Origin of the sequence: Aeromonas sp. PS2Canimalfood6 (assembly GCF_048276795.1) — a bacterium.
In the GTDB taxonomy this organism is placed as follows: domain Bacteria; phylum Pseudomonadota; class Gammaproteobacteria; order Enterobacterales; family Aeromonadaceae; genus Aeromonas; species Aeromonas caviae.
In genome coordinates, this window is the sequence record NZ_JBLUXC010000008.1 from 55,573 (window position 1) to 111,699 (window position 56,127).

At 62.3% G+C, this 56,127-nt stretch carries 54 protein-coding genes, 4 tRNA genes and 1 pseudogene (2 of these 59 cut by a window edge); 33 read left to right on the forward strand and 26 right to left on the reverse strand.

The genetic code is table 11. From position 1 onward, the window contains the following. The 10 genes from exeL to exeC all read right to left on the reverse strand — a co-directional run. On the reverse strand, positions 1–701 hold the 5' portion of the coding sequence (gene exeL, locus ACNPAA_RS05465; RefSeq protein WP_080767872.1) for a GspL family type II secretion system protein ExeL. 484 nt of this gene lie to the left of the window's left edge; the window shows 701 of its 1,185 coding nt (coding positions 1–701); the start codon lies at positions 699–701; the stop codon falls past the left edge of the window. Positions 702–813: 112 nt separating this feature from the next. Further along, positions 814–1,839 carry a GspK family T2SS minor pseudopilin variant ExeK gene (gene exeK, locus ACNPAA_RS05470; RefSeq protein WP_417891630.1) on the reverse strand — a complete coding sequence of 342 codons (1,026 nt, stop codon included), beginning with the start codon at positions 1,837–1,839 and terminating at the stop codon, positions 814–816. 189 nt (positions 1,840–2,028) lie between these two features. Beyond that, positions 2,029–2,670 carry a GspJ family T2SS minor pseudopilin variant ExeJ gene (exeJ, locus tag ACNPAA_RS05475; protein WP_103858238.1) on the reverse strand — a complete coding sequence of 214 codons (642 nt, stop codon included), beginning with the start codon at positions 2,668–2,670 and terminating at the stop codon, positions 2,029–2,031. A gap of 44 nt (positions 2,671–2,714) precedes the next feature. Then, positions 2,715–3,068, reverse strand: coding sequence for a GspI family T2SS minor pseudopilin variant ExeI (gene exeI, locus ACNPAA_RS05480; protein WP_257713654.1), 354 nt, complete (start codon positions 3,066–3,068; stop codon positions 2,715–2,717). Between the two features lie 65 nt (positions 3,069–3,133). Next, positions 3,134–3,697 (reverse strand): GspH family T2SS minor pseudopilin variant ExeH, encoded by a 564-nt coding sequence (gene exeH, locus ACNPAA_RS05485; protein WP_010675722.1) that lies wholly within the window; start codon positions 3,695–3,697, stop codon positions 3,134–3,136. A 47-nt stretch (positions 3,698–3,744) separates the two neighbouring features. Then, positions 3,745–4,176: a GspG family T2SS major pseudopilin variant ExeG gene (gene exeG / locus ACNPAA_RS05490; RefSeq protein WP_010675723.1), complete on the reverse strand. Its 432-nt coding sequence runs from the start codon at positions 4,174–4,176 to the stop codon at positions 3,745–3,747. Positions 4,177–4,327: 151 nt separating this feature from the next. Then, on the reverse strand, positions 4,328–5,548 hold the full coding sequence (gene exeF, locus ACNPAA_RS05495; protein WP_417891631.1) for a GspF family T2SS innner membrane protein variant ExeF: 1,221 nt from the start codon (positions 5,546–5,548) through the stop codon (positions 4,328–4,330). A 1-nt stretch (position 5,549) separates the two neighbouring features. Then, on the reverse strand, positions 5,550–7,055 hold the full coding sequence (exeE, locus tag ACNPAA_RS05500) for a GspE family T2SS ATPase variant ExeE (RefSeq protein ID WP_042014784.1): 1,506 nt from the start codon (positions 7,053–7,055) through the stop codon (positions 5,550–5,552). Next, positions 7,055–9,109, reverse strand: a complete 2,055-nt coding sequence (exeD, locus tag ACNPAA_RS05505) for a GspD family T2SS secretin variant ExeD (RefSeq protein WP_010675726.1) — start codon at positions 9,107–9,109, stop codon at positions 7,055–7,057. The genes exeE and exeD overlap by 1 nt, the downstream gene beginning before the upstream one ends. A 21-nt stretch (positions 9,110–9,130) precedes the next feature. Further along, on the reverse strand, positions 9,131–9,979 hold the full coding sequence (gene exeC, locus ACNPAA_RS05510; RefSeq protein ID WP_270835689.1) for a GspC family type II secretion system variant ExeC: 849 nt from the start codon (positions 9,977–9,979) through the stop codon (positions 9,131–9,133). Between the two features lie 216 nt (positions 9,980–10,195). On the opposite strand from exeC, the gene hslR reads away from it, so the two are divergent. The 7 genes from hslR (at position 10,196) to ACNPAA_RS05545 (ending at position 17,225) form a co-directional block, all read left to right on the forward strand. After that, complete coding sequence (hslR, locus tag ACNPAA_RS05515) at positions 10,196–10,594, forward strand: ribosome-associated heat shock protein Hsp15 (protein ID WP_010675728.1); 399 nt, start codon at positions 10,196–10,198, stop codon at positions 10,592–10,594. A gap of 104 nt (positions 10,595–10,698) precedes the next feature. Beyond that, positions 10,699–11,583: an Hsp33 family molecular chaperone HslO gene (gene hslO / locus ACNPAA_RS05520; RefSeq protein ID WP_010675729.1), complete on the forward strand. Its 885-nt coding sequence runs from the start codon at positions 10,699–10,701 to the stop codon at positions 11,581–11,583. Positions 11,584–11,732: 149 nt separating this feature from the next. Beyond that, positions 11,733–13,358, forward strand: coding sequence for a phosphoenolpyruvate carboxykinase (ATP) (gene pckA / locus ACNPAA_RS05525; protein ID WP_069784268.1), 1,626 nt, complete (start codon positions 11,733–11,735; stop codon positions 13,356–13,358). A gap of 173 nt (positions 13,359–13,531) precedes the next feature. Then, entirely contained in the window at positions 13,532–14,197 is a 666-nt protein-coding gene (locus tag ACNPAA_RS05530) for a GntR family transcriptional regulator (protein WP_103858235.1), read from the forward strand. 33 nt (positions 14,198–14,230) lie between these two features. Then, positions 14,231–16,033, forward strand: a complete 1,803-nt coding sequence (locus ACNPAA_RS05535; protein WP_041213951.1) for an aminopeptidase P family protein — start codon at positions 14,231–14,233, stop codon at positions 16,031–16,033. Between the two features lie 137 nt (positions 16,034–16,170). Further along, complete coding sequence (locus ACNPAA_RS05540) at positions 16,171–16,623, forward strand: GNAT family N-acetyltransferase (RefSeq protein ID WP_270835690.1); 453 nt, start codon at positions 16,171–16,173, stop codon at positions 16,621–16,623. A 131-nt stretch (positions 16,624–16,754) separates the two neighbouring features. Further along, positions 16,755–17,225 carry a glycine zipper 2TM domain-containing protein gene (locus ACNPAA_RS05545; protein ID WP_010675734.1) on the forward strand — a complete coding sequence of 157 codons (471 nt, stop codon included), beginning with the start codon at positions 16,755–16,757 and terminating at the stop codon, positions 17,223–17,225. 77 nt (positions 17,226–17,302) lie between these two features. On the opposite strand, the gene ACNPAA_RS05550 is transcribed toward ACNPAA_RS05545, so the two are convergent. Continuing rightward, positions 17,303–18,256: an inorganic triphosphatase gene (locus ACNPAA_RS05550; protein ID WP_270806954.1), complete on the reverse strand. Its 954-nt coding sequence runs from the start codon at positions 18,254–18,256 to the stop codon at positions 17,303–17,305. A gap of 169 nt (positions 18,257–18,425) precedes the next feature. On the opposite strand from ACNPAA_RS05550, the gene ACNPAA_RS05555 reads away from it, so the two are divergent. Together ACNPAA_RS05555 and ACNPAA_RS05560 are read left to right on the forward strand one after the other, a co-directional pair. Next, positions 18,426–19,106 (forward strand): TIGR00153 family protein, encoded by a 681-nt coding sequence (locus tag ACNPAA_RS05555; RefSeq protein ID WP_010675736.1) that lies wholly within the window; start codon positions 18,426–18,428, stop codon positions 19,104–19,106. 25 nt (positions 19,107–19,131) lie between these two features. Continuing rightward, on the forward strand, positions 19,132–20,397 hold the full coding sequence (locus tag ACNPAA_RS05560) for an inorganic phosphate transporter (protein ID WP_069784272.1): 1,266 nt from the start codon (positions 19,132–19,134) through the stop codon (positions 20,395–20,397). A 101-nt stretch (positions 20,398–20,498) separates the two neighbouring features. Here ACNPAA_RS05560 and ACNPAA_RS05565 read toward each other — a convergent pair whose 3' ends face one another. Then, on the reverse strand, positions 20,499–21,737 hold the full coding sequence (locus ACNPAA_RS05565) for a multifunctional CCA addition/repair protein (protein ID WP_417891632.1): 1,239 nt from the start codon (positions 21,735–21,737) through the stop codon (positions 20,499–20,501). Positions 21,738–21,966: 229 nt separating this feature from the next. Between ACNPAA_RS05565 and ACNPAA_RS05570 the strand changes: the two genes are divergently transcribed. The 5 genes from ACNPAA_RS05570 (at position 21,967) to mltC (ending at position 27,038) form a co-directional block, all read left to right on the forward strand. Beyond that, a complete protein-coding gene (locus tag ACNPAA_RS05570; RefSeq protein WP_010675739.1) occupies positions 21,967–23,610 on the forward strand; it encodes an ExeA family protein in 1,644 nt (547 codons plus the stop codon). Next, positions 23,610–24,293, forward strand: coding sequence for a GspB family T2SS assembly factor variant ExeB (gene exeB, locus ACNPAA_RS05575; protein ID WP_042882413.1), 684 nt, complete (start codon positions 23,610–23,612; stop codon positions 24,291–24,293). Before ACNPAA_RS05570 ends, exeB begins: the two co-directional genes overlap by 1 nt. A 167-nt stretch (positions 24,294–24,460) precedes the next feature. Beyond that, positions 24,461–25,546 carry an A/G-specific adenine glycosylase gene (gene mutY, locus ACNPAA_RS05580; protein WP_042014850.1) on the forward strand — a complete coding sequence of 362 codons (1,086 nt, stop codon included), beginning with the start codon at positions 24,461–24,463 and terminating at the stop codon, positions 25,544–25,546. Further along, a complete protein-coding gene (locus tag ACNPAA_RS05585; protein ID WP_010675742.1) occupies positions 25,543–25,815 on the forward strand; it encodes an oxidative damage protection protein in 273 nt (90 codons plus the stop codon). Before mutY ends, ACNPAA_RS05585 begins: the two co-directional genes overlap by 4 nt. Before the next feature lie 119 nt (positions 25,816–25,934). Further along, positions 25,935–27,038 carry a membrane-bound lytic murein transglycosylase MltC gene (gene mltC, locus ACNPAA_RS05590; protein ID WP_041211728.1) on the forward strand — a complete coding sequence of 368 codons (1,104 nt, stop codon included), beginning with the start codon at positions 25,935–25,937 and terminating at the stop codon, positions 27,036–27,038. A gap of 57 nt (positions 27,039–27,095) precedes the next feature. Here mltC and ACNPAA_RS05595 read toward each other — a convergent pair whose 3' ends face one another. After that, positions 27,096–27,476 (reverse strand): YgiW/YdeI family stress tolerance OB fold protein, encoded by a 381-nt coding sequence (locus ACNPAA_RS05595; protein ID WP_039040598.1) that lies wholly within the window; start codon positions 27,474–27,476, stop codon positions 27,096–27,098. 234 nt (positions 27,477–27,710) lie between these two features. Here ACNPAA_RS05595 and ACNPAA_RS05600 point away from each other — a divergent pair, with 234 nt between their 5' ends. Next, entirely contained in the window at positions 27,711–28,718 is a 1,008-nt protein-coding gene (locus ACNPAA_RS05600; protein WP_417891633.1) for an SGNH/GDSL hydrolase family protein, read from the forward strand. Between the two features lie 291 nt (positions 28,719–29,009). Continuing rightward, on the forward strand, positions 29,010–30,041 hold the full coding sequence (ompA, locus tag ACNPAA_RS05605; RefSeq protein ID WP_417891634.1) for a porin OmpA: 1,032 nt from the start codon (positions 29,010–29,012) through the stop codon (positions 30,039–30,041). A 66-nt stretch (positions 30,042–30,107) separates the two neighbouring features. On the opposite strand, the gene ACNPAA_RS05610 is transcribed toward ompA, so the two are convergent. The 3 genes from ACNPAA_RS05610 to ACNPAA_RS05620 are packed head-to-tail and all read right to left on the reverse strand — an operon-like array spanning position 30,108 to position 33,587. Then, complete coding sequence (locus ACNPAA_RS05610) at positions 30,108–30,677, reverse strand: PqiC family protein (protein ID WP_417891635.1); 570 nt, start codon at positions 30,675–30,677, stop codon at positions 30,108–30,110. After that, the gene (pqiB, locus tag ACNPAA_RS05615) at positions 30,677–32,323 is read right to left on the reverse strand and encodes an intermembrane transport protein PqiB (protein WP_039040601.1); all 1,647 of its coding nucleotides are present in this window, start codon (positions 32,321–32,323) and stop codon (positions 30,677–30,679) included. Before pqiB ends, ACNPAA_RS05610 begins: the two co-directional genes overlap by 1 nt. After that, positions 32,316–33,587 (reverse strand): PqiA/YebS family transporter subunit, encoded by a 1,272-nt coding sequence (locus ACNPAA_RS05620; RefSeq protein ID WP_417891636.1) that lies wholly within the window; start codon positions 33,585–33,587, stop codon positions 32,316–32,318. The genes pqiB and ACNPAA_RS05620 overlap by 8 nt, the downstream gene beginning before the upstream one ends. A 177-nt stretch (positions 33,588–33,764) precedes the next feature. Here ACNPAA_RS05620 and hfq point away from each other — a divergent pair, with 177 nt between their 5' ends. After that, complete coding sequence (gene hfq / locus ACNPAA_RS05625) at positions 33,765–34,124, forward strand: RNA chaperone Hfq (RefSeq protein ID WP_010675750.1); 360 nt, start codon at positions 33,765–33,767, stop codon at positions 34,122–34,124. A gap of 136 nt (positions 34,125–34,260) precedes the next feature. Here hfq and ACNPAA_RS05630 read toward each other — a convergent pair whose 3' ends face one another. The 3 genes from ACNPAA_RS05630 to dapA form a co-directional block, all read right to left on the reverse strand. Beyond that, positions 34,261–34,851: an HAD family hydrolase gene (locus ACNPAA_RS05630; RefSeq protein WP_180907076.1), complete on the reverse strand. Its 591-nt coding sequence runs from the start codon at positions 34,849–34,851 to the stop codon at positions 34,261–34,263. Positions 34,852–35,033: 182 nt separating this feature from the next. Further along, complete coding sequence (locus ACNPAA_RS05635) at positions 35,034–36,680, reverse strand: diguanylate cyclase domain-containing protein (protein ID WP_417891637.1); 1,647 nt, start codon at positions 36,678–36,680, stop codon at positions 35,034–35,036. Positions 36,681–36,775: 95 nt separating this feature from the next. Continuing rightward, entirely contained in the window at positions 36,776–37,648 is an 873-nt protein-coding gene (dapA, locus tag ACNPAA_RS05640; protein WP_010675753.1) for a 4-hydroxy-tetrahydrodipicolinate synthase, read from the reverse strand. A gap of 298 nt (positions 37,649–37,946) precedes the next feature. Here dapA and rsmC point away from each other — a divergent pair, with 298 nt between their 5' ends. From rsmC to ACNPAA_RS05680, 8 genes and pseudogenes are all read left to right on the forward strand, one after another. Next, on the forward strand, positions 37,947–38,975 hold the full coding sequence (gene rsmC, locus ACNPAA_RS05645) for a 16S rRNA (guanine(1207)-N(2))-methyltransferase RsmC (protein ID WP_417891640.1): 1,029 nt from the start codon (positions 37,947–37,949) through the stop codon (positions 38,973–38,975). 147 nt (positions 38,976–39,122) lie between these two features. Then, positions 39,123–40,343 (forward strand): annotated as a pseudogene (gene glgC, locus ACNPAA_RS05650) (glucose-1-phosphate adenylyltransferase); the annotation flags it as partial. After that, positions 40,333–41,793: a glycogen synthase GlgA gene (gene glgA / locus ACNPAA_RS05655; RefSeq protein ID WP_029314827.1), complete on the forward strand. Its 1,461-nt coding sequence runs from the start codon at positions 40,333–40,335 to the stop codon at positions 41,791–41,793. The pseudogene glgC and the gene glgA, both read left to right, overlap by 11 nt. 116 nt (positions 41,794–41,909) lie before the next feature. After that, positions 41,910–41,995: transfer RNA gene (locus ACNPAA_RS05660), tRNA-Leu, on the forward strand. Between the two features lie 54 nt (positions 41,996–42,049). Continuing rightward, positions 42,050–42,135, forward strand: a tRNA-Leu gene (locus tag ACNPAA_RS05665). Positions 42,136–42,180: 45 nt separating this feature from the next. Next, positions 42,181–42,266: transfer RNA gene (locus tag ACNPAA_RS05670), tRNA-Leu, on the forward strand. Positions 42,267–42,337: 71 nt separating this feature from the next. After that, positions 42,338–42,423 (forward strand) — tRNA-Leu (locus ACNPAA_RS05675). A gap of 100 nt (positions 42,424–42,523) precedes the next feature. After that, positions 42,524–42,796 (forward strand): late competence development ComFB family protein, encoded by a 273-nt coding sequence (locus ACNPAA_RS05680; RefSeq protein WP_029314828.1) that lies wholly within the window; start codon positions 42,524–42,526, stop codon positions 42,794–42,796. On the opposite strand, the gene ACNPAA_RS05685 is transcribed toward ACNPAA_RS05680, so the two are convergent. After that, positions 42,793–43,002 (reverse strand): hypothetical protein, encoded by a 210-nt coding sequence (locus ACNPAA_RS05685; protein WP_171865440.1) that lies wholly within the window; start codon positions 43,000–43,002, stop codon positions 42,793–42,795. The two genes, ACNPAA_RS05680 and ACNPAA_RS05685, sit on opposite strands and share 4 nt — an antisense overlap. Positions 43,003–43,302: 300 nt before the next feature. Between ACNPAA_RS05685 and nhaC the strand changes: the two genes are divergently transcribed. The 7 genes from nhaC to ACNPAA_RS05720 all read left to right on the forward strand — a co-directional run bounded on the left by nhaC (position 43,303) and on the right by ACNPAA_RS05720 (position 51,409). Then, positions 43,303–44,712 (forward strand): Na+/H+ antiporter NhaC, encoded by a 1,410-nt coding sequence (nhaC, locus tag ACNPAA_RS05690; RefSeq protein WP_045522095.1) that lies wholly within the window; start codon positions 43,303–43,305, stop codon positions 44,710–44,712. Between the two features lie 104 nt (positions 44,713–44,816). Further along, a complete protein-coding gene (locus ACNPAA_RS05695) occupies positions 44,817–45,740 on the forward strand; it encodes a LysR family transcriptional regulator (protein WP_043152857.1) in 924 nt (307 codons plus the stop codon). Positions 45,741–45,936: 196 nt separating this feature from the next. Further along, entirely contained in the window at positions 45,937–47,082 is a 1,146-nt protein-coding gene (locus tag ACNPAA_RS05700) for an ABC transporter substrate-binding protein (protein ID WP_128312919.1), read from the forward strand. A 65-nt stretch (positions 47,083–47,147) separates the two neighbouring features. Further along, complete coding sequence (locus tag ACNPAA_RS05705) at positions 47,148–48,161, forward strand: ABC transporter ATP-binding protein (RefSeq protein ID WP_045522100.1); 1,014 nt, start codon at positions 47,148–47,150, stop codon at positions 48,159–48,161. Then, on the forward strand, positions 48,158–49,126 hold the full coding sequence (locus ACNPAA_RS05710; RefSeq protein ID WP_161470577.1) for an ABC transporter permease: 969 nt from the start codon (positions 48,158–48,160) through the stop codon (positions 49,124–49,126). The genes ACNPAA_RS05705 and ACNPAA_RS05710 overlap by 4 nt, the downstream gene beginning before the upstream one ends. A 7-nt stretch (positions 49,127–49,133) precedes the next feature. Beyond that, complete coding sequence (locus ACNPAA_RS05715) at positions 49,134–49,949, forward strand: ABC transporter permease (protein ID WP_201871850.1); 816 nt, start codon at positions 49,134–49,136, stop codon at positions 49,947–49,949. Between the two features lie 29 nt (positions 49,950–49,978). Beyond that, the gene (locus tag ACNPAA_RS05720; RefSeq protein ID WP_417891638.1) at positions 49,979–51,409 is read left to right on the forward strand and encodes a gamma-aminobutyraldehyde dehydrogenase; all 1,431 of its coding nucleotides are present in this window, start codon (positions 49,979–49,981) and stop codon (positions 51,407–51,409) included. Positions 51,410–51,531: 122 nt separating this feature from the next. On the opposite strand, the gene cyoE is transcribed toward ACNPAA_RS05720, so the two are convergent. Genes cyoE through ACNPAA_RS05740 form a run of 4 tightly spaced genes read right to left on the reverse strand, consistent with a single transcriptional unit; the run spans position 51,532 to position 54,648 of the window. Next, positions 51,532–52,437 carry a heme o synthase gene (gene cyoE, locus ACNPAA_RS05725; RefSeq protein WP_052814414.1) on the reverse strand — a complete coding sequence of 302 codons (906 nt, stop codon included), beginning with the start codon at positions 52,435–52,437 and terminating at the stop codon, positions 51,532–51,534. Beyond that, a complete protein-coding gene (locus ACNPAA_RS05730; RefSeq protein WP_052814413.1) occupies positions 52,434–53,444 on the reverse strand; it encodes a COX15/CtaA family protein in 1,011 nt (336 codons plus the stop codon). Before ACNPAA_RS05730 ends, cyoE begins: the two co-directional genes overlap by 4 nt. Positions 53,445–53,503: 59 nt before the next feature. Further along, positions 53,504–53,986 (reverse strand): hypothetical protein, encoded by a 483-nt coding sequence (locus ACNPAA_RS05735; protein WP_042864890.1) that lies wholly within the window; start codon positions 53,984–53,986, stop codon positions 53,504–53,506. After that, the gene (locus ACNPAA_RS05740) at positions 53,983–54,648 is read right to left on the reverse strand and encodes an SURF1 family protein (RefSeq protein WP_236729415.1); all 666 of its coding nucleotides are present in this window, start codon (positions 54,646–54,648) and stop codon (positions 53,983–53,985) included. Before ACNPAA_RS05740 ends, ACNPAA_RS05735 begins: the two co-directional genes overlap by 4 nt. Positions 54,649–54,726: 78 nt before the next feature. Between ACNPAA_RS05740 and ACNPAA_RS05745 the strand changes: the two genes are divergently transcribed. Beyond that, positions 54,727–54,933 (forward strand): DUF2909 family protein, encoded by a 207-nt coding sequence (locus ACNPAA_RS05745; RefSeq protein ID WP_052814411.1) that lies wholly within the window; start codon positions 54,727–54,729, stop codon positions 54,931–54,933. Between the two features lie 8 nt (positions 54,934–54,941). On the opposite strand, the gene ACNPAA_RS05750 is transcribed toward ACNPAA_RS05745, so the two are convergent. Both ACNPAA_RS05750 and ACNPAA_RS05755 read right to left on the reverse strand, forming a co-directional pair. Continuing rightward, a complete protein-coding gene (locus tag ACNPAA_RS05750; RefSeq protein ID WP_052814410.1) occupies positions 54,942–55,823 on the reverse strand; it encodes a cytochrome c oxidase subunit 3 in 882 nt (293 codons plus the stop codon). A gap of 2 nt (positions 55,824–55,825) precedes the next feature. Continuing rightward, positions 55,826–56,127: the 3' portion of a cytochrome c oxidase assembly protein gene (locus ACNPAA_RS05755; RefSeq protein ID WP_052814409.1), read on the reverse strand. The gene runs 253 nt beyond the window's last position; the window shows 302 of its 555 coding nt (coding positions 254–555); the start codon falls outside the window, past its right edge — the gene reads right to left on this strand; the stop codon is at positions 55,826–55,828.

A 56,127-nucleotide genomic window follows, 5' to 3' on the forward strand; every position in this document is an offset into this window, starting at 1 on the left:
GTCTGTGGACGATAGGGCCCCTGCAACAGGTTGGCCTGGCAGGTCAGCGCCCCTTTCGCCAGCAACAGCATGGGCAGTTCCGGGTCAGCCCCCTGCCAGTTGCCCGCCGCCATGGCGGGGATGGGAGTATGGCAGTGAAGGGTGACGGGTTCGGTCTGCGCTGCCAGCAGCATGGCCAGCAGGGATTCCTCCGCCACTATGCCCTGACGGGGGCCCTGGCGGACCAGCCACTCCTCCCCCAGTTGCAGGGCTGACCAGCCATCGGCGGCGAGCGGCAGCGCCAGCACGTCGGGCAGCAGGTGCAGGGTCTTGAGCCCTGCCTGCTCCAGCCAGCCGAGCCAGGAGTGCATCTTCCCCTTGTCCACCGCCATCAGATCCACCTCGCGGCCCTGATGGCCGAGCACCACCAGGTGCAGATCGTCCACGTCTGAGGCGATCTGCTCCTCCAGCAGATAGGGCAGGGCCGCCGCACTCTGGCGGCTGTATTTGCCCGGCAGATTGACCCGCCGGAAGATAAGATCGCTGCCGGGCACCAGGGTCACCACGGGGCGACCACCGGCACGCTCCTGCAGCTCGCCGAGGGCGTGCGCCGATGCCAGGATGCCGGAGGCGATGATCTCCTGCTCCTGCGCCGACCAGACCAGCCAGTGCACTGGCTGCTGCGCATTGGTCCCCAGACGGATGACCAGACTCTCGCTCACTAATGTCTCTCCTGCCATGCCCGCTCCTCCCTCAGGGGGGCGGGCGCACAGCCATGGGTTGCAGTCCAATCGGGGGATGCGCAGGGCAGCTGAACCGCCCCACGCCCCCTTGTTATTCGGCGCCGCCGCTCAGGCGACGCAGCATCACCAGCTTGTTGTCCTTGCCACGCTGGAAGACGGTCTCAAGCCTGGCGCGGGTCTCCCCCACCTCCGCCAGCAGGCGGGCCTCGAAGAAGCTGCTCTTGATGTCCAGGGCGCCATCCAGCCCGGTGATGGCACCCGGCTGAACCTGCAACTGCTCCGTCATCTCCTGCTTGTTCTTCCACCCCTTCTTGGGGCGGCTGGTCAGCACCCGCTTGGCATCGTCCAGCCCGATCTTCCCCTGGTAGAGCCCCACCAGCAGGGCCGCCTGCTCCGGCCGGATGGTGTTGATGTTCACCACCAGCTTGTCATTGGGCAGGGAGCACACATAGGGGGCCAACCGGGCGTACAGGCTGGCGTTCACCCCGCGCACCGCCCGCAATTCGTCGGTGCCCAGCATCCGCTGGTTAGCCACCAGGTAGGGGGGATTGAGTCCCTCGTAGTAGGCATCCTCGGCCCCGTTGCTCGAGACCAGCTGGGTATCCTTGTCGGTCCAGTCGCGGATGGCGTCCGTCAGCTGTACCGCTTCGTAATCATCCACCTCGAGCTGGGCGAGCAGGGCCCGGAACACCTTGAACTGGTAAGGCTGGGCCTCGAGATCGTCGCCGTTCTCCCCCTCCTTGAGGGGCACGCTCAGGCTGTTGAGGTTGAAGCAGGATTGCAGATCCCGCACCCGGCCCGAGAGAGTGCCATCCTCCACCGGGAAGACCCCGTCCTCCCGCGCCCAGTTCTGTCCCAGACTCACCCGATCCGGATCGTCCTTGAAGTCCTGGTTCAGCACCTTGATCACCAGGGCCTCCGCCGACATGGCATACCACCAGGCCTGCTTGCCCAGGGTGAGGTTGGCGGTGCGACGCAGCTCCAGTTGCAAGCGACCGCTCATGTTGCTGGCGACGATCACCATCACCGCGAGGATGAGCAGCACCACCAGCAGGGCCATGCCCCCCTGGCGGCCCAGTGTAGTGCGGGATCGGCCCCGGCCGCGCTTAATTGCCATTGTCCGCTCGCTGGCCACCAGCACCGATCAGGAACTGGCGACGTCGAATAGTGCCGTCATCCTCCGTGACGGACAGGGGAAAACGACGATCAGTTACCATTCTCTGCCCTCTGGCCACCAGCACCGATCAAGAACTGGCGACGTCGAATAGTGCCGTCATCCTCCGTGATAGACAGGGGAAAACGACGATCAGTTACCATTCTCTGCCCTCTGGCCACCGGCTCCGATCAGGAACTGGCGACGGATGGTGCCGTAGTCTTCAAGCTCCAGCTCCACCGCCAGCCCGTAGGGCAGCAGGTCGCGCTGGGTCCACTCCTCCTTCCACTGTCCCTTGTCGTAGAAATAGAGGCGCAGCGCCGTCACGCCGGTCAGCACGGGCTGAATGCGCGGCTCGGTGCCAATGGCCGGATCCGGATAGAGGTAGCTCAACCGCTCCAGGGTCTGCCCCTTGAGACGCCAACCCACCCGTTGCAGGCCGGAGCGCGGCAGTATGCCGTCCGGATTGAGCCAGCCGCCGCGAATGAAGGCCATGCCCCAGTCGTCGCTCTGCTGGCCGAAGCGGGACGCCGCCAGCAGCACCTTGTTGTTCTCGCCGTCGATGCGACCGCTGCGCGGCACCATCTGGGTGACGTCCCGCTCCAGCAGGCTGAAGGCGAGCTGCAGTTCCGAAAGGCGGGCCTCCTTGCGCTTGGCAACCTCGTCGCTGGTCAGCACCCCTTGCAGCACCTGATAGGCCCCCAGGCTCAGGGTGGCGAAGATGGCAATGGCCACCAGCATCTCAAGCAGGGTAAAGCCGCGGTGGCGCGATGGGCGGGGGTTGCTCTGGATCATCGGCTGACACCGGCTCCGGATCATGGACGCACGTTGATGAATGTTCATCGGCTGAGATAGGTCCGGATCATGGCCACCGGGCTGTCGGCCTTGGGCGCAGTGCGCACTTCCATGTCCAGCGCCCTGAAGTTGCTGTCCGCCGTGGCGACGCCGCGATAGCGCCAGTACCAGGTCTGCCCGGCCATCTCCTCGTCCCCTTCCACCCAGCTATCTCCCGGCCACTTGCCTTCGAGCTTCTGCTGCACCAGCTGATTCTCCACCACCCAGGTCGCCAGGGTCTTCTGCTCCAGATAATTGAGGCCGGCCAGGTGTTCGCTCGCGGTCTTCATCACCGCCAGCCCGGCGATGGCAAACACCGCCAGGGCCACCATGACCTCCAGCAGCGTCATGCCGCGCACCCGGGCGGGTCCGCCCGACAGAGCGGTGCGACGCGCTAGAACGCCCCCTGCGGGCCTGGCGCTCCTCACTCTTCTTCCTCTTCATCCTGCAACAGGGAGAGACGACCGAACTCGTCCCCCCTGACGGTGCGCAGGTAATGCAGATCCTCGTCCTGCTGGCTCAGGGTCAGCACGAAGGGAGAGAGCTCTCCCCCCGGAAAGACCAGGATCTGGGGTGTCCGCTCGCGCTCGTCCCGACCCTGCTCCTGGCGTTCGTCCGACGCAGTACGCCAGTTGAAACCTTCCAGCTCCACCGCCAGGGTCATCCCCTCCGGCAACGTCACCGGCCCCAGCAACTTGTCACCGGTCAGGGCGCGCCACTTGCGATCCTTGGGATCCCGGGACATAAACTGCCAGCCGTTCTCCTCGACCCGCAGCCCCAGCAGCCTGCCATCCATGACCGAATACTCCTGGGCCTGCTGCAGGGTCGCCATGAAGCGGCGCGCCTGCTTGTCGAGCTCCCGATCCCCCCTGGCGCCCCCCATGCTGAGGGTGACGGCGGTCGCCACCAGTCCCATCAACATGGCGACCAGCAACACCTCCAGCAGGGTAAAACCGGCCTGGTGACGGGCAGAAGAGGCTACCTTCATTCAGGCAGCCCCGGGGGGGCGCAGTGAGCACGACGCGGCGGAATCACTTATTGGAAGTCCTTCAGGTTCCAGTTGCCGATGTCGTCATCGGTCCCGGCTTCGCCGTCCATCCCCATGGAGAAGATGTCGATCTTGCCGAACTGGCCCGGGCTCAGCAGCTGGTACTGGTTGCCCCAGGGATCCTGCGGCAGGCGCTTGATGTAGCCCCCTTCACGGTAGCTGCGCGGCTCAGGGGATGCGGTCGGCTTGTTGACCAGGGCATCCAGCCCCTGCTCGGTGGTGGGGTAGCGGTTGTTGTCCAGCTTGTACATGTCGAGGGCGTTTTCCAGCGCCACTATGTCGGAGACCGCTTTTTGCTGATCCGCCTTCTCCTTGTTGCCCATCAGGTTGGGCACCACCAGGCTGGCCAGGATCCCCAGGATCACGATGACCACCATCACTTCCAGCAGGGTAAAACCCGATTGACGACGCTTTTGCATGACTGACTCCCTAACGAAATGAGATGGCATGAGCCATCAACGATTAACTGTTAAACCACGATCGTTCGATGACGCCTGTCGGCTAATCGAACCTGCGGAGTTGATTGGATTGGTAGGTTCGAATAGCGAAGCGTATTCGAACGTCCGAACCTCACAAATTCACCATGTTGTTGAGCTCGAGGATCGGCTGCAGGATCGACATCACGATAAACAGCACCACCCCGGCCATGGAGACCACCAGCATGGGCTCGAACACCCCGAGGGCGATGTTCACCTGGGTTTCGAACTCCCTGTCCTGGTTGTCCGCCGCCCGCTCCAGCATGCTGTCGAGCTCGCCGCTCTGCTCGCCCGAGGCGATCATGTGCAGCATCATGGGCGGAAAAATTCTGGTTTCATCCAGCGACTTGCGCAGGCTGGTCCCCTCCCGCACCCGCTCGGTGGCCTCGCCGATGCGCATCCGGGCGAAGTCGTTGGAGAGCACCTCCCCCGAGATCTTCATCCCCTCCAGCAGCGGCACCGCGCTGGCGTTGAGGATGCTCAGGGTGCGGGCAAAGCGGGCGGTGTTGAGACCGCGGCTGACCCGACCGATCACCGGCAGGCGCAGTATCACCTGGTGCCAGCGACGACGACGCTTGTCGTCGGTCAGCCACCAGCGCCAGATCAGGCCGCCAATACCAAGGAGCAGCAGGAACCAGAGGCCATAGTGCTGCAACAGCTCGCTGGTGCCGATGAGGAAACGGGTGGTGCCCGGCAGTTGCTGGCCCATGTGTTCGAACTGGGCCACCACCTTGGGCACCACGGCGGTGAGCAGTATGGAGATGACCCCCACCGCCACCAGGGTGAGGACGATGGGATAGATCATCGCCTGCAGCAGCTTGGTGCGCATGTGCTGGCGCTGCTCGGTGTAATCGGCGAGACGGTTGAGCACCTTCTCCAGGTGACCAGACTTCTCGCCGGCAGCCACCATGGAGCGGAACAGCTGGTCGAACACATGGGGGAAGGCCCCCAGCGAATCGGCCAGGGAATACCCCTCCACCACCTTGCTGCGCACCGTCGCCACCAGGCTGCGCAGGTGGGCCTTCTCGCACTGCTCGGCGACCGCCTTGAGGGCCTCTTCGATGGTGAGACCGGCCCCCACCAGGGTGGCCAGCTGGCGGGTGATCATCGCCAGCTCGGCGGTGCTGGCACCACGGCGGAACAACACGAAGCGGTTCGCCTCGCGCTTGGCCTTCTCGGTGGTCTCGTTCACCTCGAGCGGGGTCAGCCCCTGCTCGCGCAGCAGCTGGCGCACCTGGCGGGCGGAATCCCCCTCCAGCACGCCGCTCTTGTTGCGTCCCTTGCTGTCGAGGGCCTTGTATTCGAATGCTGCCATCTCAGTCTTCCCGGGTCACGCGCAGCACCTCTTCGAGGCTGGTCTGCCCCTTGAGCACCTTGTCGATGCCGTCGCGGCGGATGCTGGGGGTGTGACCCCGGATCAGCCGCTCGATGGCGAGCTCGCCGCTGGCGCTGTGGATCGCCTCGCGCACCGCCTCGTCCACCACCACCAGCTCGTGGATGCCGGTCCGGCCGCGATAGCCGGTGTGGTTGCACTGCTCGCAGCCCACCGGACGCCAGATCTGCTGATCCGGCGCAAGCTCGATGCCCATGGCAACACGCTCCTGCTCGGTGACAGGGTGCGGTGCGCGGCAATCCGGGCAGAGGGTGCGCACCAGCCGCTGGGCCAGTACCGCCAGGAGCGACGAGGAGAGCAGGAAGGGCTCGATCCCCATGTCCCGCATCCGGGTGATGGCGCCGATGGCGGTGTTGGTGTGCAGGGTCGACATCACCAGGTGACCGGTGAGGGATGCCTGCACCGCGATCTGGGCGGTCTCGAGGTCACGGATTTCCCCCACCATCACCACGTCCGGGTCTTGGCGCAGAATGGCGCGCAGGCCCCGGGCGAAGGTCATGTCCACCTTGCTGTTGACCTGGGTCTGGCCCACCCCTTCGAGGTCATATTCGATGGGGTCTTCGACGGTCAGGATGTTGCGATCCCGGGAGTTGATCTCCGAGAGGGCCGCATAGAGGGTGGTGGACTTGCCCGAACCGGTCGGGCCCGTCACCAGGATGATGCCGTGAGGCTTGCGAATGAGTTCGCTGATGATGTTGCGGTTGGCCAGCGTCATGCCGAGCTGCTTGAGCTCGAGGCGCACGTTGTTCTTGTCGAGCAGTCGCAATACCACCCGTTCACCGTAGCTGGAGGGCATGGTGGAGACCCGCACGTCCACCGCCCGGCCGCCGATGCGCAGTGAGATGCGGCCATCCTGGGGCACCCGCTTCTCGGCGATGTCCATGCGCGACATCACCTTGATGCGCGACACCAGCAGGGAGGCGAGTTTGCGATGGGGGCGCAGGATCTCCCGCAGCACCCCATCGATGCGAAAACGGATCACCAGGGCCCGCTCGAAGGTCTCGATGTGGATGTCGGACGCCTCTTCTTTTATCGCCTCGCTCAACATGGCATTGATGAGGCGAATGATGGGGGCGTCGTCGTCGGCATCCAGCAGATCCTCGCTCTGGGGCAGCTCTTCGGCCAGGGCAAAGAAGTCCATCTCGTTGCCGAGATCCTCCATCAGCTGACGCGCCTCGGAGGAGTCACGCTGATAGTGGGCCATCAGGAGCGTCTCGAACTCGTCGTTGCCAAGCTGCTCCACCGCGAAGGCACAGCCCGCCACCCGTCGCACCTCCAGCAGGGTCTGGGGGGAGATCCCCTGACGACAGAGCAGCACCGGGGCACCCTGGCGCTCGGTCAGGATGGCCCCGAAGTTGCGGGCAAACGCGAACGGCAGTTCCGGCAGGGGAGCCGGCAGCTCGCTGCCATCGAGCTGGTAGGCGGCCATCAGGGCTTGCTCTGCACGAAGGGCTGCTCCTGCACCTGGGCGCGCACGCCGGTGGCGGTCGCCTGCTGCTGGGCCTGCATTCTCTGGATCTGCTGCTGCACCTCGGGGGACATCATCACGTCCTGGCCATAGGCGGGCAGCACCTGGCGAGCCGGCGAGGTGGCATAGCCCTCTTCCGCAGCCCGGCTCAGCTGCTCGGCCCTGAACAGGGTGTACTTGTTGCTGGAGACCCCGGAGTAGACATTGGCGTCACGCAATATGGTCGGGCGGATGAAGACCATCAGGTTGCGCTTGGCGGTGGAGGTCTTGGAGGAACGGAACAGGTAACCCAGCACCGGAATGTCCCCGAGCAGGGGCACCTTGGAGATCTGCTCCTGGGTCTGTTCGTCCATCAGGCCACCCAGCACCACTGTCTCGCCGCTCTTGACCAGCACGGCGTTCTTCACGGTGCGGGTATCGAAGGTGGGGCCCAGGTTGGCGGTCCCGGTCGCCTGCTTCTGTGCCACGCTGGAGACCTCCTGCTCAATGTTGAGCAGCACGGAATCTCCTTCGTTGATCTGGGGCGTCACCACCAGCTTGGTCCCCACCGTCTTGCGCTCTATGGTGTTGAACACCTGATCGCTGGTGGTGGAGCTCTGGGAGCCGCTCTGCACCGGCACTTCCTGACCGACGTTGAAGGAGGCTTCCTTGTTGTCCATGGTGACGATGCTCGGGGTGGAGAGGATGTCGTTCTTGCTGTTGGTGGAGAGCGCCGTCACCAGCGCCGCCCAGTCTCCGTGATAGAAGCCTGCCGCCATGCCGCTGAAGCTGCCCGCCAGGGATGACAGGCCGTCGGTGTTGCCGTTGTCTTTGTAATCCTTGGCGGCGATGGCCAGGGAGCCGATGGGCAGACCGGTGTCGGTGAACTGGGTGCCGCCGCCATTGGTGTTGGCCCACTGCACCCCGAGGTTCATGCCGTCACCATCCGATATCTCGACGATGATGGCCTCCACCAGCACCTGGGCACGGCGAATGTCGAGCTTGGCGATGACCTGCTCCAGCTCGGCCATCACGTCCGGCTGGGCGGTGATCACCAGGGCATTGGTGGTCTCGTCGGCGGAGATGGCGAGCTGGCCGCCGCCGATGCTGGCGCCGCCCGTGGCCGTGGCAGCCGCCCCGCCCTTCTTGTCGGCGGCGATGCTGGAGCTGACCCCCTTGAGGACGTCCACCAGATCCTTGGCCTTGCCATATTTCAGGTAGAAGACCCGGGTGTTGCCCTGGCTCTGCAGATCCCGGTCGAGCTGGCGCACCATCTGGATGATGCGGGCACGGGCCTTGGGCTCGCCGCTGATGACCACGGAGTTGGTGCGCTCGTCGGCCACCACCTTGGGGGAAAGCAGCAGCGAGGCGTTGGCCCCCTGATTGCTGCCATCCTTGTTGAGGTTGGTCACCAGCCGCACCATCTCGCCGGCGGAGGCGAACTTGAGCTTGATGACGTCCATGTCCTGATCCCCCGCCTTGTCCACCCGGCGAACCACCTCCACCAGGCGGTTGACCACGGCGGCGCGGCCGGTGATGAGCAGCACGTTGGAGGGCTCGTAGTGGACCACGTTGCCGCCGCCGGCGTTGTCGTTGAGCTGACGCAGCAGGGGGGCCAGTTCACGGACCGAGACATTGCGCACCGGCACGACCCGGGTCACCATCTCGTCACCCACGCCGGGGTTGGTGTCATCCACCACGGGGATGGCCGAGGTCTTGGCATCCTTGGAGCGCACCACCTTGAGCACGCCGTTGTTCATGGGCACCACGGCAAAGCCGTAAACGTCGAGCACGCTCAGGAAGAACTGGTAGTACTGATCCTCGTTGAGCAGGTCATAGCTGCGCACGTTGATCTTGCCGCGTACCGATGGCTCTATGATGATGGTTTTGTTCAGGTTCTTGCCGACCGTGTTGATGAACTCCTCGATGTCGGCGTTCTTGAAACTGGCGGAATACTCGGTGGCCCAGGCAGAACCGGCCATCATCAAGGCTGCCGCCATGGTGGCCAGACGCCAGCCCTTCCCTTTATTTGTCATTCTTGGTGCTACTCCAATTCATTATTCTGACAAGCCGACATAGACGTCATAGAGCTGTCCTTGCCGCTCGACGGTGACGGTCATTTCCGTGGCGCCCGCCACCTGCTGCATCGCCTGCATGGCCTGGGCGTTGTCACGCAGATCCAGGCCGTTGATGCTGACCGCCAGATCGTTGGCGACCAGTCCGAGTTGATTGAACAGTTCCGGATTGCGACCCGGGTTGAGGCGATAGCCGGTCATGCGACCGTCCACCCGGACCGGAGAAATATTGAGGTAATCGGTGATCTTGCCCGGGTTGCCCAGCAGTTCGCTGCGCACGGAGGAGAGCCCCTCCTGGCGGGCCGGTTTGGGCAGGGGCTTGCCATACTCCTCCCCGTCCAGCATCAGGGTCTCGTCACGGCCGTCCCGGGCGATGATGACCCGATCGGCAAACACCTGGCGGATCCTGGCCTGGGTACCGTCGATGTAGTCCCCGATGCCGTAAGAGTTCTGTGTCCCGTTGTGGGCGATGATGGCGATGGACTTGGCGGGATCCGAGCTTGCCAGCACCCCGTTGAGCTGGGCGTTGAGCTGGGTTTTCGGGGCATCCACCGCCACCGTCTCTGCCGCCTTGTCCGCCTGGGGTTGCAGCGCCTTGCCAAAGAGAGAGAGGCGGCTGAGGTTGCCAAGATCGAGGCGATCGCCACCACTCCCCTGCACCGAGGTGACCGAGGGTTGCCAGGGGGTCAGGGGTGCGGGCTGGGCCAGTTCGTACAGGCGCCAGGTGAGCACGGCACACTGCTGGGCCAGCAACAGCAGCAGAAGCCAGAACAGGGGCTGGCTGAAACGGGAGAGTGGCATGGCCTTGCAGCGAGCCAGAAGGGAAGTCAACAAATCATCCCTGAACGGTAGCGTCATCTTTCTCAAAATTGTCTGGCATCCAAGTCGGTTGGCTATTGTGTACGGCAATGGACCCAGAGACAACCGACCGGATGGGACCAAGGGGTGAAAATTCAGTTTCCGTCACACCCGGATGCCCCCTGTTTCTATCCCGGGGCCCGCCTCTGGTATAATCAGGCACCTTTTCAGCCATCCCGGAGCCGATCCATGTCGAATCCAGCACAAAGCAGCACTCAGGTCCGTCTCGACAAGTGGCTGTGGGCCGCCCGCTTTTACAAGACCCGCAGTCTGGCGCGGGATCAGATCGACGGCGGCAAGGTGCACTACAACGGCCAGCGCACCAAGCCGGGCAAGGCGGTCGAGGTCGGCGCCCTGGTGCGATTCTGGCAAGGCCAGGACGAGCGGGAGGTGCGGGTGCTCGAGGTGAGCGAGCAGCGCAAATCCGCCCCGCTGGCCCAGCAACTCTATGAAGAGACAGAGGCCAGCCTGAAGAAACGGGCCGAAAACAGCGAAGCCCGCCGCTTCAACAGCCAGTTTGCCCCAAGCCCGGAGCGCCGACCCGACAAGCAGGAGCGACGCCAGCTTATCCGGGTCAAGCAATCCTAATCCGCGTCTGTGGCCCCTTTATGACGACAGGTGGAGGAATTAGTTCCTAACCACCTGTTTAACAATGTGTTTATTTTTCCCCAAGAACATCCTAGGAAACCATGATGAGTAACCAAGACCTCCTGTATCGCTATCTGTTCGAAGAGTACGAAGTGCGTGGGGAGCTGGTCCAGCTGGATCGTACCTACCGCCACATCATCGACGCCCAGAACTACCCGGTACAGGTGCAGCACCTGCTGGGCGAGCTGCTGGTTGCCACCAGCCTGCTGACCGCCACCCTCAAGTTCGAAGGCTCCATCACGGTGCAGCTGCAGGGGGACGGTCCGGTGCGTCTGGCCGTCATCAACGGCGACAACAACCAGCAATTGCGCGGCGTGGCACGCTATGAAGGGGAATTGCCGACGGACGGCAAGCTGCAAAGCCTGATCGGCAACGGCCATCTGGTCATCACCATCACCCCGGATCAAGGAGAGCGCTATCAGGGCATCATCGCCCTGGAGGCCGACACCCTGGCGGCCTGCCTGGAGCACTACTTCGCCCAGTCCGAACAACTGGCCACCCGCCTCTGGATCCGCACCGGCCACCACGAGGGCGAGCCCCGTGCGGCGGGCATCCTGCTGCAGGAGCTGCCGGCCCAGAGCGAGGATCACAGCGAAGATTTCGACCACCTGGTCCAGCTCACCACCACCATCAAGGACGAAGAGCTGTTCGGTCTGGACGCGGAAGAGATCCTCTACCGCCTCTACCACCAGGACAAGGTACGGGTGTTCGATCCCCAGGCCATCGAGTTCCGCTGCACCTGCTCCCGCGCCCGTTGCGAAGGGGCCTTGCTGCAGATAGACAAGGAGGAAGCGGTATCCATGGTGCAGGAGCTCGGCAAGATCGACATGCACTGCGATTACTGCGGCGCCCACTACGAATTCGACGGGATAGACATCGAAACCCTGTTCAGCAGGGCTCCCGGTAATGATGCAAACCAGTTACACTAATCAAAGGCGGGCAAAACCCGCCTTTAACTTAAATAACAAAAAAATACCCTATTTTATAAAGTTTGATGGCGATCGCTAAAAACTACCACCTAGGTGGTAGCATGAACGTCAGATAGAACCCTACACACCTCTGAACCCAGGAGAATACAATGACAATCGTGGTAGAACCCACCCTGGCCCAACAACTGAAGCTGGACCAATACGGTATCAAAAACAGCCAGGAAATCGTTCGCAACCCCTCCTATGAGCAGCTTTTCGCTGAAGAGACCCGCTCAGACCTTGAGGGCTTCGAACGTGGCGTCGTCACCGAGCTTGGCGCCGTCAACGTCAACACCGGCATCTTCACCGGCCGCTCCCCTAAAGATAAATATATCGTCAAAGATGCCACTACCCAGGATACTGTGTGGTGGTCTGACCAGGGTAAAAACGATAACAAGGCGATTACCCCGGAAGTGTGGTCACATCTGAAAGGGCTGGTCACCAAACAGCTCTCCGGCAAGCGTCTGTTCGTGGTGGACGGCTTCTGCGGCGCCAACCCGGACACCCGCCTGGCGGTGCGCATCATCACCGAGGTGGCCTGGCAGGCGCACTTCGTGAAGAACATGTTCATCCGCCCGAGCGAAGAGGAGCTGAAGGCCTTCAAACCGGACTTCGTGGTGATGAACGGTGCCAAGTGCACCAACCCGAACTGGAAGGAGCAGGGTCTCAACTCCGAGAACTTCGTCGCCTTCAACATGACCGAGAAGATGCAACTCATCGGCGGCACCTGGTACGGTGGCGAGATGAAGAAGGGCATGTTCTCCATGATGAACTACTTCCTGCCCCTGCGCGGCATCGCCTCCATGCACTGCTCCGCCAACGTGGGCAAGGATGGGGACGTGGCCATCTTCTTCGGCCTCTCCGGCACCGGCAAGACCACCCTCTCCACCGATCCCAAGCGTCAGCTGATCGGCGATGACGAGCACGGCTGGGATGATCACGGCGTGTTCAACTTCGAAGGGGGCTGCTACGCCAAGACCATCAAGCTCTCCGAAGAGGCCGAGCCGGACATCTACCACGCCATCCGCCGCGATGCGCTGCTGGAGAACGTGACCGTGGCCGCCGATGGCACCATCGACTTCGACGACGGTTCCCGCACCGAGAATACCCGGGTCTCCTACCCCATCTATCACATCGACAACATCGTCAAGCCGGTCTCCAAGGCGGGGCACGCCACCAAGGTGATCTTCCTGACCGCAGACGCCTTCGGTGTGCTGCCCCCGGTCGCCAAGCTGACCAAGGAGCAGACCAAGTACCACTTCCTGTCCGGCTTCACCGCCAAGCTGGCCGGTACCGAGCGCGGCATCACAGAGCCGACCCCGACCTTCTCCTCCTGCTTCGGCGCGGCTTTCCTCAGCCTGCACCCGACCAAGTACGGCCAGGAGCTGGTGAAACGGATGGAAGCGGCAGGGGCTGAAGCCTATCTGGTCAACACCGGCTGGAACGGCACAGGCAAGCGGATCTCCATCAAGGATACCCGTGGCATCATCGACGCCATCCTGGATGGTTCCATCGAGAAGGCGCCGACCAAGGTACTGCCGGTGTTCAACCTGGAAGTGCCGACCGAGCTGCCGGGCGTCAACCCCGCCATCCTGGATCCGCGAGACACTTACGCCGACCAGGCCGAGTGGGATGCCAAGGCGGCCGATCTGGCCGGGCGCTTCATCAAGAACTTCGAGCGCTTCACCGACAACGACGAAGGCAAACGCCTGGTCGCGGCGGGCCCGCAGTTGTAAGAAACGCGCCTCGCGTCTCGCAATCCCGTACCGGTCAGCCCTGCTGGCCGGTATTTTTTTGGCCGATGCGCGGCATATGGCTCCCGCCAAGCCTTGCCTTGACGGCCCTTGCGCGTTAGATTCAGCCAAACTTTATACAATATACAATTTTGCAACCTGCCCGTGACCCCAGCATGACCCCACCTTACAAGACCCGAACCCAGATGGTGATGGAGAACCTCCGCGGCCGGATATTGCGTGGCGAGTTTGCTGCGGGCGCCCCCCTGCGCCAGGACGCCATCGCCAAGGAGCTGGCGGTGAGCCGCATCCCGGTGCGGGAAGCCCTGATGCAACTGGAAGCTCAGGGGCTGGTGAAGTTCGAGGCCCATCGCGGCGCCGTGGTGACCATGCTGGATGCCTCGGCCATCGAGGAGCTCTTTTATTTGCGGGCACTGCTCGAAGCCGATACCCTGTTCCACGCCGTCGACCTGATGACGGAGGAGACCTTCGCCCAGGCGCAAGCCATCCTCGCCCAGTTTGATCTGGCGCTGGAGTCTGGCACCCAGATCGAACACTGGGCCGAGTTGAATCACCGCTTTCACGCCACCCTTTACCAGGCAGCCAATCGCCCCCAGGCACTGGAACTGATCGCCCAGATCAATCTGAGCTGCGACCGCTATGTGCGTTTCGAACTGCTGTTCGACCAGGGCGGCGTGGACAAGGCCGAGCGGGAGCACGCCCGACTCCTTGAACTGTGCCGCGCCCGGCGCAAGCACGAAGCAGTGGTACTGCTCAAGCAACACATCGAGGCGGCAGGCCAATCGATCAGACAGATCCTGGCAAGCGGCCACCATCAATGAACACTCACATCACCACAAGCTGGCAATAACGACATGAACCATTTCGAGATTATTGAAACCCGCGTCGCCCAGGTCAGGGCCACACTGGCCACGCTGGAGCTGGACGCCTTCATCGTTCCCCACGACGACGAGCATCTGGGGGAGTACATTCCCGCCTATGCCGAGCGGCTGGACTGGATCACGGGTTTCAACGGCTCCGCCGGGCTCGCCATCATCCTGGCGCATCGGGCGGCCCTGTTCATCGACGGTCGTTATACCGTGCAGGCCCGCATGCAGGCGCCGGCCGAGCTGTTCGAGTTTCTCCACCTCAATGAAGACCCCCACGTGCAGTGGCTGGCGGAGCAGTTGCCCTCAGGCTCCCGGGTCGGCTTCGATGCCCGCCTGCACAGCCTGGCCTGGTATCAGAACGCCAACGCCGTGCTGGCCGATCACGGCATCGAGCTGGTGCGCATCGACGAGAACCCCATCGATCTGCACTGGAGCGATCGTCCCGCTCCGACCAAGAGCCCTGTCATCCTCTACAGCGAGGAGCTGGCGGGCCAGTCCAGCCAGGCCAAGCGCGAAATGCTGGCCAGCGATCTGCGCAAGCGCGGGCTGGATGCGGTGTTGCTGACCCAGGCCGAGCCCATCAACTGGCTGCTCAACCTGCGTGGTCGCGACGTGGAACGCCTGCCGGTGGTGCTGGGCTTTGCGGTGCTCTACGCCAACGCCACCATGGATTTCTTCGTCGACACCGACAAGATCGACTGCTTCGCCTTCAGCCAGCACGTGGGGCAGGATGTCTCCGTCTACCCCATCGACAAGCTGGGTGACGTGTTGCAGCGCATCGGCGAGGATCAGCAGAAGGTGCTGGCCGACCCCAACACCGCCAACGCCTGGACCCAGCTCGTGATGGAAGAGGCGGGCGCCATTCTGGTGGCCGGCCAGGATCCCACCATGCTGCCCAAGGCGTGCAAGAACCCCGTGGAGCTGGCCGGCATGCGTGCCGCCCACCTGCGCGACGGCGTTGCCGTCACCCGCTTCCTGGCCTGGCTGGATCGCCTGATCGCCAGCGGCGAGTTCGACGGTGTGGACGAAGGCACCCTGGCCGACCAGCTGGAAGCCTTCCGCCACGAGCAGGAGCACTATGTGGAGCCGAGCTTCGACACCATCTCGGCACTCGGCCCCAACGCCGCCATGTGCCACTACCGCCACACCAACGGTACCCCGCGCGCCTTCGGCCAGGACAGCATCTATCTGGTGGACTCCGGCGCCCAGTACCTGGACGGCACCACCGACATCACTCGCACCGTCAAAGTGGGTGAGGTGACTGACGAGCACAGGGCCATGTTTACCCGGGTGCTGCAGGGTCATATTGCCCTGGATCAGGCCCGCTTCCCCCGCGGCACTGCCGGCATCCAGCTCGACGTGCTGGCCCGCATGCCCCTGTGGCAAGCCGGTTACAACTACGACCATGGTACCGGACACGGGGTCGGCCACTTCCTCAGCGTGCACGAAGGTCCGCAGCGCATCGCCCCCAAGGGCAGCCTGGTGGCCCTGCAGCCGGGCATGGTGCTCTCCAACGAGCCGGGCTACTACCGGGAAGATGCCTTCGGCATCCGCTGTGAAAACCTGGTGGTGGTGACCGAGCAGGAAGCCCGTGGCGAGCTGACGATGCTGGGCTTCGAGCGACTGACCTATGTGCCGTTCGACATCCGCCTCATCGATCGCAGCCTGCTGAGCCCGGCGGAGTTCCGCTGGATCAACGAATACCATGCGGAGGTCTACCGCCGTCTGAGCCCGCTGCTGGAGGGCGAGGATCTCGCCTGGCTGGAGCAGGCGACCAGCCTCCTCTGATGACACAGGGCCTGCGGGCCCTGTTTCTTTATCTGCGGCATGCCACAAATGCCCCCCTTGCATCGACTCCCCGCCCCTTCTACCCTGTGCCTCCTTTTTGGCTGCCCCGCAGCAGAGACCCGATGAGAGGAGCCCCGATGCACTCGTCCCCCGTATTGCGCCTTGCCACCCACACCGACATGCACGCCATCTGGCAGATAGATGCCGATGTCTTCGGCGAGGATGTCTACCCCGGTTTCTTCTTTCGCCAGGCCATGGATCTGTGGCCCGAACTGCTGGTCGTCGCGGAGCGGGAAGACCGGCTGCTGGGCTATGCCCTGGGGGGGCTTGGTCAGGATCGGTCGCAGGGCTGGCTGCTCTCCCTCGCGGTGCGTCCCGAAGCGCGCGGCTTCGGCCTGGCCGAGCAAATGATGTTGCAGGTGGAGCAGGCTCTGGCGCATTTGCAGGTTGCCCGGGTGAGGCTGACCGTGGATCCCGCCAATCCGGCCCAGCGCCTCTACTTCAGGCTGGGTTATCAGCAGTTGGCAGAAGAGAGAGGCTACTTCGGGCCGGGCGAGGATCGCCTGCTGCTGGAAAAAGCCCTGACCTGACCATCCACCACCGGCACGGGAGTCTTCCGGCCACATAATTGGTTACACTTTGCGGGTTTAATTCGCAATCTGGTTGGCGTAAAGTGCAATTCATCACCAGATTAATCCGATGCCCGCCCAGGAGGCCCATCATGTTCAAACGTATTGCTCTCGTCACCCTGCTGGCGGCCACCACCGCCATCACCGGCTGTGCCAACAGCGACGTCTACTCCGGCGATGTCTACACCAAGGATCGCGCCAAGCAGGTACAGACCGTCAGCTATGGCACCATCCTCTCCACCCGCCCCGTCAAGATCCAGGCCGATGAGAACTCCCTGATCGGCACCATTGGCGGTGCCGTGGTCGGCGGCCTGCTCGGCAGCACCATAGGCGGCGGTCGTGGCAGTGACATCGCGGCGGCCGGTGGCGCCATTGCGGGTGCGGCGGCCGGCAAGGCGGCAGGGGACAAACTCAACCAGGTTGACGGGGTCGAGCTCGAGATCAAGAAAGAGAACGGCGAATCCATCGTGGTGGTACAAAAGGCCAGCCCCACCTTTGTACCTGGTGCCCGGGTCCGCATGACCCAGGGCAACGGCACCATCAACGTGGCCGTGGTGAACTGATAGCGCCGCTCAAGGTGCAACTGCCATAAAAAAGGTGAGCCCGGGCTCACCTTTTTGCGCTCTGCACCACCGAGGATTCACTCCCCCAGATGCAGCCAGGCCGCGATGGACAGCTGCAGGCCCACCAGGTCGGCATGGTGGAACAGGGCATGCAGTGATGCACGATCCCCGGCCACCTGCACCATCAGACGCTGTTGCGCCTGCAGGTCGGCCAGCCAGGAGGGGGGCACCGTCAGCGTGCCTGCCGCCTCGGCAACCAGGGATACCCCCTCGAGCAGGGCATGCAGCGCCCGTTGTTGTTCGCCAGCATCGCCACTCTCGAGCCAGAGCTGCTCATGATGCTGCCAGTGCAGCAGACCCAGGGTAATGCTGACCTTCCGATCTTTGCCCACAATCCTTTGCAGGGGCTGCACGGCCAGTGGCTTGCCAAGCCCAGCCAGCCTGTATCCGCGCTGCGCCTTGGACTGGGCACCCAGCCGCAATCCTCCCAGCGCCGCCAGCTTGCTCGCCAGGGTGAACAGGGCGCGGGCATCGCCGGATTTCAGCTCCAGCTCCAGCTCGTCGATCCCGATACGCCCCAGGGCACCGACAATCTCCCCCTGATCCCAGGCCAGCTCGATCTCGGCATCTCCGAATGCGATCAGCCAGTGGCGGCGCAGGAAATCGGTGCTGAACTGGGCCACCAGACGGCTCTGGAGTTCATCGCGCACCACCAGACTCGGCCAGATATCGGCAGGAAAGGCAGACAGGGTCGGAATGGTTCCCTCCACCGGGGTGTTGTACTCGGGTCTGGCGTGCAATCCGCCCACGACCTGCCCCCGGCACTTGATGGTCTGCTCGGAAAAATCATCGCTGCGACGAATGCGCAACCCCATCTCGAGCCCACGCAAACCCAGATCGGGCGTGTCGAAATAGACGTTGCCAAGAGCGGCTTGATTGGAAGAGATAATCTCTAGTGAATTCAGAAGGTTGGAGAGGGATTCTTGAATATTGCTGGTGACGAAAAACTTTATCTCGATCTCAGTTTGCATAGTCATTCCGGGCTGGCGGGCAACTTTGGGGGGCATGTTCAGGGTCGCGAGGATATAATGCCAGCGACAGTTCACGATTAATTCACGGTTTTATTGATGGCACAGTTCGGTTACCATGCGCCCCTCATAAAATCGTATCGAGTGTTTTTTCACCGACACAGGTTTGGCCATGCCAGTAAATACTATTTTGGGTCTTTTTGCCAAGTCCCCCATCAAGCCGCTGCAGAAGCATATCGTCAAGGTTCACGTGTGCTGCGAACAGCTCATTCCCTTCTTTGATGCCGTCGCTGAAGACCGCTGGGAAGATGCCGAGAAGATCCGGCAACAGATCGCCCAGCTGGAAAAAGAAGCGGACATCCTCAAGCGCGAAATCCGCTTGAAACTCCCCCGCGGCCTGTTCCTACCGGTCGCCCGTACCGATCTGCTGGAGCTCTTGACCCAGCAGGACAAGATTGCCAACCGTGCCAAGGATATTTCCGGTCGCATGCTTGGCCGCAAGATGGAATTCCCCACCGAGATGCGCGCCGATTTCATGGCCTATCTCAAACGCTGTATCGATGCGACCGCCCAAGCCGAAAAAGCCATCGGAGAACTCGATGAGCTGCTCGAAACCGGCTTTAAAGGACGTGAAGTTGAAATGGTTGCCGAGATGATCCACCAGCTGGATCTCATCGAGGACGATACTGACACCATGCAGATCGGACTGCGCCAACAGCTGCAAGCCGTTGAGCACAAATACAATCCGATCGACGTTATGTTCCTCTACAAGATCCTCGAATGGGTAGGTGACCTGGCTGATCAGGCAGAGCGCGTTGGCGCCCGTCTGGAATTGATGCTGGCTCGTTCGTAATCGACTGACTGGGTAAACACTACTAATGGACATTATCGCGAATTACGGCACCACCCTGGTGCTCGTGGCGGCCTTGTTCGGCTTTTTGATGGCCTGGGGCATTGGTGCGAACGACGTCGCCAACGCCATGGGCACATCGGTCGGCACCAAGTCCCTGACCATCCGTCAGGCGATCATCATCGCCATGATCTTTGAATTTGCCGGTGCCTATCTGGCCGGTGGCGAAGTGACGGCCACCATCCGCAGCGGCATCATCGACAGCAACGCCTTTGCCGACACGCCGGATCTGCTGGTGCTCGGCATGATCGCCTCCCTGCTGGCTGCGGGTCTGTGGCTGATCCTGGCCTCCTATTTCGGCTGGCCCGTCTCCACCACTCACTCCATCATCGGCGCCATCGTGGGCTTCGCCGTGGTGAGCATCGGTCCGGAAGCGGTACAGTGGAACAAGTTTGGCGGCATCGTCGGCTCCTGGATCATCACGCCGGCCATCTCGGGCATCATCGCCTACTTCATGTTCATCAGCGTGCAGAAGCTCATCTTCAACACGGACAATCCCCTAGACAACGCCAAGCGCTATGTCCCCTTCTACATGTTCCTGACGTCCCTGGTCATCTGCCTGGTCACCATCAAAAAAGGGCTGACACACGTCGGTCTGCACCTGAGCAATGGCGAAGGCGCGCTGCTCTCCGTCGCCATCTCTATCGCGGTGGCGTTTGCCGGCTGGATCTATATCCGCGGCCAGCAGTACAACCCGAAAGATGACAGCAAGATGCACTTCGCCAACGTGGAGAAGGTGTTCGGCATCCTGATGATCATCACCGCCTGCGCCATGGCCTTCGCCCATGGCTCCAACGACGTGGCCAACGCCATCGGTCCACTCTCTGCAGTCGCCTCCATCGTGGCGGCCGGCGGCGAGATCGGCGGCAGCTCCCACATCGCCTGGTGGATCCTGCCCCTTGGCGGCATCGGCATCGTCATCGGCCTGGCCACCATGGGCGAGAAGGTGATGGCGACCGTCGGCACCGGCATCACCCACCTGACCCCGAGCCGTGGCTTCGCAGCCCAGCTGGCCACCGCAGCCACCGTGGTGATCGCCTCCGGCACCGGTCTGCCCATCTCCACCACCCAGACCCTGGTCGGTGCCGTCATGGGCGTCGGTCTGGCACGGGGCATCGCGGCCCTGAACCTGGGCGTGCTGCGCAACATCGTGGTCTCCTGGGTCATCACCCTGCCCGCGGGCGCCATCCTGGCCATCGCCATCTTCTACGTGTTGCAGGCCTGCTTCTCCTGAGCAGCCCACGCCGCACGACAAAAAGCCCGGGTCATTGACCCGGGCTTTTTTATGCTTCGCCCATATCACGCCGTCGATTGAGCGTCGATCGGCTGCAGCGTTTACTCCTCGATAAAGGTCCACTCGTCGCGCACCCGGCTGATGGCATCGAGCCGCCGCTTGGCAAGCTGCTCGCGGATTGCCTCCCCTTTGAAGCCGGCCGCCACTATCTCCTTGACCGGCACAGCCTGCGCCGCCTCCAGGGCCTGAGCGACATAGTCCGGCTGACTGTAGACCTTCTCTTCGAAGCCGGTACGACCGTGGAAGTCGGCGCGACAGGCATCGAGCAGCTGGGCAAAGCGCTCCGGTCTGCGCCAGGCATCGGCCTTGTCGAATACCTTGAGCAGGGTCGCGGGCTTGAGCTCGAAGGCAATGTGGATATGGGTGTGCAGGTCGCTCACCAGCAGTGCCAGATCGCGACACTCGTTCGGCACCCGGAAGCGCTCGCAAAAATCGCGAATGAGCGGCAACCCCTTCTGGCCATGGCCATGATGGCTCGGCCAGAAGGCGGGCGGGGTCAGCCCCTTGCCAAAGTCGTGGCAGAGGGACGCGAAGCGCACGGTCAGTTCGGGGGAGAGACGACATGCCTGCGCCAGCACCATCATGGTGTGGATGCCGGTGTCGATCTCCGGGTGCCATCTGGCAGGGGCCGGCACACCGAACAGGGCATCGAGCTCGGGGAAGAGCGCCTTGAGTGCGCCGCATTCGCGCAGCACCTCGAAGAAGATCTGGGGTGTCGGCCCCAGCAGCACTTTTTCCAGTTCCTTCCAGACCCGCTCCGGGGTCAGGTGGGCCAGCTCTCCAGCCTCCGTCATCTCGCGCATCAGCCCCAGCGTCTCGGGGGCCACCACGAACCCCTGGGCATGGAAACGGGCGGCGAAGCGCGCCACCCGCAGGATGCGCAGGGGATCCTCGGCAAAGGCCGGCGAGACATGGCGCAGCAACCGCGCCTCCAGATCCTGCACGCCGCTGTAGGGATCGTGCAGTTGCCCGTCCTCATCTTCGGCGATGGCGTTGATGGTGAGATCCCGGCGCAGCAGATCCTGCTCCAGCGTCACCTCGGGGGCGGCATGGCAGACGAAGCCGGTGTAACCCTGCCCCTGCTTGCGCTCGGTGCGCGCCAGGGCGTACTCCTGCTGGGTTTTGGGGTGAAGAAAGACTGGAAAGTCTCGGCCCACCTGGGTGAATCCGAGACCCAGCATCTGCTCCACCGTGGCGCCGACCACCAAGTGATCCCGATCCCCCTGGGGCAATCCCAACAGGCGATCCCGCACCGCCCCTCCGACCAGATAAATCTGCACGCGCACTCTCCCTCGATAAACTTGCCACGATGATACCGCTTTTGGCCAAGAGAGACGATGTGAACCCGTCGCACCAGGCTCGCCATCACTCGGCCGGGCGGCGGCTTCCCGTCATCGTCCCGGGCGACTCAGCCCGTGGTTCGAGCCAGCTCCCCTTATGGTATCCGGGTCTTTGACATCCCTTTTGGGAGGCTTTAACCTGCCGCCCATAACAATGGAATGGATCCTTATGTACACACAGTTCTTCGGTCTGTCGGAGCCCCCGTTCTCCATCTCGCCCAACCCCAAATACCTCTATATGAGCGAGCGTCACGGGGAGGCCCTCGCCCACCTCAACTACGGGTTGCAGGACGGTGGTGGCTTCGTGCTGCTGACCGGGGAAGTGGGTACGGGAAAGACCACCGTCTCCCGCTGTCTGCTGCAGCAATTGCCCGCTGACACCGAGATCGCCTACATCCTCAATCCCTCTCTGACCGAGCGGGATCTGCTGGCCGCCATCTGCGACGAATTCCAGTTGCCCTACGGCGAAGAGGCCAGCCTCAAGCAATTGTTCGACCTTATCCGGGATCATCTGCTGGCGAATCTGGCGGCAGGCAAGCGCAGCGTGGTGCTGGTGGATGAAGCCCAGCACCTGCTGCCCGGCGTGCTGGAGCAGTTGCGACTGCTCACCAATCTGGAGACAGACGAGAAGAAACTGCTGCAGGTGGTGCTCATCGGCCAGCCCGAGCTGCAACAGATGCTGCGCCAGCCCCTGCTGCGCCAGCTGGCGCAGCGGATCACCGCCCGCTATCACCTGCTGCCGCTGTCGCGCCAGGATGTGGATGCCTATGTCCGCTTCCGGTTGCAGGTGGCAGGCTGCGTCCAGCCCATCTTCACCCCCAGGGCCATCCAGACCCTGCATCGCCTCTCCGGGGGCATTCCCCGCCTCATCAACCTCATCTGCGACCGCGCCCTCATCGCCGCCTTCGCCCGTGGCAGCCACAAGATAGTGCACGGGGACATCAGCCAGTCCGCGTATGAGGTGAGCGGCATTCGCGACGAGGGGAGCTGGCAATCCGGCCTCACGGTCGCCCTGGTGGGCGCCCTGCTGGTCGCCACCGGCTGGTGGGGCTGGCAATTCTTTGGATTCTTCCCAGCCCGCCCCCTGGTCAAGGTCGAGGTACCGGTCAAGGTGGATGACACGCCGGAGCAGCAGGCCCAGCTGACCCGCGCCATCAATCAGGCGCTGGAGCCGGACGTCGCCATGCAGAATCTCTACAAGGTATGGGGCTACCAGGCCGAGCTGGAGGAGGCAACCTGCGACAATGCCCCCCGTGCGGGCCTGCGCTGCCAGGAGGGAGAAGCCTCCCTGGCGCAATTGCAGGCGCTGCAATACCCGGCCCTCATCAGTCTCACCGACGAGACCGGCGGCCTCTATTACGCCACCCTGGTCAGCCTGGGGGCGGACAAGGCTTCCCTGCTCATCGGCAACCAGAGCTGGCAGGTGGACAGGCAGTGGCTCTCCGACGCCTGGGGCGGCAGCTACACCCTGCTCTGGCGCATGCCCAGGGGCAACGTGCCCCTGATAGCGAGCAATGCCGGGGCTGCCCAGGTGCAGTGGCTGGACAACGCCCTTAGCCGCGCCATGCAGCAACCCGATCGCAAGGTGAGCCGCTTTGACGCCACCCTCAAGAACAAGCTGCAACAGTTCCAGCGCGAGCAGGGACTGACCCCGGACGGCATCGCCGGCAGCAACACCCTGCTGCGGCTGAATGTGGCCTCCGGCGAACCCATGCCCAGGCTGGAGGATGAATCCCTGCGAGCCAGCACGCCGGTCGATCTCGACAGCGTGGCGGATGATGAGACGGATCCCATGGTCGAGGAGGCCTCCTGATGTCCACCCTGCTCAAGGCCCTGCGCCGGGCCGACCAGCCCCAGTTCACCCCCCATATGCCGCTCATGGGTCTGCCCGTGAGCCAGGAAGAGGAGCCCAACCGCCGCTGGATCTGGTGGGCCCTGGTGCCCCTGGCCCTGGTGATGGGCGCCGCCGCCAACTATGGCTGGCACCTCTATCACCTCAAACCCGTGGAACAGCAGGTCGAAGTGAAGGAAGTGGTGACTCCCCCCTTCGTGCGGGTCGAACCCAGGCCCATGATCACCCGGCCGCTGCCGCCCCCCCTGCCGGAGCCCGTGGTCGCTCCAAGACCTGCCGCAACCCCGGCTGCGACTACCGCAAACCAGGGGGGACAGAGTCTGGCAGAACGGCTGATGGCCGCCCTCAACAACACGCCGCTGGTGGAAGAGAGTGCGCCCCAGGCTCAGGTCCAGACCAGTGCCATCCCCCTCGGCGCCCTGGCCCCGGCCCTGAAACAGCAGGTACCGTCCCTGACCTATGGTGCCCACAACTACTCCTCCGACCCGGCCAAGCGGGCCGTCGTGCTCAATGGACGGGAGTGGCGCGAGGGGAATGAGATCGCCCCCGGTGTCATCCTGGCAGCCATCGCCCAGGACTACATCGTCCTGCAGGTCGACGGCCAGTATGCCAGCCTCAAGGCGCTGCAAGACTGGCGCGGCTGATCTGCCGGCATCCGGTGGCCCTCCCCCGGGAGGGTCAGCGCCCATTCTGAGGGAGCCCGAGAGCTCCCCTTTTTCATCAATAACCTACACTCGACCATTGCCATGCGCCGGGTCGGGGATCGCCCTCCTGATGGCGGGCGGACTTATCATCAGAACATGAGCACACTGTGAGCCACTCAGACAACACCACCTTCGCCACCCGCATTCTGGACTGGTACCAGATCCACGGCCGCAAGACCCTGCCCTGGCAGCAGGACAAGACCCCCTACCGGGTCTGGGTCTCCGAGATCATGCTGCAACAGACCCAGGTTGCCACTGTCATCCCCTATTACGAGCGGTTCATGGCCCGCTTCCCCGACGTGCTGGCCCTGGCCAACGCCCCCATCGACGAGGTGCTGCATCACTGGACCGGGCTTGGCTACTACGCGCGCGCGCGCAACCTGCACAAGGCTGCCCAGCAGATCCGCGATCTGCACGGCGGCCTCTTTCCGGAACAACTGGAAGAGGTGATGGCCCTGCCCGGCATCGGTCGCTCCACCGCCGGGGCCGTGCTCTCCCTCTCTCTGGGCCAGCCCCACGCCATCCTGGATGGCAATGTGAAGCGGGTACTCACCCGCTGGCTGGCGCTGGCGGGCTGGCCGGGCCAGAAGCAGGTCGAGCACGATCTCTGGGAGCTGGCGACCCGCCTCACCCCGCGCGTCGGGGTGGCCCAGTACAATCAGGCCATGATGGACATGGGGGCCACCGTCTGCACCCGCAGCAAGCCCGCCTGCGAGCGCTGCCCGGTACAGGCCGATTGCCAGGGGCTGTCGCAGGGCAACCCCACCGCCTACCCTCACAGCAAGCCGAAGAAGAGCATTCCGGCACGCAACGGCATTATGCTGATCATCCGCCACGGCGATCAGCTGCTGCTGGAGAAGCGTCCGCCGCAAGGGATCTGGGGCGGGCTTTACTGCTTCCCGCAGGTGGAATCCCTCACCGAGGTGACCGGACGACTGCGGGAGTTGGGGCTGGAGGATGCCGCCTATCAGGAGCTCGCTGGATTTCGTCACACTTTCAGCCACTTCCACCTCGATATCCGCCCTTTGCTGATCGAAATGGCTGTTCCGCCCGCCCCCCTGCTCATGGAAGCGGATACCCGACTCTGGTATAACTTACGCCATCCTGCCGAGGTGGGATTGGCGGCGGCCACGGCCCGTCTGCTCGCCTACCCGGACTTACAACCAGACTTGCAACCACAGAGGTCAACATGAGCCGTACCGTATTTTGCCTGCGCCTGAAGAAAGAAGCGCCGGGTCTCGATTTCCAACTCTACCCCGGTGAACTCGGCAAGCGGATCTTCGACAACATCAGCAAGGAAGCCTGGACCGAGTGGCAGAAGAAGCAGGTCATGCTGATCAACGAGAAGAAGCTGAACATGATGAATCTCGAGCACCGCCAGTTGCTGGAAAAAGAGATGGTCAGCTATCTGTTCGACGCGGGTGAAGTCCAGATCGACGGTTACACCCCTCCCAGCCAGTGAGCGGGAATCGAGTCAAAGGGCCAGCGTCCCCCTGAGTCGTCAATATGCCGCAGGGTGACACCAATCCTGGCTCAGGCCAGTCAGTGACGGGCGGCCCCACCGCCCGGTTTGAGGATCTTATGGGTCGTTTTTTTGGGCTGCTGTGCGCCCTGCTGTTTCTCTCTGCCTGTTCATCCACACCCCAGACCAGCGGGGGTGGCGATGATGATCTGGTCAACGGCAAGGACGTGCGCGGTTTTGAACACATGATCAGTGCGCTCTCCCATAACGTGAACGAGATATGGGGGCGCGAGGCGCTGTTCGCGGGCAAGTTTGACTACGTCAAATACACGGATCAGTACAAGAGCCGCGCCCACATCGATTTCTCCAGCGGTCACATCATGGTGGAGACCGTCTCGGGTCTGGATCCCCGTGCCCACCTGCGTCGCGCCATCATCGAAACCCTGCTGACCCCGGACGATCCGGCAGAAGTCGACCTTTATTCCGACCGTGAGATCATGCCAGGTGGCGAGCCCTTCCTCTATGGCCAGGTGCTGGACAACCAGGGACAAGCGATCCGCTCCAGCTGGCGTGCAGAGCGTTATGCCGACTATCTGATCGCCAACGCGATGAAGAAGCGCACCCTCGGGATCCGCAACATCTTCTTCATCGACATTCCCATGGTGGCCAACCACGAAGACAGGCGCGGCTACAAATACGCCAGCATCATCCGCGATGCCTCCCGCAAGTACGGGGTCGCCGAGAGTCTCATCTACGCGGTGATCAAGACCGAGAGCAGCTTCAACCCCTATGCGGTCAGCCACGCCAACGCCTATGGCCTGATGCAGGTGATCCCGGCTACCGCTGGGCGGGATGTCTATGTGAGGGTCAAGGGCAAGGATGGCCAGCCGACCAGGGAAGATCTGTTCAATCCGGCCTACAACATCGATGTGGGGACCGCCTACCTGCACCTGCTGCAGACCGTCTATCTGGCGGATATCCAGGATCCCCAGTCCCGCCGCTATGCGGTGATCTCCGCCTACAACGGTGGTGCGGGAGGGGTGCTCAACACCTTCTCCAACGATCGCAAGGCGGCCCCCGGCATGATCAACCGCCTCTCCCCCGAGGCCGTCTATCAGGTGCTGACCGAACAGCATCCCAAGGCAGAGGCTCGCCGCTATCTCTACAAGGTCAATCAGGCCGAGAAGGGGTTCAAGCGAACCGTCGCAAGCCGGGCTGGCTGATGGCATGCAAGAAGGGCGCTCCTGGAGCGCCCTTCCCATTTACTGTGGCCTGAAAACTTACTTGGCGATGAAGCCACCCTTGCTCAGGGGCGCTGCCCCCACCTTCTCCAGGTGTTCCACCTCGACTTCGGTCTTGTTCCAGCTGTGGTCCACCTCGCCGCGCACGCGGATCAGATCGTCAGGGCCCACCTCGGTACCGCGCCACACGTCACCATCCACCTCCACTTCCACCTCGCCGCTGTCGTCACGGAACAGGTAGTTTTCGCCACCCAGGTGTTTGACCAGCTTGCCTTCCAGGGTCACCCACTGATCATCGGCCACGTCTTTCAACTGGGCGACCGATACCTTGTTCTGCTCCTTGGGGCCGGTGTAGGCCGCCATGGCGAAAGAAGAGACGGACATCAGGGCCACCAGGGCGATTGCTTTTGCGTTGTTCATTTCATGCTCCTGTCTTTGCTGTATGAGGGCATCTTGCCCGGGGGCGCGTGAAACAAACGTGAAGCCTCCCCATTCAGGGAGGAGTGATGTGATCGCAAGCGATTAAATGGCCACGGCATGCTGCAAAAATGTATTCGAGTGGATACCTTTTCACCTGGCCATGCGGGTTCCCAGCCCGCCGCCATCGAGGAACAGCCCGCAGGCCCGCCCTGCCCCATCCATGAGAACAGCTACATGAACAAATGGCTTTTGTGTTTATTGGGTCTCTTCGCCCTCACGGCCCATGCCGCCGAGACACGTCCCCCCTTCTCCCGCATCGTGATGTTCGGCGACAGCCTCTCCGATACCGGCAAGATGTACGACAAGATGCGCGGTTACCTCCCCTCCAGCCCGCCTTACCATCAGGGCCGCTTCTCCAACGGCCCGGTCTGGCTGGAGCAGCTGACCCAGCAGTTTCCCGGGCTGACCATCACCAACGAAGCGGAAGGGGGAGCCACTGCCGTGGCCTACAACAAGATCTCCTGGAATCCCAAGTACCAGGTGATCAACAACCTGGACTACGAGATCACCCAGTTCCTGGAGAAGGACAGCTTCAAGCCGGACGATCTGGTGATCCTCTGGGTCGGCGCCAACGACTACCTGGCCTATGGCTGGAACACCGAGCAGGATGCCAAGCGGGTGCGCGACGCCATCAGTGACGCGGCCAACCGCATGGTGCTGGGTGGCGCCAAGCAGATACTGCTGTTCAACCTGCCGGATCTGGGCCAGAACCCCTCGGCCCGCAGCCAGAAGGTGGTGGAGGCGGCCAGCCATGTCTCGGCCTACCACAACCAGCTGTTGCTGAACCTGGCTCGCCAGCTGGCGCCTACCGGCATGGTGAAACTGTTCGAGATCGACAAGCAGTTCGCCGAGATGCTGCGCGAGCCGCAGAACTTCGGCCTGAGCGACACCGAGAACGCCTGCTATGGCGGCGGCTACGTGTGGAAACCATTCTCTTCCCGCAGCGCCACCACCGACAGCCGACTGGCCCCCTTCAGCGCGCAGGAGCGCCTCGCCATCGCCGGCAACCCCCTGCTGGCCCAGGCCGTTGCCTCCCCCATGGCGCGCCGCAGTGCGGGTGAGCTGAACTGCGAGGGCAAGATGTTCTGGGACCAGGTCCATCCCACCACAGTGGTGCACGCCGCCCTGAGCGAGCGGGCCGCTGCCTTCATCGAGCAGGAGTACGAGTTCATCCCCCGGTGATGCTCCTCTTATGCAGCAGGCCGACGTCCGTCGGCCTGTTTTGATCCCTTCATCGATTGTTTAATGAACACACCATATGACACCCGTCACAATTCGGATTCATACTACCCCCCTCTCTCCCCGGACTCCCCTATGATGGGCATAGTTATCACAATATGTTTTATATCAGTTGCTTGTAGATAAAAGAAAACGAGCTACGTTTAAACATGTTGTGGCTGAACGCAAGGCCCAACCCATGAGGCGAGGCGACACAGATTCGTCCTCCCCACCAACAAGATTGCAGAGGCATCTATGAACAAAACACTGATTACCTTGCTGGTTTCAGGCCTGCTTGCGGCCAATGCCCAGGCTGCCGGACAAGACAACACCTGGTATGGCGGTGCCAAACTGGGTTGGTCCAACTTCTACGGCGTGGATGAAAGCCAATCCAATACCAAAATCGATGATGACAATGATGAAGTCGGTGCCGGTGCCTTCGCCGGTTACCAGATCAACCAGAACCTGGGTGTCGAGCTCGGCTACGACTACCTGGGCAAATTCAAGTACAGCGGCACTCGTAAAGGGGCAGCCTTCAGTGACTCTGTCGAGGCCCAACTGGCCCAGCTGACCCTGAAACTCGGCTTCCCGGTGGCAGACAATCTGGATCTCTACGGTCGCCTCGGTGGCGGTTACGGCTGGACCAGCAGCGATGAGCTTGGCAGTGACAGTCGTTTCACCTTTGTCGGTGCGCTGGGCGCCGAATACGCCCTGAACCTTGACTGGGCAGCCCGCCTCGAATACCAATACAGCTCTCCTTACGGTAGTAAAGATGACACCGGTCTGCGCATGGACAACGGCCTGCTCTCCTTGGCCGCCGTCTATCGCTTCGGCCAGGTCGCCCCAGTCGTGCCGGCCCCCGCCCCGGCTCCGGCCCCCGAGCCCGTGGTGGTCGACAAGCAGTTCACCCTGAGTTCGGACGTGCTGTTTGACTTCAACAAGGCCACCCTCAAGCCGGAAGCCGGCCAGGCACTGGATACCCTCTACAGCCAGATCGAGGAAGCCAGACCCAAGGATGGCTCGGCCACCGTCATCGGCTATACCGACCGCATCGGTTCCGATGCCTACAACCAGAAGCTCTCCGAGCAGCGCGCCCAGACCGTTGCCGATTACCTGATTGGCAAGGGGCTGCCTGCCGGCAAGGTCAATGTGGAGGGGCAGGGCAAGAACTCCCCCGTCACGGGCGACAGCTGCACCAGCAAGTCCAAGCGTGAGCTGATCGTCTGCCTGGCCCCGGATCGCCGGGTAGAGGTCAAGGTACAGGGCGTCTCGGAAGTACAGCAATAACCCTGCTGACCCCATAAAAAAAACGGGAGGCCAATGCCTCCCGTTTTTTTATTGCTCCGACGCCGCTCAGCCTCGCGAGCGCACGTCCGCCGCGATCTGGTCCAGCAACAGCTGCCAGCCCTGGCTCAATTCGTCCACCAGGGTGCCATAACCATCGGCCGGCAAGACGCGCTCCTGCTGGAAGGGCACATCCCGCAGCACGACCCCCTCCTCCGTCAGCAGCCGCCAGCGACCGCTCAGCAGGGCACGGCCATCGTGCCGCCCCTGGAAGCGCTCGACCGAGATGCTCAGCACAGGCCCCTTGCGGGCCCCGTCCTGACGCACCACCCAGCCAGGCAAGCGGCTGGAGAGGCCATTGAGGGTCAACTGGTTCAACTGGGCATCGAGGGAACCTGCCCAGCGATGGTACTCGGCAAAGTGCAACTCCTTGCCCTCCAGCTGATAGACCAGGCTCATCCGGTCAAGCTGACCGGACAGGGCGACGGGGCGCAGCACCAACTGGTGCTGCGGCTGCGCCGTGGTGACACTCGACGGCGCCGTGTCAGCATCCAGCGAATAGTAATGCAGCGTCGTCGGCGCACTGCCACATCCCGCCAGCAGGCCCAGCAAGGCCAGCGTCAACATCCGTTTTTTCATCATTTTCCTCGCTTGGGCTCGGGATCCCGCGGACGAGCGCGGTCAAAGATCAGCGAACTCGGCTGCTCGTTCAGTGAATGGACCAGAGGTTGCAACTCACTCATCAGCTGGTTGAGTGATTGCACCGACTGACGCAGCTCCTGATTGGTCTGGGAACCGGCATCATAGGTCTGCAACGTCTCCTGCAACTGCTTGAGGCTCTGGTTGAGGGAGGCCGGCAACTGCTGGGTCGACTGCTGACCGGTAAACTGCTCCAGATTCGCACTCACGGCACTGACATGCTTGAGCGTCTTGTCCAGTGTCATCAGGGTGCTGTTGACCTGAGTGAGGGTGGTGGCCATGTCCATGTCGACGAACTTGTCGAGGATGAGGTTCACCTTGCGTTCGATCTGATCCAGACCGGCCTGGGCAGTCGGGAAGACCTGATAGCCCGCCATCTTGAGCGGCTGATAGACAGGCGCATCCGGATAGAAGTTCAGATCGATCACCTTGCCCCCCGTCAGCAGGCTGGCGGTCTTGAGGCTAGCCCTCAGCCCTTCCTTGAACTGCTTGTTGAACAGGGCCCGCCACTGCTCCTTCTCCGCATTGGCATAACGGTGGGAGAGACGCTGCACCTCGATGCGCGCCAGCACCGGGATCTGCCGGCTCTTGAATAGCTGGACGCCCTTGTCGTCGATGAGATAGGGAGCCGAGATGACGGTACCGACCCGGATGCCGCGATATTGTACCGCCGCGCCGGGATGCAGCCCGCCCACATCATTGTCGAACAGGAAGACATAGTCGATGAACTGATCCAGGCTACCGGCCAGCACGCTCTCCTCGTCCTTGAACAGCACGAACTCGTCGTTCTGTTTCACCGGTTCCCCCGGCAACCAGCCGGGAGGCAGCCCCATGGTGATGCCGCCGTTGATCAGGCTCTCCAGCGAGTCCATCTTCACCTTCATCCCCTCGCTGCTCATGGAGACCTCGAAGCCGGGCGTCAACCAGAACCGGGAGTTGCTGCTCACCAGGACGTCATAAGGCGCGTTGATGAAGAGCTGGTACTGCATCTCGCTCTTCTCGGGCAGGAACTTGGCCTCTTCGACCTGACCGATGGTGAATCCCTGATAGCTGATGGGGGAACCCGCGCCCAGCGCGTTGGCATCCCGGCTGGACAGGGATAGCCGCAATCCCCTGGCATCCAGGGATGCCAGGGGCGGCCTGTCCAGCATGGCGTATTCGCTTCGCGCCCTGCCCTTCTTGCCGGGAGAAAGCTCGATATAGGCACCGGAGAGCAAGGTGCCAAGACCGGAAACGCCTTCACGCCCGACCCTGGGCTTGACCACCCAGAACTGGCTGTCTTTCTTGAGCATGCCGGCGGCGGCATTGGTCAGGCGAGCCTTGAGCACGGCATGGCTGTAATCCTCGCTGAGCTCCACCGTCTCGATACGGCCCACCTCCACTTCACGCGAACGGATCACCGTCTTGCCCGCCACTATGCCCTCGGCGGTCGCCACCGTCAGGGTGAAGCTCGGCCCTTGTGAATACCAGTGCTGGAACAGCATCCAGGCGCCGATGAAGAGGGCCAGCAAGGGCACCATCCAGATAGCGGCAGCCGAACTCATGAAATCAGAGCCCGGTTTCCACCTTGTCTTACGCTCACTCACGTTCGCGTTCTCCTTGTTGTAAATCCCAGATCAGGCGGGAATCGAAACTCATGGCAGCCACCATGGTGACCAGTACGACCCCGGCAAAGGCGACGGCCGCAGGGCCAGGGTAGATGGTCATCAGATTGTCCAGGCGGATGAGACCGGCCAGGATGGCCACCACGAAGACGTCGATCATCGACCAGCGCCCCACAAATTCGGTCATGCGATAGAGCTTGAGCTTGCGCAGCGGCGAGGCCGACTGGCCACTTTGCACCGCAAAGCAGAGCCACAGCAGCGCCAGGATCTTCACCAGGGGTACCACCACGCTGGCGAAGAAGATGACGGCGGCGATGGGGTAGGACCCCATGGCCCACAGCAGTACCACCCCCCCCATGATGGTCGAGGGACTGTCATCCCCCAGAAAGACGGTATCCATGATGGGGTAAAGGTTGGCGGGAATATAGAGGATGATCGAGGTGACGAGCAGAGCCCAGGTGCGGTTCAGGCCACCCGGTTTGCGCTGGTGCAGGTGATCGCCGCAACGCACGCAGGTATGGGCATCCCCCTCATTCAGGGCGCCGCAGATGTGGCACCCCACCAGCCCGGACGCCAGGGCGCTGGCCTCGGGATCCACCTCTCGGGCGGCGGTCGGCCCGAACAGTCGCTGCCACAGCCACATCCTGTCCAGGGACGAGATCATCTTGATGAGCAACAGGGTATAGCCGACGAAGGCCCAGAACGACAGCCCCATCTTGATGTCGGCCATGCCCATCAGCTTGACCAAAGAGATGAGCACCCCGATGAGGAAGACATCGACCATCAGCCAGGGCTTGATCCGGCACAGCAGGCGGCCGAGGGATCTCAGGGCATGGCTGTGCAGATCCTTGTCCAGGCGCCACAGCACCAGCATGATGGAACCGATGTAGACCAGCGGCAACCCGATCAGGGTAATGCTCAGCACGGCCCCGAGGAACAGGTAGCCTTGATCCACCAGGGTGGTGATGCACTGCAGGAAGGTCATCTCCTGCCCCACCCCCTTGGCCGAGAACGACATGAAGGTAAAGGCGTTGGAGAGCACGAACATGATGATGGCCGCAAAGCCATAGGCGATGGGCCTGCGCTCCTGCTCCGGCAGATGACGAGTCAGGGTATGGCCGCAGCGCGGACAACTGCTCGTCTCCCCCACGGCCAGCTCGGTGGCCGGCACCAGCAGGTCACACTCTTCGCACGCCGTTGCGTCATGGGTATAGGTGGTTGGATGTTGGTGTGAAACCGGATGCAAATTGAGACCCCAGCGTGAGGCCCGCCACGGGGCCAGAACCGCCAATTATTGCAGCTGTTGCCCACGCCCACCAGCCCTGTCGTTGCACCATCCGCGGCGGGGATGAGAATGACTTTGACAAGGCAGTGACCATTTAGCACAATCAAACGCCACTTTTTTTCCGCGGGACAATAATTTATGACAACCGAATCCCCAAGCTACTCCACCATTGAGCAGGCCTTCTCCCTCGGGAACGGGCAAGATTCCGCCCTCAACTGGTTGCGCAAGAACCGCAGCCAGGTCGCCATCTTCCTGGTAAGCGGCATCAAGCTGGAGGGGACCATCAGCGGCTTCGATCAGTACAGCGTGCTGCTGACAGATGCACACGGCAACCAGCAACTGGTCTACAAGGCCAAGATTTCCACCATCGCCATGCACTCCGGCCGCCCTGCGGTCAGCATCCAGCGCGCCCGCAAACCACGCGTCTCCATGGCGCCGCGCCCCCACGGTGCACCGAGCCGCTATGACGACAATCAGGGTGGCAGCAGCGAGCAGTAAATCTCGCCACTGCCCATCCTGACGGTGTCGCTGCGTCAGCCAGTGACATCTGCTCCCCACTCTCATGTTTCGCCTGTCCCGTATGAGAGTGGGGCTTCTCTCCCGAGCAGGTTGTTGACCCGCTCGTCTTCGTTACTCAGTAGGTCAACCCGACCGGTTTTCCCTCTCTGACCATGCAGACCTGCATACCGGCCGCTTCACCGGCCTGTGCGCCTATGCCCGTGTCCTCGAACACCAGACATTGACCGGGCTCGACCCCCAGGCGTCGCGCCACCAGCAGGAAGGTGTCTGGATGGGGTTTGTGCAGCTCCACGTCGTCGGCGGTGACCACCACGGGGAAATACCGATCCAGCCCAGTGTTGCGCAGCACCGCTTCGGCATTGATGCAGGGGGAACCTGTCCCTATGCCCATGGGGATCCGGCCGTGATAGCGTTCCACCAGATCCAGCATGGCCGGGAAGGGGGTGGCCTTGTGCAGGTTGGCGACATAGTGTTCGGTCTTGCAGCGTGTCACCACCAGGGGATCCAGCGCGATCTGCTGCACTTCGGCCACCAGCAGGGCTATCTTGCGGCTGGGCATGCCTCCCAGCTCATAAAACCAGTCGGCGTCGAACCGAAAGCCAAACTCGCGGGCGGTGTGCTCCCAGGCGGCCAGGTGCAAGGGCATGGAGTCCACCAGAGTGCCGTCGAGGTCGAAAACCAGGCCTTGAAATCCGGATAGGGTCATGGTGCAGGATCTGTCTGTGAAAAATGGGCCCCCATTCTAGCCAGAGCGCGGGCGCATCGCCATGCGCCAGATGGCGAGAAACGCTTGCCACCTCATTTATACAGGGCGGCGTGGATCTGAAAGCCCGCACGTATACAGATCAGCATGGATCTGATGCCGGGCAGGCAGCCCCCACGCAGGTGTCAGCGATAGGCCAGGGTACAGGCCCGCCCTTGTGATTTGGCGTGATAGAGTGCCTGATCCGCCTGCTCGGTCAGGGTTTGCCACTCCTTGTCCGATGACGGGACCAGATAGCTGAACCCGATGCTGACGGTGAGTGTCGCCGCCACCCGGGAAGCCGGATGGGGAATTTGCAAGGCGTCAAGGCCGTGGTGGATCTGCTCCGCCAGCCGCTCCGCCTCTCCCGGCTGCGGTGAACACAGCAGGATGACAAACTCCTCCCCCCCATAGCGGGCCACCAGGTTGGTACGCCGCCGCTCGGTATCCTGCAGCAGTGCCGCCACCCGCTGCAGGCACTGATCCCCCTTGCCGTGGCCGAAGTGATCGTTGTAGGACTTGAACTCGTCCACATCGATCATCAGCACCGCCAGCACGCCCTGATGGCGGCGAGCCCGCTCCCACTCCCGTTCCATGGTGATGTCCCATTGGCGGCGGTTGGCGATGCCAGTCAGGGGATCTTCCAGAGACAGCAGGGAGAGGCGCCGGTTGGCCTCCTCCAGCGCCCGGTTGGTATCGGCCAGTTGCCGGGTCCGCTCCTGCACCCTCAGCTCCAGCTCCCGATTGAAGCGCTCAAGCTTCTCCTGGGTGCGCTGGCGGATCAGCAACTGGGAGAGCACGGCGGCATACTGCTTGAAGATCTCGCTCTGATACGCCTTGAGGGGGCGCCGCCAGAGCAGGTTGTCGGCGGCGATCCAGCCGATGGGGGTACTCCCGTCCCAGAGCGACACCATGGCGTTCCAGCCGCGACCCACCTCCTGCTTCTCGTAATAGAGAGGCGTGTCCTCCAGCACCAGGACATAGTCCTTGCGACGCAGCGCCTCCTGCACCGTGGGATGATCCGGAATGGGGCTGATGAAATGGCGCTCGTCGATGAGCTCACCCGCCTCGTTGGTACCCCAGGTACCGTGCATGGTCTTGAATTCACTGTCAGTCAGGAAGATGGCGATGCGATCGAACTGCAACTCCTGGCGGGCCAGTGCCACCGCGTCGTGCAGCAAACGATCCTCGCTCTCGCAGCGGGAGAGCTTGACCCCCACCTGATGCAGCGCCTGCAGCATGCTGAGGAAAGAGTCCTGCAGGGCCTGGCTGCGCACGAGGTCTGCCTGGGTGTGGAGCCGCTGATCCCGCTCCAGATCCACCTGTCCCGCGAGTCGCCGACTCTCGAGCTCGGCGGCGAGATAATGCATGAGCAGCTGGATGCTCTGCTGCTGGCGTCTTGGCAGGCGATCGAGACGACGGCGGGTTTCCAGATAGACCACGGCCTCCAGCCCCTTGTGACGCTTGAGGGGGAAGCAGGCGCGCAGGCGTGGTATCTCCGGCTCGACGCTCTCCCGCTCCCAGATGGCACGGGTCGGCGCGATGGGTTCCACCAGCAACTGGCCGAGCGCAAGGGAACGTTCGATGAAGAGGATGGGCAACTCGAGGGAAGAGAGGATGTCAGCGCTCAGGCAGAGCAGACCCTGTTCCGGGCGATAGTGATAGAGCTGGGGCGTCGGTGCTCGCAACCACAGATAGATCTGTTCGGCCTCGGTCTTTTCTCTGACCGCAGACAGCGTCACTTCACAGAGGTGTTCAAAACTGGTGAAGTGCTCGGGATCCCATTCTTCCATGCCGACTCATCCTTGATTGTATCCAAGCGAGTATATCGACAAAGCCCGGTCATTCATTGACCGGGCGATCAAAAGCGAGATCCAGAGCCCAGTTTTTACAACAGATCCAATGCCTGCATGGCGGCGCGGATCCGCTCGCGGGTAGCTTCCGACAACGGCATCACCGGCAGACGGCACTCTTCGCTGCACAGACCCAGCAGGGAGACCGCATACTTGGCCCCTGCGGGGCTCGGCTCGGCGAACATGGCCTGGTGCAGCGGAATGAGCTTGTCCTGCAATTCGCGGGCAGCTTGCCACTCACCGGCCAGCGCCAGGTTCTGCACCTCGGCCACCAGCTTGGGGGCCACGTTGGCCGTCACCGAGATGCAACCCTGGCCACCACCGATGTTGTAGGCCACGGCGGTGGCATCTTCACCGGAGAGCCAGGCAAACGGCTTCTTGATGAGCTGGCGTTCAACCCAGGGGCGGGCCAGATCACCGGTGGCATCCTTCACGCCGGCAATGCGCGGCAACTCGGCCAGACGGGCCAGGGTCGCCGGCTGCACGTCAACGATGGCGCGGGGCGGAATGTTGTAGACGATGATGGGTTTGGTGGTGGCGTCGTGCACCGCCTTGAAGTGGTGGTAGAGCCCTTCCTGATTGGGGCGGTTGTAGTAACCGGCCACATGCAGGGTGGCATCCGCTCCCATCTGCTCGGCATAGCGGGTGTATTCAATGGCTTCAACCGGGTTGTTGGAGCCTGCACCTGCGATCACGGGAATGCGCCCGGCCACCAGCTTGACCACCAGCTCCACCACGCGGCAATGCTCATCGTGGGTCAGGGTCGGGCTCTCCCCGGTCGTGCCGACCGGCACTATGCCATGGGTTCCCTGCTCTATGTGCCACTCCACCAGGCGAGCCAGTGCGGCCTCGTCCAGCTGGCCCTGTCGAAATGGGGTGATCAGGGCAACTATCGAACCTTGAAACATGGGATTTCCTTCTCCTAAACAGATGGATTGGTCAATAAAAAGCCCCGGTACGGGAGTCGCTACCGGGGCTTGAATCGTCTCAGGGATGAGAGGTTACGCGCGCACGCCAGCAGGCCCGATTGTCAGGCTATGTTTATGCTTTCGTTTCGATACGCATGACCGCATTGCATCATCTCTGGGTAAATAGGCGTCTGGGCATATTTCGGGAACACGGCATAAATGTCAAGGCGAAAGCGGCCATGTATAATGGCCGCCCAAAAATGCGTGGAGAGACCCAATGAGCCGCCCTGCCGGAGCCATCAGCCAGAAAAACAGTGCCGTCAGTCAGATGCTGGAACGTAACCAAGCCCTCTTTGTCGGCAAGCGGCTGTTGGTGTGCGGTGCCCTGGAGGATGATTATCCTCGTCAACTGGCCGAGCTGGCACAAAGCCTGACCGTCTTCACCACGGATTACTGCTATTACCGCACCCAGCAGGCCGTTCTGGGAGACGCCATCCTGTTCGATCACCAGCTGGGTGGCGCCCCCCGATTCGATGCCCTGCTGCTGCTGATGCCCAAGGCCAAGGCCGAGGCGCAATACCTGCTGGCCATGATGACGCCGCTGCTCGAAAGCGGGGCCGACCTGTTCCTCGCCGGCGAGAACCGGGGCGGCATCAACGGGGCAGACAAGCTGCTGGCACCTTATGGCGAGAAACCGATCAAGCGCGACTCTGCGCGCCGCTGCTCTCTCTACCACGGCACGCTCGACAAACCGGTCGTCCCCTTCGAGCTGGACGCCTGGTTCAGTCGCTATGAGTGCCAGGCGGGCGACACCACCCTGACCGTCATGGCCCTGCCCGGGGTCTTCAGTGCAGACGGCCTGGATCTCGGCACCCAGATGCTGCTGGCGAGCCTCCCCCCCGTAACGGGCAAGCTGCTCGACTTTGGCTGCGGTGCCGGCGTCATCGGTTCCGTGCTGGCCAAGCGCAACCCGGCCCTGGCTGTCACCATGGTGGATATCAATGCCCTGGCACTGGAGTCCAGCCGCCGAACCCTGGCGGTCAACGGTCTGAGCGGACGTGTTCATGCCTCCGATGTCTATTCCGACATTGCCGAAACATTCCAACAGATTGTCTCGAATCCCCCCTTCCATGCCGGGCTCAAGACCTTCTACGCCGCCACCGAAACCTTCCTGGCAAAGGCTCCTGAGTACCTGACCGCAAATGGCACCCTGACCATAGTCGCCAATGCCTTCCTGCGATACCAGCCTATACTGGATGCGCACTTCAAACAGACCGAGGTGATCGCGGGCGACGCCAAATTCAAGGTGTATCTGAGCAAAGCTTAAAGAAGTGCAACGGTTGTAATAAAACAAGTAGAGAGTGCCAGACGGGATCTGTTAAGGTACCAAGAAAACGTTCACCACCCCTTTAGGGGTGTTTTTTTCGCAGCAACATGAAAACCTTTTCAACATCATGATCTCAGGGAGAGAACGACGATGGCAGGCATACTCACCATGATACTGGCAGGCGGTGAAGGTACCCGACTGCAACCGCTGACCACCACCCGCAGCAAACCCTCCGTGCCCTTTGGCGGCAGTTACCGGTTGATCGACTTCGTGCTCAACAACTTCGTCAACGCCGACTTCCTGCGCATCTATGTACTCACCCAGTTCAAGTCCCAGTCCCTTTATCTGCACATGAAGAAGGGCTGGAACATCGTCGGCATCACGGATCGCTTCATCGACCCCATTCCGGCCCAGATGCGAATGGGCAAACGTTGGTATGACGGCACCGCAGACGCCATTTACCAGAACCTGCGCTTCATCGAGATCTCCGACCCCGAACACGTCTGCATCTTCGGCTCCGATCACATCTACAAGATGGACGTGAGCCAGATGGTGAGCTTCCACAAGCAGAAAGCGGCCGCCCTGACCGTCGCGGCACTGCGCATGCCCATCGAGGAAGCAAGCGCCTTCGGGGTGATCGAGGTGGATCAGGAAGGGCGCATGATTGGCTTTGAAGAAAAGCCCCGTCACCCGAAACACATCCCCGGCGACCCCACCCAGGCCCTGGTCTCCATGGGCAACTACATCTTCGAGACCGAGGCCCTCTATCGGGAGCTCAAGCGGGATGCCGCCGAGGAGAACTCCAGTCACGATTTCGGCAAGGACATCATTCCCAGCCTGTTCCCCCGTGCCCCCGTCTACGTCTACGACTACAGCACCAACGTGATCCCGGGCGAGAAGCCCAACGTCTACTGGCGCGATGTGGGGACGCTCGACTCTTACTGGCAGGCACACATGGACCTGGTGGCCGACGATGCCCCCTTCTCTCTCTACAATCGCAAGTGGCCGCTGCACACTCATTACCCGCCCCTGCCCCCCGCCACCTTCATCGATACCGACGACTGCAAAGTCAAGATCGCCAACTCCCTGATCTCCGGTGGCTGCTTCATTCAGGGCAGCCAGATCCAGCGATCCATACTGGGATTTCGCTGCAACATAGGCCCCTGCAGCCACATCAGTGAATCCGTGCTGCTGGGGGATGTGAAAATCGGCGAAGGTTGCTCCATTCGCCGCGCCATCATCGACAAAAACGTTGAAATTGCACCCGGCACCGTGATCGGTGAGAATCTGGACCATGACAGAGAGCGGTTTACCGTATCCGAAGGCGGTATCGTCGTGGTACCTAAGGGAGCAAGAGTTGGCTATTAACCCACTGAAAATCCTGTTTGTAGCCTCGGAGGTTGAGGGGCTGGTGAAGACCGGGGGCCTGGCGGATGTGGCCAAGGCCCTGCCGCAGCATCTCGCCCGTCAGGGGCACGATGTGCGCATCATTATGCCCTTCTACAAGACCATCAAGCGCCGGGACGAGGCCACCCTCCTCGCCTCGCGCTGGCTCCCCACCCCCCAGGATCGCAGTGATATCAGCTATCGCATCCATCAGCTGGAACTGGACGGGATCTGCGTCTATCTGCTCGATTGCCCGCACTATTTCGACCGCCCCCAGCTCTATGCCGAGAACAACCAGGCCTATCCCGACAACGGTGAACGCTTTGCCTTTCTAGCCGCGGCGGCTCTGCATGCGTGCGAACAGCTGGGTTTCGCTCCCGACATCGCCCACTGCAACGACTGGCACACCGGTCTGCTGCCGCTGCTGCTGAAAACCCGTCATGCCCACAACCCCTTCTTCCAGCGCACCCGGTCGGTCATCAGCATTCACAACGCGGCCTTTCAGGGGGTATTCGATCGCCAGCAGTTCTGGGCCGTGCCGGAAATCCACGACTACGAGCAGCGCATCAACTACGACTATGGTCACATCAATCTGCTCAAGTGCGGTGTGCTCTACGCAGACAAGATCAATGCGGTCAGCCCCAACTACGCCAGCGAGCTGCTGACGCACCCGGGCGCTCACGGCATGGCCAGCGTATTCCAGCAGCGGGCTGCTGACCTGCGTGGCATCCTCAACGGCTGTGACTATCAGGACTGGGATCCCGCCTTCGATCCTCTGTTGCCCGCCACCTATGATGCCGACAACCTGGATGGCAAACACACCTGCAAGCGCATCCTGCAGCAGGAGACGGGGCTCCCCGTCGGCAACCTCCCCATCTATGGCATGGTGTGTCGACTGACCGAGCAGAAAGGAGTACACCTGCTGATCCCGGCCCTGGACAAGTTCTTGCAACATCAGGTCCAGGTAGTGATCGTGGGCTCCGGTGATCCCTCTCTCGCCGCCCAGTTGCAAAGCATTGCCCAGCAGCATCCCGACAAGTTTGCCTTCATCAATGCCTATGACGACCGTCTGGCCCACCTGGTGGAGGCCGGCGCCGACTTCTTCCTGATGCCTTCTCTGTTCGAGCCATGCGGGCTCAACCAGATGTACAGTCTGGCCTATGGCACCCTGCCCCTGGTGCGGGCCGTCGGCGGATTGAAAGATACCGTCGTGGACTGGGATGCCGACCCGACGCACGCGACCGGTTTCTGCTTCAACGATCCCACTGCCAGCACCTTGCTCGATGCCATGCGCCGCAGCCTGCTCCATTATCTGCAGGAACCGGCACGCTTTGCCCGTGTGCAGCACCACGCCATGAACACCCGCTTCGACTGGGCAGACTCCGTCATCCTGTACGAACAGATGTATCAGGATGCGCTGGCCACCGTCTGACGCCGATTGCTGAAGTTTTGTGCCCTTGGCACGCCTTTATCCGTCAACAGCGAAAAAAGTCCCCTTTGGCTGTTGACGCCCCCCCAAAACTCTATAGAATCCCCCACCGCAGTGATGCGAAGGTGGCGGAATTGGTAGACGCGCTAGCTTCAGGTGTTAGTGTCCCACGGATGTGAGGGTTCGAGTCCCTCTCTTCGCACCATACTGCAACATGCTCTTATCAGACGGCATGTAAATTCAGACTGATAACCGATGTGCGAAGGTGGCGGAATTGGTAGACGCGCTAGCTTCAGGTGTTAGTGCCCCCCGGGTGTGAGGGTTCGAGTCCCTCTCTTCGCACCATGCTTTTGTCAGACAGCATGTAAATCCAGACTGATAACCCGATGTGCGAAGGTGGCGGAATTGGTAGACGCGCTAGCTTCAGGTGTTAGTGCCCCCCGGGTGTGAGGGTTCGAGTCCCTCTCTTCGCACCATGCTTCTGGCATGTAAAACGCAGAAAATGCGCTCCAACCGCATTTAAAAACCAGCTGGAGAAAATCAGTGTGCGAAGGTGGCGGAATTGGTAGACGCGCTAGCTTCAGGTGTTAGTGTCCCACGGATGTGAGGGTTCGAGTCCCTCTCTTCGCACCATCATTCTGCAAAGGCCCGTTACGAGAGTAACGGGCCTTTTGTGTTTTCATGCCCCATGGCTATGCTGTTGAAGATGCTGCGCCACCACGGGGGTTTTCCCATGATCCTGGATACCGATATTCACAACTTCTATGAGCATCTGGTGCTCAAGGAGATAGAAAAGCAGGGGTTGGCTCGAACATTGACCCCCTATCAGCTGGCAGACCTCTGCTGCCTGACACTCAACCAGCTTCCCTCACACTACATCCGTCACGATGTCGACATGATCTACTTCACGACAGACGCCGAACGCAGCGAGATGGAGAAGAAGGTCATCGCCTCCCTGCGCCAGGCCTACGACAAGATCCAGGCCGTCCCCACTCGCCAGGCTTAATGCCAGCCCTGCTGCCAGAGCAGAGTGACGACCCCTGTCATTCCCGCAACCGGCAGCAGGATCAACACCGGTCTCAGCCTGGGTTCCAGCATGACCCAGGCAGCCAGCAAGAACCCCAGGCTCCAGAACCCGTATTCCTTCTCCTGACCCCAGACCAGCACCACCAGAAGGGCGGCCAAGAGCAGAGCGCGTGCTATCCAGTTCATTGGCATTGGTCCGAAAAAAGATTAATGATAACCATTATCATATTTGGTGTTGCCATCTGCAATCGAACTTGCCTATGGATCTCCGGCTATCAAACGGTGTCGATTGAACAGTGAAAAATGCCGATTAGATCAACTATTTTGTGGGATTTTAAAATTTTAAAGCTGTTTTTCCGAATGAGCAGGGATTTTACACCTCCGCTTTATGGTAGATTGCGCCCTCTTTTGGTAAGCCTCTCGGGATCGACACATCCGCAGGACGAGAGGGGCTGACCTTGGCGAGCAAGAGTTTAGGGAGCGTCTATGCAAAACCAACAACACCACATCCGATTGCCGGGCATGTCGCAAGTATTTGCCTGCCTGGCCATTTTCCTGGCCCTGGCCTTCTCCTTCACCAGCGTGCTGGATCTGCCAATCCAGCTGGCACTGTTCATCGCCTGGTTCGTCATCATGGGGCTCGGCATCAAGCTCGGCCATGATTACAAATCCCTGGAACAGGCGGCAGTCGACGGCGTCGCCAAGGGGATGGGGGCCATCCTGATACTGATCTCCGTCGGTGCCCTGGTGGGCACCTGGATTGCCGGCGGCATCGTCCCCAGCATCATCTACTTCGGCCTCAAGGTGATACACCCCTCCATCTTCCTGCTGGCGACCCTGATCATCTGCTCTCTCACCTCGCTGGCCACCGGCACCTCCTGGGGCTCGGCGGCCACCGCCGGCATCGCCATGATGGGTATAGGCCACAGCCTGGGGGTACCCGCGCCGCTGGTAGCCGGTGCCGTGCTCTCCGGCGTCTACTTCGGTGACAAGCTCTCCCCGCTCTCCGACTCCGTGGTGCTGGCCTCGACCATGTCCAACGTCGACGTGATGGAACACATCAAGGGGATGCTGCCCATCAGCCTGTTCTCCTACGTCATCACCGCCGCCCTGTTCACCGTGGTCGGCATGCAGTATTCCGGCAACGTCAGCCTGGAGCAGGTCAATCTGGTGATGGACGCCCTCGACAAGCAGTTCAACATCACCCCCATGGCCATAGTGCCCGTGGTGCTGGTGCTGGGCCTGTTGGCCAACCGCAAGCCCGCCTTCCCGGTGATCAGCTTCGGCGCCTTGCTGGGTCTTGTCTGGGCCATCGTCTTCCAGGACATGGATCCGGTGAAGGCAATGCACTCCGCCTACAGCCCGTTTGCCATTACCTCCGGCGTCGACTTCATCGACAACATCCTCGGCCGCGGCGGCATGGAGTCCATGCTGGGTTCCGTGGCCGTCATCATCTTCGGCTTGGGCTTCGGCGGTCTGCTGGAGAAGGTCGGCATCCTCTCCGTCATCGCCAGTGCCTTCGAGAAGCGCATCAACAGCGCCGGCAGCCTGACCAGCCACACCATCGGCACCGCCTTCTTGGCCAACGTGTTCGGTTCCGCTATGTATGTATCGCTGATCCTGACCCCCAAGATCATGGCCAAGAACTACGACAGACTGGGGCTGGCGCGCAAGAACCTCTCCCGCAACGCCGAGTTTGGCGGCACCCTCACCTGCGGCATGGTGCCCTGGAGCGACAACGGCATCTTCATGGCCGGGGTCCTCGGGGTAGCGACCCTCGACTACCTACCCTACATGTGGCTCAGCTTCACCTGCATCATTGTGACCATCACCCTCGCCTATCTGGGCAAGGGAGTGAACCGTGTACCGGTCACAGAGGCGGTGACAGCCCGCTAATTTCCGTAAAAACAACGACAAAGGCGCCATCACGGCGCCTTTGTCTGGGCGCGATTCGAGGTTAAGCTGGCACTCACCTTGATCGCACGTGGCAGGACGCCCAGATGAACTTCACCTTTCGCCAGATCCGCTATTTCGTGGCGGTGGCCGACAGCTTCTCGGTGAGCCGGGCAGCCGCCGAGCTGCACATCTCCCAGTCGGCGGTCACCAGCGCCATCCGCGAGCTGGAGACCGAGCTCGGCGCCGCCCTGTTCGAGCGCAACCCGCGCGGCGTCAGCCTCACCACCCAGGGCCACCAGTTTCTGCTGCACGCCCGTCGCATCCTCGGCGCCATGACCGAAGCCAGCCACTCCCTCAAGGCGGTGGCCCAGCAGGATCAGGGGCGGCTTACCATAGGCGTAACCACCCTGGTTGCTGGCTACTACCTGTCGGAAGCGCTCGGCCGCTTTCGCCGCGCCTTCCCGGCGGTGCAGATCGAGGTGAAGGAGGATGAACAGCCCTATCTCGAGCACCAGATCGTCAACGGCGAGGTGGACGTGGGGATCCTGATGACCAACCGCACCATCCGCCAGGAGGCGTTCGATACCGAGTTGCTGACCCGCTCTCCGCTGCGGGTCTGGCTCGCCGCCAACCACCCCCTCTGCGCCGAGTCGACCCTCTCCCTCAAGGCGCTCGGCGAGGAGCCCATGATCTCGCTGACCGCCGACCAGCTTGACCAGATCATCGGCGGCGGCCTGCGCCGCTACGGCATCGCGCCGCGCATCGTGCTGCGGACCGCCTCGGTAGAAGCGGTGCGCAGCCTGGTGGCGAGCCAGCTCGGGCTCGCCCTGCTGCCGGACTTTGCCTACCGCCCCTGGTCCCTGGAGCAGGAGCGGGTCGAGGCCCGCGCCATCAAGGAGCCCATCCCCGCCATCGACATCGGTCTGGTGTGGCGGCGCGGCTCGCGCCTTGACTGGGCCGCACGCGAGTTCATCGACATCGCCAGAGATCAGAGCCGGCTACGGGCCCGCCAGCACCTCCCCCGCTAGGACTGAGCCTGAACAGCCGTGACTCCGGCAAAAAAATCAGATTCATCCGCACTCGATATCGATTTTACAGATACCCAAGCCGTTAAAAATTGAAATTCTCATTGCTCCCGGCTTCTCCTACGCTCATGACTGGTTAACAGGATGTTAATGCCTACTGTGGCGCCGCCACGGTTGCCAATCATGCAAGGAGAGCAAGATGAAATTGACCCCTCTGACCCTGGCCCTGATCCCGGCGCTGCTGGCAAGCCAGGTCCAGGCTGCCCCCACCACCCTCGGCAAGGGTGAAGGCCAGCTCAACATCGTGGCCTGGGCCGGCTACGTGGAGCGCGGCGAGACCGACAAGAACTACGACTGGGTCACCGGCTTCGAGAAAGAGACCGGCTGCAAGGTCAACGTCAAGACGGCCGCCACCTCGGACGAGATGGTGGCGCTGATGAACGAGGGGGGCTTCGATCTGGTGACCGCCTCCGGCGACGCCAGCCTGCGCCTCATCGCCGGCGGCAAGGTGCAGGCACTCAACCTGGCGCTCATCCCGAGCTACGGCAAGATAGACCCCCGCCTGCAGAATGCCCCCTGGCACACGGTGGACGGCAAGCACTATGGCGTGCCCTACCAGTGGGGCGGCAACATCTTGATGTACAACACCAAGGTGTTCCCCAAGGCGCCCGACTCCTGGAGCGTGGTGTTCGAGGAGCAGACCCTGCCGGACGGCAAGTCCAACAAGGGTCGAGTGCAGGCATTTGACGGCCCGATCCACATCGCCGATGCCGCCCTCTATCTGATGAGCCACCAGCCGGCGCTCGGCATCAAGGATCCCTACGAGCTGAACGAGGATCAGTACAAGGCCGCCCTCGACCTCCTGCGCCAGCAGCGCAAGCTGGTGGGACGCTACTGGCACGACGCCTTCGTCCAGATCGATGACTTCAAGAACGAGGGGGTGGTGGCCTCCGGCTCCTGGCCGTTCCAGGCCAATACCCTCATCGCCGACAAGCAGCCCATCGCCACTACCGTGCCCAAGGAAGGGGTCACCGGCTGGGCCGACACCAGCATGGTGCACAGCGAGGCGAAGAACCTCACCTGTGCCTATCAGTGGCTGGAGCACTCCCTCAACAACAAGCTGCAGGGGGATCTCGCCTCCTGGTTCGGCTCAGTGCCCGTGGTACCGGCCGCCTGCGAGGGCAATGCCCTGCTCGGGAAAGAGGGGTGCAAGACCAACGGCATCGACAACTTCGATCGCGTGCACTTCTGGCGAACTCCTGTCTCCCAGTGCAAGAGCCAGGGAACCTGCGTGCCCTACTACCGCTGGGTCTCGGACTATATCGCCATCCTGGGTGGCCGCTAAGACCGGATAACCAGATGGGGCCGGACAGGAGTCCGGCCCGCTTCCCACACAGACAAGGACGTCCCATGAATGCCGTACAATTTGACCGGGTCAGCCGCCACTATGGCGAGGTGAAGGCGGTCGACGACATCTCCTTCCAGATCCCGGCTGGCGAGTTTTTCACCCTGCTGGGGCCGAGCGGTTCCGGCAAGACCACCTGCCTGCGGATGATCGCGGGCTTCGAATACCCGAGCGAGGGGGAGATCCAGCTGTTTGGCGAGCCCTGCTCCACCGTGCCCCCCTACGATCGCAACCTCAATACCGTGTTTCAGGACTACGCCCTGTTTCCCAACATGGATGTGCGCGACAACATCGGCTACGGCCTGATGCTCAAGGGCGTCGCCAAGGCGGAGCGTTACCGCAAGGTGGACGAGATGCTGGAGCTGGTGCGCCTGCCCGGCGTCGGCAACCGCAAGCCGGGCCAGCTCTCCGGCGGCCAGCGCCAGCGCATCGCCATCGCCCGAGCGCTGATCAACCAGCCGCGCATCCTGCTGCTGGACGAACCGCTCGGGGCCCTCGACCTCAAGCTGCGCGAGCAGATGCAGCTCGAACTCAAAGCCTTGCAGCGCCAGCTCGGCATCACCTTCATCTTCGTCACCCACGATCAGCAGGAGGCGCTCTCCATGAGCGACCGCATCTGCATCTTCAATCAGGGCAAGATCGAGCAGATCGCCGCGCCGGATACCATCTACGACGCCCCCGCCACCCCCTTCGTCGCTCGCTTCGTCGGCACCGTCAACCTGTTCGAGGGGGAGCAGGCCCGCCGGCTGTGCGGCGATGCTCAGCAGATGATGGTGCGCCCGGAGCGGATCCGGCTCGCCGAGGCCGGCACACCGGGCTGGTCCGGGGAGGTGCGCGAGGTTGAATATCTCGGCCCCTTCGTGCGCTACCGGGTTGATCTCGGCGAGCAGCTCGAGCTTATCGTCAACCACCCCAACGAGGGCCAGGCCCGCCTGCCCCGTGGCGCCCGGGTCAGCCTCAGCTGGCCGGAGCAGGCGATCCATCACCTGCACACCGCCCCTCAGGGAGCTCAACCATGAGCGCCCCCCACAGTGCGAGCCTTGCCATGAGCCAACCCACTGCCCCCCTCTCCTATCGGCCGCTGCGGCACCTCTCCACCCTGCTCTACGGGCGGCCAGGCCTGCTGCTGGCCATCCTGCTGGGGCCGCCACTGCTCTGGCTTGGCATCATCTATGTCGGCTCCCTGCTGATGCTGCTCTCCAACGCCTTCTTCGGACTGGACGAGTTCAGCGGCCAGATCCGCCACGAGCTGGGGCTGCAGAACTTCGTTGCCCTGCTGCGGGCTGAGAACTTGGACGTGATCCTGCGCACCGTCGGCATGTCGCTGCTGGTGACCCTGGCCTGCGCCCTGCTCGGTTTTCCGATCGCCTACTACATGGCGCGCTACACCAGCGGCAAGACCCGGGCCCTGTTCTACGTCGGCATCATGCTGCCGCTCTGGTCCAGCTATCTAGTGCGGGTCTACGCCTGGAAGCTGATCCTGGCCAAGGAGGGGGTCATCAGCTGGCTGGCAGACACCCTGGGACTGGACTGGCTGCTGGACGCCATCCTCTCGCTGCCGGTGATCGTGGGGCCGTCGCTGTCATTCTCGCGCATCGGCACCTTCATCGTGTTCGTCTACGTCTGGCTGCCCTTCATGATCCTGCCCATCCAGGCGGCGGTGGAGCGGATCCCGCGCCCCTTGCTGGAGGCGAGCGGCGATCTCGGCGCCACCCCGGCCCAGACCTTTCGCACCCTGATCCTGCCGCTGGCCCTGCCCGGCGTGGTGGCGGGCTCCATCTTCACCTTCTCCCTAACGCTGGGGGACTACATCATCCCCGGCATCATAGGCAACTCCACCATGTACATAGGTCAGGTGGTCTACATGCAGCAGGGCACGGCGGGCAACCTGCCCTTCGCCGCCGCCTTCTCGCTGGTGCCGATCCTCATCATCGCCATCTACCTGACCATCGCGAAACGCTTGGGGGCCTTCGATGCGCTCTAATACTTCCATGAAACGGGACCATGGCAGCCAGCCCTCCGGCCTGCTCAAGTACGCGGCCATCGGCGGCCTCTTGTTCCTGCACTTCCCGATCCTGTTCATCTTCCTCTACGCCTTCACCAGCGAGAGCAAGAGCTATCAGTTCCCACCGCCCGGGCTCACCCTCAAGTGGTTCGAGGTGACCCTCAACCGCCCCGACGTGTGGCGCGCCATCCAGCTATCGCTGGAGGTAGCGGGGCTGGCGACGCTGGCCGCCATGGTGCTCGGCACCCTGGCGGCGGGGGCCATCGCCCGCAGCCGCTTCTTCGGCCAGGAGGTGGTATCGCTGTTGCTGGTGCTGCCCATCGCCCTGCCCGGCATCGTCACCGGCATCGCGCTGCGCTCCGCCTACGGGGTGATGGAGATCCCTTTCAGCTTCTGGACCATCGTCATCGGTCACGCCACCTTCTGCGTGGTGGTGGTCTACAACAATGCCCTGGCGCGCTTTCGCCGCACCAACCAGAGCCTCATCGAGGCGTCGATGGATCTCGGTGCCGACAGCGTCCAGACCCTGCGCTACGTGATCCTGCCCAATCTGGCCACGGCACTGCTGGTGGGGGGCATGCTGGCGTTTGCCCTCAGCTTTGACGAGGTGATCGTCACCACCTTCACCGCGGGCCAGCAGACCACGCTGCCGATATGGATGTATCAGGAGCTGATCCGGCCACGGGACAGGCCGGTCACTAACGTGGTGGCGCTCATCATAGTGGCCTTCACCACCATTCCCATTCTGCTTGCCTACTACCTCACCCGCGACGGCCAGGACGTTGCCGGCAGTGGCAAATAACGACTCAACGCGTGCGCAAGGATGCAACCATGAAACTCTCTACCCAACTTTTGATCGACGGTCAGTTCGTCACCGGTGACGGCCAGGCCGAGCCCATCCTCAACCCGGCCACCGGCGAGCTGCTCGCCTCGGTGCCCGAAGCCTCGTTCGAGCAGGTGAACCGTGCGGTGAACGGCGCCCAGCGCGCCTTCGCCCAGTGGAGCCGCACCACCCCGGCCCAACGCAGCACCCTGCTGCTGCGCCTGGCCGATGCCATCGAGCGCCACGCCGAGGAGTTTGCGGAGCTCGAATCCCTCAACTGCGGCAAACCCTATCTGGCGGTGCTCAATGACGAGCTGCCGGCGGTGGTGGACTGCTTCCGCTTCTTCGCCGGCGCCGCCCGCTGCCTGCAGGGGCCACTCGCCGGGGAATATATCGAGGGACACACCAGCATGATCCGCCGCGACCCCATCGGTGTGGTGGGCAGTATCGCCCCCTGGAACTATCCGCTGATGATGGCGGCCTGGAAGATGGCCCCCGTGCTCGCCGCCGGCAATACGGTGGTGCTCAAGCCCTCCGAGCAGACCCCGCTCACCGCCCTGCGCCTGGCGGAGCTGGCCAGCGAGCTCTTCCCGCGCGGCGTCATCAACATCGTCTGCGGCCGGGGCGAGAGCGTGGGGGCGCCGCTGGTGGAGCACCCGCTGGTGCGCATGGTGTCCCTCACCGGTGACATCGCCACTGGCCAGAAGATCCTGCAGAGCGCCGCCCGCACCATGAAGCGCACCCATCTGGAGCTTGGCGGCAAGGCGCCGGTCATCATCTTTGACGATGCAGACTTGGAGGCCGTGGTGGCCGGCATTCGCACCTTCGGCTTCTACAACGCCGGCCAGGATTGCACAGCCGCTTGCCGCATCTATGCCCAGGGCAAGATCTACGACAAGTTCGTCGCCGCCATGACCGAGGCGGTTGCCTCCATCAAGGTGGGCGGTCCGCGCGAGGAGGGGGTGGAGATGGGGCCGCTCATCTCGGACCGGCAGCGCAACCGGGTGGCCAGCTTCGTGGAGCGGGCCCAGAGCAGCGGTCACGTGGAGGTGACGGCGGGGGGCAAGATCCGCCCCGGCCACGGCTTCTTCTTCGAACCGACCCTGATCGCCCACGCCCGTCAGGAGGATGAAATCGTGCGCCGGGAGGTATTCGGCCCGGTGGTGTCGGTGACCCGCTTTGGCGACGCCGAGCAGGTGGTGCAGTGGGCCAACGACTCGGACTACGGCCTCGCCAGCTCGGTCTGGACCCGGGATCTCGGCCTTGCCAGCAAGGTAGCCAGCCACCTGCAGTACGGCTGCACCTGGATCAACACCCACTTCATGCTCACCTCCGAGATGCCCCACGGCGGCATGAAGATGTCCGGCTATGGCAAGGATCTCTCCCTCTGTGCGCTGGAGGACTACACGGTGCCGCGGCATATCATGGTCAAGCTCTAGACTCCCGTCCCCCTGAAAACAAGATGGCCCCTTGGGGCCATCTTGTTTTGCATCAGGTCTGTGCATCCCTGCTGTGCACCGACGCAGCGTCACCATTCACCCGACCGCGACCCGCATCAACATCATGACAACCGCCACAGCCAGTGGTGATCCAGAATCAGCAGACCAAACAGCAGCATCAGGTGATAGATGGAGAAACGGAAGGTGCGCATCGCCTGGCCGGGGCGCTCCTCATATTTCAACAACCAGCCATGCCAGCAGAATCCAAGGTTCAGCCCCAGGCTGCCGACCAGGTAGACAAGCCCCGACATGCCGATCAGATAGGGCAGCAGACAGACGAGCGTCAGGATCAGCAGATAGAGCAGGATGGCTGTCTTGGTGAAATCGGTGCCGTGGGTGACCGGCAGCATGGGAATGTCGGCACCGGCATAGTCATCGCGCCGGTGGATGGCCAAACACCAGAAATGGGGCGGCGTCCAGGTAAAGATGATCATCACCAGCAGCCAGGGCTCGGCCGAAAGCTGCCCCGTGATGCTGGTCCAGCCCAAGAGCGGTGGCATGGCTCCCGCCAATCCACCTATGACGATATTCTGCGATGTGGCCCGCTTCAGCAGCAGGGTATAGACGACCGCATAGCCGAACAGGCTGGCCAGGGTTAGCCAGGCAGTCAGGGGATTCACGCCCCAATGGAGCAGAACAAACCCCGACAGTGCCAGACAGATCGCAAAATTCATCGCCTGCCCCGGCGTGATCCGTCCCGTGGCGACCGGGCGCCAGCGCGTTCTGCGCATCCGGGCATCGATGCCGCTATCCAGAGAATGGTTCATGGCCGCCGCCCCGGCAGCGAGCAGTCCAATCCCCGCCAGGCCCAGTATCATCTCGTCCAGAGAGGCGCGTGTCGGCTCGGCCAGCAGCATGCCCACCCAGGCGGTCAGGAGCAGCAGGGCGACCACCTTTGGTTTGGTCAACTGACAATAATCGTGCACCCGGCGGAGGGCGAAGCGCTGTACCCGCCCTCTCCCATTCATGTCCGGCTCCTGACCATCCCAGGGGATGGCAAGGGGTCGTGATGAGGCAAAGAGAGGCTCCCGCGCGCCAGCACACAACAGGCCAGCAGGTGGGCGGCCACCAGATTGTGTGCAAGGGCGTTGGCCAGCGGCAGGGCCAGATGGACGTTCGCCAATCCCAAGGCAATCTGCACGGTCAGCAGACCCAGCAACAACCAGCCAAACCCTCTCAAGGGGGACCGCTGGCAGAGCAGCGCGAGGGCGAAAGCACCCACCAGCAAGGCCGTGGTCAGCGCTCCCAGGCGATGGGCGATGTGAATGGTCTGGCGCGCCTCCTTGCCCAGCACGCCGAACTCATAGCTGGCGTGCCCCAGAGGGAGATGAAAGGCTTGCGCCCAATTCAGCTCTGCCTGCCAGTTGCCCTGGCACAAGGGAAACTCCACACACGCCATGGCCGCATAGTTCGCCGACGTCCAGCCCCCCAGCGCGATCTGCAGCAGCAACACGCCACAGGCCATGCTGCCAAGCCAGGAAACGCCCTGGTGTACGGGCGGGGGTGAAGGGAAACCTGCCAATTCGGCCCGATAGAGCCATAGCAAGGTCAGGATGGCGAAGCCGCCCAGCAGATGAGTGGTCACCACCAGGGGATGCAGGGCCAGGGTCACCGTCCACATACCCAGTGCCGCCTGACCCGCAACCAGCACCAGCAAGATGAGCGAGAGGTGGCGCAGTCGGCCGCCTGTACGCCAGCCCAAGCCGGACAGGAGCACAATCACGCCTCCCAGCACCCCGGCGAAGTAGCGATGCACCATCTCGCTGCGCGCCTTGTGAGGAACAAGCGGGCTGGCCGGATAGCGCTGTGCCGCCAGTTCCGCATGCTCGGCGCGGGGAATGGCAAGGGAACCATAGCAACCTGGCCAATCGGGGCAAGCCAGCCCGGCATCCGTCAACCGGGTATAAGCACCGAGCGCGATGACCAGAACTGCCAGCACAATGGCCGCGGAGGCCAGCCTCTTGTGCATCTTCATATGCCGCCTCGCTGACCGTGCAGTAACCAGAAGATGCGAGTCCCATGCCGGCTGCATCGTCACTGCACCCCACGCTGATACTTGAGCAGTTGCTGCAGATCCGACAGTACCGCCTTGCCAAGCAACGGCCAGGTCGTCGTGCTGCCGGGCACCTCGTAACGCAAGATGGCCAGCCCGCGGGCGTCCACCAGCAGTATATCCCCCTCCCTCATTTCACTGTTTGCCTCGTGAGGTGGCGTCAACTGGACCAGCTCCAGCTTGTCCAGATTACGGCCAAGTGCGGCCTGGATACGTGCCATCAGCGCGGGGACCTGCCGGCATTGCCCCTCGCAGCGAGGGGCCACCAGATAGACCAGTCGCCATTGGTGCTGATGGGCAGGCAGCGGTTGCAACAGGTAGATCTCCTGGTGCAGCCAGTGCCCCTTGCTGCGCGTGCCGGGTTCATACCAGCCCTGGTGAAGAGTCAGAGCCGCCAGCACCACAGGCAGCAGGATCACCGCAGCAAAGAGCGCTGGCACCCGCCAGCGTCGCCATCCGCTCATGGGGAGCACCTCCTCGTCAGCATGACCCCCCCTGACAGAACCACCAGCGCCAAGCCGAGCCATTGCACCGCATAGGCCCGGTGTTTTTCAGGAGGCATGACATTGTGCTGGTAGTGATAGAGGAATGGGGTTCGTCTTTGATACAACACGGCGTCTGCAAGCGGGGCTCCGATTGCCTGTCGCAGGGTCTCGACCCTGATGGATTGCAGCCGGTTCGGGTAGGGGCCTGGTTCTATGTTCAGTCCCAGCAGGAAGCCGCCGGGAGCCATGCGCAGAACACCTTCAAGGGTCATTGCGGCGGGGATGGCGGGATTGGGCAATTGCGACCTGTCGGATGGCGCGGGCACCCATCCCAGGTTGACCAGCAACAGTGAGGATCCCCCCTCTGCGCGTACCGGGATGAGCACGTCATAGCCAACCTCCCCGTTGACGATCTGGTTGTCCAGCAACCAGACATAAGGGCTGACCCACTCGGCTTTCCCTTGCAGAGGCTGGCCATCCAGTGACTCCGGGTGTTGCCAGTCGATCTGGGCCAATGTCCTTGGCCCGGCCTGCTGCATCTTTGCCATCTGCGCCAGCCAGGCCGTTTTTTCCATTCCGCGCTGCCACTGCCAGAACGCCAGCTTGCACAAACCGGCCGTCACCACCAGAGTGAACAACAAGACGAACCAGCGTCTGTGATGCCATGGTCGTCGCTTGTCTCGTGCAGCCGAATCGCGCATATCGAGGAGGATCCCAAGATGTTGATCAAGGTCGTTCTGGTACTCATGCTGCTGCTCATCATCGGCCAGCTGTTTCACGCCCTCTGGCTGATGCTCAGTCCAGGCAATACGCAAAAGATGTCGGTACCTCTGAGCCGGCGCGTCTTCTTCTCCCTGCTGGTGGTCATCATACTGCTGCTCTCTCTCGCGATGGGCTGGCTGGAACCCAACCCGCGCCCCTACTGAGCACGGCATCAAAGCAGGTAGATAAAGACGAACAGACAGAGCCAGACCACATCGACGAAGTGCCAATACCAGGCCGCAGCCTGGAAAGCGAAATGACGCTGTGGGGTGAAATGATCCCTCAACATGATGCGCAGCCAGATGATGGTCAGGAAAAGGGTGCCCAGCAGCACGTGCAGTCCATGGAACCCGGTCAGAATGAAGAAGGTATTGCCATAGATGCCGGAATCCAGCCGCAGCCCGAGATCCCGATAGGCATGCAGATACTCATAGCCTTGAAACCACAGGAATATCAGCCCGAGCACCACGGTGGCCAGCAACATCCCCTTGAGCCGCATGCGTCTGCCGTTTTCCAGACTCATGTGTGCAAACAGCAGGGTCACGGAGGAGCCGAGCAGGATCAGGGTATTGATGAGGGGGATCCCCTGCCAGGGCATGGCCTGGGTCGTGGCACCGCCGGGCGTCTTGAGCAGGGGCCAGTGAGCGGTGAAATCCGGCCACAGCAGCTGGCCCGTCATCACCCTGTGGCCCGCACCATCCAGCCAGGGCACCGCAAGCTGGCGGGCATAGAACAGCACTCCGAAAAAAGCCAGAAAGAACATCACTTCGGAGAAGATGAACCAGACCATGCCCTGCCTGAAGGATCTGTCCATCTGGGCGCTGTAGAGCCCGGTCATGGACTCCCGGATGATGTGACGGAACCAGCCAAACAACATGAATGCCAGCAGGGCGACACCGGCCATCATCAGATACCGGCCGAAACCGGTCTGCCCACTCGCCACTTCATTGACCAGATGTCCCGCCCCCAACGCCAGGAAAAACAGTGCAATGGCACCAATGATGGGCCAGCGACTCTGGTCCGGGACATAATAGGTCTGGTTCACCTTGGCCATGGTCATTTCCTCTGTGCGAGTGCCGGTGCAGGTACGGACTCCGTGATGTCATAGAGCGAGTAGGAGAGCGTGATGGTATTGATGCTGTCCGGTAGTGCCGGATCAATATAGAACTTGAGCGGCATCAGCTTGCTCTGCCCTGCCCTCAGCTCCTGGCGATTGAAGCAGAAACACTCCACTTTCTTCAGATAGGCTGCGGCGGGACCGGGAGAGACCGACGGGACCGCCTGACCCACCATGGTCCGCTCCGTGGGATTGAACACCCGAAAGTTGACCATCTTCACCTCCCCTGGCTTCACCGACA

Bases quoted from the DNA above. Each gene is read 5' to 3' on its own strand.
- hfq (WP_010675750.1), top strand. From the start codon at position 33,765: ATGACAACCGAATCCCCAAGCTACTCCACCATTGAGCAGGCCTTCTCC.
- ACNPAA_RS05630 (WP_180907076.1), bottom strand. From the start codon at position 34,851: ATGACCCTATCCGGATTTCAAGGCCTGGTTTTCGACCTCGACGGCACT.
- exeH (WP_010675722.1), bottom strand. From the start codon at position 3,697: ATGAAGGTAGCCTCTTCTGCCCGTCACCAGGCCGGTTTTACCCTGCTG.
- hslO (WP_010675729.1), top strand. From the start codon at position 10,699: ATGAGTAACCAAGACCTCCTGTATCGCTATCTGTTCGAAGAGTACGAA.
- ACNPAA_RS05735 (WP_042864890.1), bottom strand. From the start codon at position 53,986: ATGAGCGGATGGCGACGCTGGCGGGTGCCAGCGCTCTTTGCTGCGGTG.
- ACNPAA_RS05635 (WP_417891637.1), bottom strand. From the start codon at position 36,680: ATGGAAGAATGGGATCCCGAGCACTTCACCAGTTTTGAACACCTCTGT.
- mltC (WP_041211728.1), top strand. From the start codon at position 25,935: ATGGGTCGTTTTTTTGGGCTGCTGTGCGCCCTGCTGTTTCTCTCTGCC.
- exeK (WP_417891630.1), bottom strand. From the start codon at position 1,839: ATGGCAATTAAGCGCGGCCGGGGCCGATCCCGCACTACACTGGGCCGC.
- ACNPAA_RS05695 (WP_043152857.1), top strand. From the start codon at position 44,817: ATGAACTTCACCTTTCGCCAGATCCGCTATTTCGTGGCGGTGGCCGAC.
- ompA (WP_417891634.1), top strand. From the start codon at position 29,010: ATGAACAAAACACTGATTACCTTGCTGGTTTCAGGCCTGCTTGCGGCC.
- nhaC (WP_045522095.1), top strand. From the start codon at position 43,303: ATGCAAAACCAACAACACCACATCCGATTGCCGGGCATGTCGCAAGTA.
- ACNPAA_RS05585 (WP_010675742.1), top strand. From the start codon at position 25,543: ATGAGCCGTACCGTATTTTGCCTGCGCCTGAAGAAAGAAGCGCCGGGT.
- hslR (WP_010675728.1), top strand. From the start codon at position 10,196: ATGTCGAATCCAGCACAAAGCAGCACTCAGGTCCGTCTCGACAAGTGG.
- ACNPAA_RS05680 (WP_029314828.1), top strand. From the start codon at position 42,524: ATGATCCTGGATACCGATATTCACAACTTCTATGAGCATCTGGTGCTC.
- ACNPAA_RS05600 (WP_417891633.1), top strand. From the start codon at position 27,711: ATGAACAAATGGCTTTTGTGTTTATTGGGTCTCTTCGCCCTCACGGCC.
- exeB (WP_042882413.1), top strand. From the start codon at position 23,610: ATGTCCACCCTGCTCAAGGCCCTGCGCCGGGCCGACCAGCCCCAGTTC.
- ACNPAA_RS05715 (WP_201871850.1), top strand. From the start codon at position 49,134: ATGAAACGGGACCATGGCAGCCAGCCCTCCGGCCTGCTCAAGTACGCG.
- ACNPAA_RS05685 (WP_171865440.1), bottom strand. From the start codon at position 43,002: ATGAACTGGATAGCACGCGCTCTGCTCTTGGCCGCCCTTCTGGTGGTG.
- ACNPAA_RS05705 (WP_045522100.1), top strand. From the start codon at position 47,148: ATGAATGCCGTACAATTTGACCGGGTCAGCCGCCACTATGGCGAGGTG.
- ACNPAA_RS05595 (WP_039040598.1), bottom strand. From the start codon at position 27,476: ATGAACAACGCAAAAGCAATCGCCCTGGTGGCCCTGATGTCCGTCTCT.
- cyoE (WP_052814414.1), bottom strand. From the start codon at position 52,437: ATGAATGGGAGAGGGCGGGTACAGCGCTTCGCCCTCCGCCGGGTGCAC.
- ACNPAA_RS05545 (WP_010675734.1), top strand. From the start codon at position 16,755: ATGTTCAAACGTATTGCTCTCGTCACCCTGCTGGCGGCCACCACCGCC.
- ACNPAA_RS05610 (WP_417891635.1), bottom strand. From the start codon at position 30,677: ATGAAAAAACGGATGTTGACGCTGGCCTTGCTGGGCCTGCTGGCGGGA.
- ACNPAA_RS05745 (WP_052814411.1), top strand. From the start codon at position 54,727: ATGTTGATCAAGGTCGTTCTGGTACTCATGCTGCTGCTCATCATCGGC.
- ACNPAA_RS05570 (WP_010675739.1), top strand. From the start codon at position 21,967: ATGTACACACAGTTCTTCGGTCTGTCGGAGCCCCCGTTCTCCATCTCG.
- ACNPAA_RS05560 (WP_069784272.1), top strand. From the start codon at position 19,132: ATGGACATTATCGCGAATTACGGCACCACCCTGGTGCTCGTGGCGGCC.
- ACNPAA_RS05750 (WP_052814410.1), bottom strand. From the start codon at position 55,823: ATGGCCAAGGTGAACCAGACCTATTATGTCCCGGACCAGAGTCGCTGG.
- ACNPAA_RS05535 (WP_041213951.1), top strand. From the start codon at position 14,231: ATGAACCATTTCGAGATTATTGAAACCCGCGTCGCCCAGGTCAGGGCC.
- exeE (WP_042014784.1), bottom strand. From the start codon at position 7,055: ATGGCCGCCTACCAGCTCGATGGCAGCGAGCTGCCGGCTCCCCTGCCG.
- exeG (WP_010675723.1), bottom strand. From the start codon at position 4,176: ATGCAAAAGCGTCGTCAATCGGGTTTTACCCTGCTGGAAGTGATGGTG.
- ACNPAA_RS05555 (WP_010675736.1), top strand. From the start codon at position 18,426: ATGCCAGTAAATACTATTTTGGGTCTTTTTGCCAAGTCCCCCATCAAG.
- ACNPAA_RS05540 (WP_270835690.1), top strand. From the start codon at position 16,171: ATGCACTCGTCCCCCGTATTGCGCCTTGCCACCCACACCGACATGCAC.
- ACNPAA_RS05720 (WP_417891638.1), top strand. From the start codon at position 49,979: ATGAAACTCTCTACCCAACTTTTGATCGACGGTCAGTTCGTCACCGGT.
- ACNPAA_RS05710 (WP_161470577.1), top strand. From the start codon at position 48,158: ATGAGCGCCCCCCACAGTGCGAGCCTTGCCATGAGCCAACCCACTGCC.
- dapA (WP_010675753.1), bottom strand. From the start codon at position 37,648: ATGTTTCAAGGTTCGATAGTTGCCCTGATCACCCCATTTCGACAGGGC.
- ACNPAA_RS05700 (WP_128312919.1), top strand. From the start codon at position 45,937: ATGAAATTGACCCCTCTGACCCTGGCCCTGATCCCGGCGCTGCTGGCA.
- exeJ (WP_103858238.1), bottom strand. From the start codon at position 2,670: ATGATCCAGAGCAACCCCCGCCCATCGCGCCACCGCGGCTTTACCCTG.
- exeF (WP_417891631.1), bottom strand. From the start codon at position 5,548: ATGGCAGCATTCGAATACAAGGCCCTCGACAGCAAGGGACGCAACAAG.
- ACNPAA_RS05530 (WP_103858235.1), top strand. From the start codon at position 13,532: ATGACCCCACCTTACAAGACCCGAACCCAGATGGTGATGGAGAACCTC.
- ACNPAA_RS05550 (WP_270806954.1), bottom strand. From the start codon at position 18,256: ATGCAAACTGAGATCGAGATAAAGTTTTTCGTCACCAGCAATATTCAA.
- ACNPAA_RS05730 (WP_052814413.1), bottom strand. From the start codon at position 53,444: ATGAAGATGCACAAGAGGCTGGCCTCCGCGGCCATTGTGCTGGCAGTT.
- pckA (WP_069784268.1), top strand. From the start codon at position 11,733: ATGACAATCGTGGTAGAACCCACCCTGGCCCAACAACTGAAGCTGGAC.
- exeD (WP_010675726.1), bottom strand. From the start codon at position 9,109: ATGACAAATAAAGGGAAGGGCTGGCGTCTGGCCACCATGGCGGCAGCC.